This is a genomic window from Dysgonomonas sp. ZJ279 (assembly GCF_011039205.1).
GTDB lineage: Bacteria > Bacteroidota > Bacteroidia > Bacteroidales > Dysgonomonadaceae > Dysgonomonas.
The window spans coordinates 748,194-805,864 of record NZ_JAAKEL010000001.1; the positions used below are offsets into that span (position 1 = coordinate 748,194).

Consider the following 57,671-nt stretch of genomic DNA (forward strand, 5'->3'; position numbering starts at 1 on the left):
ATATGGCCTAGCTATTTTGCAGAAGAACTTCATGTAGGACATGTAACCAATGGTGTACATTTACCTACATGGACTGCTAAAGAAATGAAAGAGTTATACGAGAAGACTTTTGATAAGACTTTCTATGATGATCAATCTAATCATGATATCTGGAAGGAGATATATAAAGTTTCGGACAAAGAAATCTGGAAAGTACGTTCTACCTTGAAACGTCGTTTGATCCAATACGTTCAGGAGCAAATGAAAGAAGGATGGATCAAAAACCAAAAAGCTCCGTCTACTATTTTCTCTATTGTGGATAAAATTAATCCGGATGCGTTATTAGTTGGTTTCGGTCGTCGTTTTGCGACATATAAACGCGCACATTTATTATTTACAGATCTCGATCGTTTGTCGAAATTAGTAAACAATGAAAAACATCCTATCCAATTCTTATTTACAGGAAAAGCCCATCCTGCCGATGGTGCCGGACAAGGATTAATTAAACAAATCATAGAGGTTTCTCGTCGTCCCGAATTTATAGGAAAGATTATTTTCTTGGAAAATTACGATATGCGTTTAGCAAAACGTTTAATTTCAGGAGTAGATATTTGGCTGAATACACCTACTCGTCCGCTTGAAGCTTCGGGTACATCCGGCGAAAAAGCTGAAATGAATGGTGTATTGAACTTCTCTGTTCTTGATGGATGGTGGTATGAGGGTTATCGCGAAGATGGCGGATGGTGTCTGACCGATAAACGTACTTATACTAATCAGGCTTATCAGGATGAGTTGGATGCTTCGACTATATATTCTACATTCGAAAATCAAATATTGCCATTGTATTATGCTCGTAATACTGCGGGTTATTCTCCAGAGTGGATTCAATATATCAAAAATTCGATAGCTCACATTGCTCCTGAATATACAACTAAACGTATGATAGATGATTACATAAAAGGATTCTATCTGCCATTAGCAGAGCGTACTAAATTGGTTACAGCCAACGGGTATGCTAAAGCAAAGGAATTAGCTGCATGGAAAGAGGATACAGCTGCTAAGTGGGGCGATTTTACGGTAGAGTCTATAACTGTATCGGGGAAAGATGCTCCGGGAGTGACTTCGCTTGTAAATCTATCTGAAGGAGACAAAATGACTACCAAAATAGTTATTGACAAAAAAGATATGGTTGGCGATTTAGGTATCGATTGTGTTTTGGTTCAATATGATCCGGAAAAACAAATCGATAAGTTTATCAAGACCGAAGAATTTACACTGGTTAAGAAAGAAGGAAGTAAGCTTCATTTCGAAATTGACATGATAGCTAAAATTCCAGGCACTTGCAAATTTGCTTACCGTGTATTCCCTAAACATCCGGACATGGCTCATCGTCAAGATTTTGCTTATGTACGCTGGATTTAATAGATCGAGTCTTTAATATAAAAGGGGTGAGTTTATTCAAATAAACTCACCCCTTTATTTTTTATCAGATTGTTTTTATCTTGCAGTAGCTATTTGAGCTATTGTATCAGATTCATATATATGATAGCCTATACTATTCTGTTGGGCTATATTAAACATTGCACGAGCAACCCTCTTAGCTTTAATCGCTCTGTATTTTTTTAGTTTGCCAATGAGGACAAGTGAAGCCGCTTTCATGAAGTATTCGCCTAATTTCTCTCCTAATCTGAATTCTTTTCTATTCCCCAATAAGAGAGAGGGACGAAATATAGAAATAGATTGGAAAGCAAGTTTTCTTAATACATCCTCGCATTTACCTTTTGTCCGCAAATAGAAATTCCCTGATTGGGCATTAGCGCCAATAGCAGATATGATAAGATACTGTTTAACCCCCTTGCTTGCTGCAACTTTAGCAAAATTGGAAGGGTAGTGTAAATCTACTTTCTCAAAAACCTCTTGCGAACCGGCTTTTTTTATTGTCGTACCCAAACAGCAAAACATATCATCGCCATCAATCAAATCTTGATATAAATCGATGTTTTCGAAATCGATAGCATATTCTGTCAGTTTTGAGTGAGATAGTCCTGTCTCTTTCCGCACGAAGCTGACTACCTTATCATAAATATTGCTGTTGAGCAGTATTTGTAATAAGTGAGATCCTGTCAAACCTGTACTACCTAATATAATTGCAGTTTTATTCATATCGTTTATCTTTTTGATAAGGTTTTTTACTGTCAGGAGTATCATATCTCTACCTGTGAGAATATACTTTTTATATATTTTAGTGACAGTTCTTCTTAGATATTGCTAATATAATGATTCTTATGTTTAATAAGCTATATCTACAATCTAATTTATTATAAACTAACTATTTAAAATCGTTTTTAACCGGGTTTAAGACGAATGATATCTTTATATAATCCCCTAATAGTAAGAGATATTCTTAGTCTGATAATTCTATATGATACTTATTCCAAGTCTATTACTGTAATGCCCGAGCCTCCAAACTGTACATGTTCATCCTGATAGTTGCGTACGCCATGTACTGTTCTAAGATAATCGCGAATCATTTGGCGTAATGCACCCGTGCCTGTTCCATGGAGAATACGTATGCGGGGCATCCCTACAAGTATAGCATCATCAATAAAATACATGACGGCTTGCAAGGCTTCATCCCCACGCATGCCACGTACATCGATATCTTGTTTGAAATTCAACTTCTTGTCTCGAATATCGTCGCTTACAGCAGCATTAACAAGCGTACTTTTGTTATCTCGTTTTATCTGGTTTTTACTTATATATTCAAGTGTATCGAGTTTTACGGTAGATTTTATCATGCCGAAAGCTACAACAGCGTTTGTTTTCTGTATTTCTAGAACCTGACCGACTGATGTTTGTCCTTTGATGCGGACATTATCACCGATAGATAGTATAGCATCCTTTTTCTCTTTTACAGTAGTATCTTTTTGCTTTTTGTTTTTCTCGCGATCCTTTAGCTTTTGTATCTTCTGAGCAATTTTGTCATCTAAGCGATCATCTTCATTTTCCAGTGAAGATTTGAATTCAGTTAGACTTTGACGCGCTTGCTTAGTCTTTTCTTTATCGGCTTGCGATTCACGTATAGTACGTATCGTATTTTCTATTTTAGCATTGGCATCCGACAGAATGCGTTCAGCTTCAGCCTTCGATTGACGGATTATTTCTTTTCGTTGTTTTTCTACCGACAATAGATCTGTTTCGTAAGTCGAGGTAATTTCTTCCAGACGCTTTTCCTTTTGCCGGATATTTTGCCGTTTAGCTTCCCAATAGCGTTTATCGCGGACAATATCTTGCAGATATTTGTCCATATTGATATAGTCGCTACCCACCAATTGGGAAGCATCAGCGATTACATCTTCGGGTAACCCGATTTTTCTGGCTATTTCGATAGCGAAAGAGCTTCCCGGATTTCCGATAGACAATGTGAATAATGGCTGCATCAAATGGCGATCGTAAAGCATAGCTCCATTTATAACACCTTTATTTTCGTTTGCGAAATGTTTAAGATTCTGATAATGGGTCGTTATAACTCCATACGATTTCTTTTCATTGAACCGCTTTAGTAATGATTCTGCAATTGCACCGCCAATTTGAGGTTCTGTTCCTCCACCAAATTCATCGATTAAAAGAATTGTTTTTTCATTGCAATTCTTTACAAAAAACTTCATGTTGGTAAGATGAGAACTGTATGTACTTAAATCATTCTCTATAGATTGCTCATCACCTATATCGATAAATATTTGTTCGAATATGCCAACGATAGAGTTTTCTGCTACGGGTATCGGAATACCGCATTGTACCATATATTGGAGCAATCCTACTGTTTTTAGGCAGACTGATTTCCCTCCGGCGTTAGGGCCCGATATGATTAATAATCTATTTTCTTCTTCCAACTCTATATCGAGAGGTACTATTTCTTTATTTTGTTTTCGGTGCGAAAGGAATAACAAAGGATGTTTGGCTCTATACCATCTTATCAGTTGATTATCTTCTATAGTTGGCTTAATGGCATCTATATCGATTGCAAAAGTAGCTTTTGATCTGATAAAATCAATCATAGCAAGAAAATCGTACGATTGCATGATTTCGGGTACAAATGGGCGTACGACGTTGGTGAAGGCGGTCAGAATCTTTATGATCTCACGGCGTTCTTCACTTTCGAGTTCGCGTATACGGTTGTTCGACTCCACAACTTCTGCCGGTTCTATAAATACTGTTTTACCCGAAGCAGATTCATCGTGTACAATCCCTTTAATCTTTCGTTTAAATGCAGGGGCGACAGGGATAACCAGACGGCCATCGCGCATGGTAGGGGTAACATCCTTTTCGACTAAGCCTTCTTTCTGTGCCGAACGAAGAATGGCATTCAGGCTCTTTGAAATACCACTTGCTATGTGGGATATTTCACGGCGGATTTTTCCTAATTCGGGAGACGCATTATCTTTAATATGCCCATATTTATCCAGAATGGCATCTATCTGATTGATCAATTGAGGGAAAATCATTACTTCTCCTGCCAATTCTTGTAGGTGCGGATAGGGTGAATCTTCGTCTTCTCCTTTCTTTAAAAAGCTTACAATATCACGAATAGTTTGCAGTGAACGGCGCAAGTCGAATAATGCACTTTCGTCTATCCATGTTCCCTCCACACCAATATTCCTTAATACGGGGCGGACATCAATAAAATAATTTGTCGGAAAATCATCCTCTTCTTGTATGATGCGAACAAATTCTTCGGTTTGGAATAAAGATTCTATAATAGATATATAGTCGGAAGAGAAGTTCATTTCTTGAACTTTTTCTTCTCCTAAAGAGCTAAGACATTTGCCTGTTAATAATTGGCGGATTTTGTCGAAGCCTATTTTTGATTCGAAATTATCGGGATAAATCACCTTTGTATTTATTTTTTTGTTTTGGGATACAAAGATAGTGAATTATGTATCAAAATATTAAAAATATAGATAGGCTAATTTGCGATGAGGGTATATTATATATTGCTAGCCTTATCTCATAGATACATAGAGATTCGCAAGATTGGACAAAAGCCAATACCCAAAAACAAGATAGATTTGCATTCGTATTAACACTATAAATATATTATTATGAATGAAAATGTATGTCAGAGCTGTGGTATACCAATGACCGCTAAAGAACAATTGGGAACAAATGGTGATGGAACTAGCAATGCCGATTATTGTGTTTATTGTTACAAAGATGGTAACTTTACGAGTGAAGAAACAATGGATGAAATGATCGCAGCATCTGCGGAGTATCCCGAGTCGTTACAAGATGAAAAGGGTAATCGTATTACAAAAGAAGAATTTATTACTAATATGAAAGTTTATTATCCGACCCTAAAGCGTTGGAAGTGTAATTAAAGAAAACACGCTTAATGAAAGAGCCAATTTGCCAAAGTTGTGGTATGCCGATGGCTGCCACCGAACATTTTGGAAGCAATAGTAACAATAGTCGAAGCGATGACTATTGTTGCTTTTGTTTCCAGAAAGGACAGTTTACCGATGATAAGAGTTTAGATGAAACTATTGAAGATTCTATAAGCTATTTTGACGATTATCAGAAAATAGATGGGCGTTTTATAACAAAGGACGAGGTTGCATTAAAAGAAAGAATGAAGATCTCGATATTAAAGCGTTGGGCTTCGCACGAGAATACTCATCAGGAATATTATAAATCGGTAAATAGAGTAGTCGACTATATAAATGAGCAGTTGGCTTCATCTATTAATTTATCCGATTTGGCAGGCGTGGCTCACCTCTCAGATTTTCATTTTTATCGGATTTTTAAGGCTATAATGAATGAAAGCCCGGGTGATTATATCCAGCGGTTGAGGTTGGAAAAAACATCATTTATGTTGCAAACCACTAAACAGTCTTTGTCTGAAATTGCAGAACAGACCGGTTATCAGAGTCCTCATGCTCTGTCGAAAGCATTTAAGAAAAGATTTGGAATAAGTCCTTCAGTGTTTCGGAAACGGCCGGCAGAATTATCAGTTGCTATAAGAGAGCCGTTAGAAAACTTGTTGTTGCATCCTGAAATTAGAGAAATTCAATCTCAAGAAGTTGTCTATACACGTATTATAGATCCATTTAATTTTTCAGATGCTTATACTAAGGCATGGGATAAACTTATTAATTATTTAAATATAAGTGGCATACCAAACGAAGATTATCAATATTTATGTTTAAGCCGTGATATTTCTACTATTACCAATCCTAAGCATATTCGTATGTATGCATGTATAAACACAGCGAAAAAAATAAAGACGAGTGGTCATTTCGGTGTGCAAACTATTGAGGGTGGATTATATGCTGTCTTTAAATATAAGGGTGCGTATGACAAACTCGAAATAGTATATTGTAATATTTACAGGTATTGGATTCCTCAAAGTGCTTTTCAGTTAAGAGACAATATGTCTTTTGAAAAATATTTGAACAGCCCTAATCAAGTTGAAAAAGATGATTTATTGACAGAGGTATATATACCAGTAGTTCCTATTTGAATTTCATAGTAGCATATAATAGATAGTAACTGAGACATCGTTACAAAAATTAATGAAAGAAGGATGGCTCATTTTAGAGCTGTCATTCATGTTACACAGCAAAGAGTGTCAGATTTAATGCTAAATGATTGATATATTATGTTTTAAAACATATATGAAATATTTTCCGAGGAGTGAACATGTTTTTGTTTAACAATGTTAAATAGTTAGATCCGTGAGTATTTAACATCTAATTTAAGCTACTATGAAAAATTATCTGATTTGCTCAAAAAAGGGCCGAAAGTTTAAGATCTTTATGAGTCTGATGGTATTCTTTGTGTTAATTGCTATTCCTTGCGAGGCCCAAATGGATGAGCCTTACCTTCATGGCCCTTCTGCATTATCTCATAATGAAATAGGAGTTTTCACTTTTGACCAAGATATAGGGTATACCTCCGTGATTAGATGGGAAGTTACAGATGAAGACTTAGAAATAATAAGTAGAGGTGCAACGCAACTAACAGTTAGAGCAAAATCTCCGTTTTTCCTTAATAAATATACGACTGTTAAAGCTCATTTTCTAAAACAAGAAGGAACTGATAGGGAATATGATTCCAGATCATTTACCCTTACTCTAGTAAGTATGCTACCCCAAATTACCGCCTTTGACGAGTATGACTATCCTTTCTATCCCGGCGAGATACACAGATTATATTTGCCCAAATTGCCGGAAAGAACTACTATAAAATGGATTAATGGCGAAAATATGGAATTAAAGTTTGGGCAAGGTACAACAGAAGCCGGATTCCTTAAATATGGCAACTCTTATGGAGAAGCTAGTGCGATACTTAATTATTACGGACATGAATTTATTATCAAATTTAGTGAGGCAATAGGGAACCGTCCTCCATTTGATATATGTTACAAAAGTATTCCGAAAGACCTTGGGATTACATGTTATCCTAAAATAAAGTCATGTCAATCTTCAGTCGTTCTTGGAGATCGTATTGTTTACTATATAGATGACTTCCCTAGTGATGCTGTCATAATTTGGGAAGAGGTTTTAAATGCCGTAGAGCCCACCTATAATGATGGAGCAGGAGTCGGATTGTATCATCACCAATATGCATCCCATACAGCTATCCGAGAAGGTCGTGCAATGGTCAATGCTTCAGTTTATTATAATAATAAAAATTATTATTTATCAAATACTGAAGTTGTTGTAAATCCACCTAAAAAGAATGCGATTGAAGATGAAATCACGAATTTCAATTCTGACAAACAAATTATAAATTTGAGGGTATATAGTTTACAAGGTAATATTGTCTATACAACAAAGGATACTAGAAATTTTAATATCAACAGCACAAGTCTTCAAAATGGTATTTATATTGTAGAAACAATTGATCAGGATGGTGATTTGTCACGAACTAAGGTAATGAAAAATGAAGACTAACTCTTCATTTGAGATTTAATATCATATACAGAAGCCCTGTATTCTTGCAGGGTTTTTGTTGAATACTCGCTTATTCCACTCTTTTTTTCGCTGACTCAATTAGGCTAGCAATAAATGTTGTTAGCTCAATTCCCATTAAAATAAATGATGGCAGAACAGATATTTCACTTTCAGGTATATCTTTTATCGTCAACTCTTTATAATCATTCTAAATAAACTTCTTTTTATTCTTTATATGTAACAAAAAATACTCATCTTTGCATACCTAATATTAAAAGGAATTTGTAGACATGCTATTGTCCGATTTAAAAACAGGTGAAAAGGGAATTATCGTCAAAGTGAATGGCAGCGGAGCCTTCCGTAAACGTATCCTTGAGATGGGTTTTATTAAGGGTAAAACTATCAAGGTTATATTAAATGCGCCACTTAAAGATCCCATCAAATATAAAATAATGGATTATGAGGTATCACTTCGTAGAAGTGAGGCTCGATTAATCGAAATTGTTTATCCCGATATAAATAAGAAAGAAGAAGTGAAGTCAGTTCATAATTCTTTTAATATCTCTACTTCGGATGAGCAAGAACCTATATCTCCGATCGCAAAAAAAACGACGAATAGTAAAAAAGTGATAACTGTAGCCCTCGTTGGTAATCCCAATGCAGGTAAAACTTCATTGTTTAATATAGCTTCGGGTGCCCACGAACATGTAGGTAACTATGGTGGTGTGACAGTCGATTCGAAAGAAGGTAAGTTTAAACATGGTGGATATACTTTCCGTATAGTCGACCTTCCTGGTACATACTCATTGTCAGCATATACTCCGGAGGAGCTTTATGTGCGTAATCATATTGTAGAAGAAAAACCTGATGTTGTTATAAATATTGTAGCTTCATCTAATCTGGAACGTAATCTCTATTTGACTACAGAGTTGATAGATATGGAAGTGCCTATGGTGATTGCTCTTAATATGTACGACGAGTTGGAGCAGGGTGGTAGCGAATTTAATTATCAGAAGCTGTCTAAAATGATAGGCATCCCGATGATTCCCACTGTTGCTAAAACAGGTGTCGGCATAGGGGAATTGTTCGATGCAGCTATTCGCATCTATGAAGATAAAGAACCTATTGTCCGTCGCGTGCATATATATTATGGTAATACGGTAGAGAATGCTATAAGTAAACTGAATATTCAATTAGAGAAATTAAAAGACATAAAGTTGCTTTTTCCTCGTCGCTATGTTTCAGTTAAATTATTGGAGAAGGACAAGGATGTCGAAAAATATGTAAACTCATTTCAGAATAATAAAGAATTGTTTGCGCTTCGGGATGCTGAAGTGAAAAATATAGAAGATACATTAAAAGAAGATACAGAATCAGTCTTGACCGATGCCCGGTATGGTTTTGTGGCAGGAGGACTGAAAGAAACTTTAAAAGGAAAAACGAACGAATCGGATGCTACAAGTCTTATTGATGCCGTAGTTACTCATAAATACTTAGGCTTCCCGTTATTCTTCTTCTTTATGTGGGTTATGTTCGAATGTACATTCCGTTTGGGTGGCTATCCGATGGAGTGGATCGAAAGCGGTGTCGAGTTATTAGGTAACTTTGTTCGAGGGGTGATGTCTGATGGCATGCTCAAAGATTTGATTGTTGATGGTATAATAGGTGGAGTTGGTGGTGTTATCGTATTTCTTCCTAACATATTAATATTATACGCCTTTATATCCTTTATGGAAGACTCAGGTTATATGGCTCGGGCAGCATTTATTATGGATAAGGTGATGCATAAAATGGGCTTGCATGGCAAATCGTTTATCCCACTTGTTATGGGATTCGGATGTAATGTCCCGGCTATACTGGCTTCGCGTACTATAGAAAGTCGCAATAGCCGTATGATAACAATGCTCATAAATCCGTTTATGTCGTGTAGTGCCCGTTTGCCAGTGTATCTGCTGTTTGTGGGTGTTTTCTTCAAATCATACGCTAGTCTTGTTCTCTTTGGTCTTTATGTGGTGGGTATCTTGCTGGCTGTCATCTCAGCTCGCCTATTTAAGAGATATCTCTTCCCTGAAGAGGATACTCCTTTCGTGATGGAACTTCCGCCTTACAGAATACCTACGGTTCGTTCTGTATCAATACATATGTGGGATAAGTCGAGACAGTATTTAAGAAAGATGGGAGGGGTAATTTTGGTTGCTTCCATTATTATCTGGTTCTTAGGTTATTTTCCTCAGAATGAAGAAAGAGAGACCCAGTTTGATAACCAGATTGCTTTGGTAGAAACTCAATTCAATCAAAATACGATAAGTGAAACAGAGAAAGATGATCAAATAGAGCAAATTGAAGATCTGCGTAATATAGAACATCAGGAGAATTCATATATCGGGCGTATTGGTAAAACGGTAGAACCGGTTATGCGTCCTTTAGGGTTTGATTGGAAGATAAGTGTAAGCTTGCTTTCAGGTATGGCAGCCAAGGAGGTTGTTGTTAGTACTTTAGGTGTTCTCTATACCGGTGATCCAGATAATCAGGAATCATTGAAGGCTCGTATAAGTAATGATGTTCAACCGGATGGAGCATTAACGTTTACCCCTTTAGTTGTTCTGAGTTTATTACTCTTTGTTTTGATATACTTCCCTTGTGTGGCAACGATCGTGGCTATTAAAGAAGAATCCGGGTCGTGGAAATGGGGGGCATTCAGTATTATCTATACAACGGGCTTAGCCTGGATCATATCATTTGCCGTTTTTCAGATTGGTAGTCTCTTCTGACTAATCAACTCATAGTATAATAATTAGGGTGTAGTAAAAAGCTGCACCCTATTTTTTTATAACAAATTTGAACGAAATAAGTGTTAAAAGGTATTTTAACGGTCTCTAACCTTGATGTATTGTTATAATGTAATCCTGTTTTGTGTAGAGTAATGAAGCATTGTGTCATATTTTTTGCCATTTTTGCCTTGCTATTTCTTGTTTGTTGTGTTAAAATAGCCTGTTTGTGTATCAAATTGATAATATTAGCATATTTTAAATTCAGTTTGTTTGTTAGGTGAAAAATGCATAAATTTGTGACTTCTTAAGCAAACTAATGCAAAAAAACTCAATATAATATCAAAGTGTTAGGGAAAGTTGTTTTTAATTTTTAATATAAAGTAGTGTTTGTATGAAAAAAAGAGTGATGTTGATTTTATCCTGCTTATTTTTAAGTATAGGATTTATTGCGGCACAAATAAAGGTCTCTGGGGTCGTTGTTGACCAAATGGGAGAGGCTGTTATTGGTGCATCGGTTGTAGTGAAAAACACAACAGTCGGAACTATTACTGACGTGGATGGTAATTTTACTATCAGCGTGCCAGCTAATAGGAATACCTTAGTCTTCGCTATAATAGGTATGAGGACAAAAGAAGAAGCGGTATCCCCAAACATGAGAGTTGTCATGGAAGAGGATGCAGCTTTATTGGATGAAGTAGTAATTACCGGATATGGTGTTACAAAAAAGAGGGCATTTACAGGTGCTGCATCTTCGCTTGATGCTACTACCATTGCCTCTAGAACTGATGCTAATCCGATAAAAGCATTGGATGGTATAATACCGGGACTTCAGATGAATATTGCATCTGGACAGCCAGGAGCTCCTGCTAATATATACATTCGTGGACGCAATTCGATTAATTCAGGTACTCAGCCATTATATATAATAGATGGTGTGCCTATTAATGCAGATCCAATGGGTATTCGTAAAAGTGAAGGGTCAGAAATAAGCCCTTTATCTACGCTGAATGCTTCGGATATCGAGAATATCACAGTGCTAAAAGATGCGACAGCGACTTCTATATATGGAGCGAGAGCTGCAAATGGTGTAATTGTAATTACAACCAAAAGAGGTTCGGGCGGCCGTACATCAGTAAACTTTACTGCAAAAATGGGATATGAAGCCAGACCTCGTGTACCTAAAAATTATAAAACTGTAAATGCTGCAGAATATACAGAATTGTATGTTGAATCAATGCAAAATGATTATAGAGTAAATGGAGCTGACTCCGGTACTGCTTATTATCTTGGGAATGATTATCCATTGACAGCAGAAGGTATGAGGCAGTTTTTGTATGACGATTCTGAAGCTGTTGCAGGTACAGATACAGATTGGTTTAAAGAAGTAACTAGAACTGGCTTTGTTCAAGAATATGGTCTTGATATACAAGGTGGAGGTGAATCTTCTACTGCTGCAAAATACTTTTTATCATTTAATTATTTATCAAACGAAGCATTTATAAGAGGAAAGGATTTATCTCGTTACTCTCTTCGTCTAAATTTAGATCAAGCACCTTCTAAATTTGTAAGATTTGGTGTTAATACAAATTTATCACTGACCGAAACTAATATGGGTGCTGGAGGAGGATATTTTTCAGATCCAGTTACTTTGGCATACCAATTGTCTCCTCTTTATCCTGTGAAAGATGAAAAGGGAGATTGGTTTTTTAATCAGACGGGTTATAATCCAGTTGCTCAACGTAGCGAACTTGGAGATAAAACTCAAGGAAAACAATATCGAATGTTGATATCTCCTTATGTTCAATTATATCTGCCTAAAGACTTGGTATTTCAATCGAAATTAGGTGTTGACCTCTATTTCTTAGATGAATTTGGATATTGGTCTTTTCTTCAACCACAAGGAGCATCTATAAGAGGTTTAGGTGAAAATGCTAACTCAAGAAATCTTTATATTACTTGGACTAATACATTGAATTACTCTAAAACATTTGGTGAGAAGCATCATCTTAACGTTCTTTTAGGTCAGGAAATTCAAAAGACTAGTATGAAAGAGGCTTATTTGGAGGCTACTAACTATGCAGTTGATTATTTGACCGAAGTTGAACTAGCATCAGTACCAAGCACTGCAAGTACTACACGGAATGATGTGGCATTAGCTTCATTTTTTGCAAATGCAGAATATGACTATATGAGTAAATACTATCTTTCTGGTAGTTTTAGATATGACGGATCTTCTCGTTTCGGTTCGAACCATAGATGGGCTTCATTTTGGTCAGTCGGTGGTAAATATAGACTTACAGAAGAACAGGCAGTGAAGGATGCAACAGAAAGTTGGCTTGATAATGCTACATTGAGAATGAGTTATGGAACAACAGGTAACCAGGAAGTTGGAAGCCAAGACAGTAATGTCGAAGATAATAGCCCTCTTTATGCATCACGTAATTTATATTATTTTGGCCGTAATTATAATGGTCTTCCCGGAAGTGGTCATCTACAGTGGGGAAATCCGGATTTGAAATGGGAGCAAACCAATAAATTCAATGTGGGAGTTGATTTTAGTTTCTTGAAAAGATTCACAGTTGAGGTTGATTACTATAATCATAAAACAACAGATATGGTATTCAATGTGCCTATATCTATGGTCACAGGATTACAATATTATTTGACGAATATCGGAGAATTATCTAATCACGGATTTGAGGTATCATTAAATGCTAATATAATCAGAAGTAAAGATTTGGATTGGAGTGTTCTTTTGACTGCTGCTAAAAATAAAAATGAGGTTAAGAAATTAAGTACAGATGCTCCAATTGAGACTGCTACTACCATCATAAAAGCCGGTAGTCCTCTTAATTCATTCAAAATGAAAGAATGGGCTGGTGTTGATCCAGAAACAGGAAACCCTACTTGGTACTTAAATGCAGAAGGGGATGAGACTACAACCAGTTATGCTAGAGCTGCAAAAAGAGAATTGGGTGATGCTAATCCCACTTTACAAGGAGCTTTTTCTACAACGCTGAGATGGAAAAATTTCGATTTGTTACTTCAACTAAATTATTCTTTAGGAGGAAAAATTTATGGAAACCATTTGCGCTATGACGAACAAGTAGGAAGTAGTGCATGGGATACATTTACCAAATATGTATATGATAACAGATGGCAAAAACCGGGTGATATAACAGACGTACCTAGTATGATGTTTTTAGATGACCGTAACTCGAACGCTGCTTCTTCAAGGTTCTTGATGGATGGAGACTTTTTGAAAATCCGCGCTTTGGCATTCGGATATAATATACCATCTGAAATACTTAAGTCGGCAAAGATTGCTAACGCTAGAGTGTTCGTGAATGCAGACAATATTTATACATTTGCAAAATCTAATTATAGAGGTTTTGACCCTTCTGGTGTTGCTGCAAATGGTATCCAATGGTGGAACTATCCGACTCCAAGAACTGTATTATTTGGGTTGACTTTAGGTTTTTAACTATTTTAAAAGAAATTGATAATGAAAAAAATATCTAAATTTATATTTATAGCTGCATTATCCCTGTCTGTAGTATCTTGTGATTCTTTTTTAGATGTGGATAACTTTCAGGAGATACCGGCAGAAGAGGCTTATGCAACACCTCAGGATGTTACTAATGGTATGGTTGGTGCTTATTGGTCGCTGGGTACATATCGTTTTTATGGAAGATCGGTTGTTGCTGTAGGCGATATGGGAGCTGATATTTCAGTTGCTAACCCGTCTACGTCACATCTTTATACAATCAGTACATATACTTTTACTGAAACTGATACCTATCTTAAGGAAATGTGGTATTATGGTTATAAAGTTGTAGACGGTGCATTTAAAACAATCGAGGGAGGAAAAGCCCTTTTGGAAAAAGGCGCCAGAGAATCAGATCAACCGGCTTTATATAGTGCAATTTCTCAATCTTATTCGTTAAGTGCATTATCTTATTTTACACTTGTAAATTTATATGGACTTCCTTATCAGGCTGGAGGTAATAATACCCAAATAGGGGTTCCGGTATTGAAAAAGGCATTATTGCCTTTTGAAGATATTAAGAGAGCTACAGTAGAAGAGGTGTATATACAAATATTGAATGATATAGCGAATGCAAAAGAATATTTGAATAAGCTTGATGATGGCACGAAGGCAAGTATAAATCAGTTTTTCTTTAATGAAGCTGCTATTTATGCTTTAGAGGCTCGCGTACATCTTTATATGGGGCGATATGCCAAAGCTATTGTAGCAGCACAGAAAGCGATTGACTTAAGGTCATCGGGTGATGTGTCAAATGAATTTTATATAAAAATGTGGTCGTCAGTAGCAATAACAGATGAAGATATTTTTACTATATCTAAAACTGAGGCAGATAACCTTTCTGCTAACTCTTTGAATACATTATATGATACTTATAGGGCTGCAATAAGCTCGACTCTAAAGTCTTACTTTAAGAGTACGGATATACGACTTGGCTTGATTTCGGGAACTCACCCGAAGAAGTTTGACGGTTTGCCATCTTCATCATCGACAAGTAATATTCCGGTTTTCAGAAAATCAGAAATGTATTTGATTATTGCGGAATCACAAGCCCGTTTAGATCAGATAGCTCCTGCAAAAACTGCTTTATTATATACAGCTAAACGTAATACCGCTATTCAGACAGTTGCAGATTTGCCTTCGACGAAGGCGGATTTACTTAAGTTTATTGAGGAGGAAAGAATCCGTGAATTTTTCCAAGAAGGTCACAGATGGTATGAAGCAAGAAGAACTAATAGTAAAATTACTGTAAATGTTGCGGGTGCAGGATTGTTTGATGTAGCTAAATTTGTTTATCCGCTACCTGCAGACGAAATAAATGCGACGGGAGGAGTTTCTGAGCAAAATGATGGATGGATCGATAATCTACCACATTGATGAATGTAACTCCTTAATTATATAAATAAAACGGCAGAATCAAGTGATTCTGCCGTTTTTTGTATCTTTTAAACCAATTTAACCCATTATTCTCTTTATCATACATATCTTTGTTATATAAAATTACAATACAATGCAGGAAATAATTGTTATTATAATAGGAGTCATTGTTGCTCTGTTAGTTATATATAAAGTATATGGATTCTTCTTTTCGAAGAATGAACAAAAGGGTAATTGTGGATGTTCTAATTGTGGATGTAGTACTAATAAAAAAAGTAAAATAGTCTAAATTCATTTGTTCTTTCAAAATATTCTATATACATTTGAATTAAGGAAAAGAAAAAGCTTAAGTCGTATTGATCGATTGGGAAACTCATCAATGAATACAACTACCGAGACAAGCACTTGGTTCTAATGGCGGGCCACACCTTCGGGTTGCTTTGCGCAGTGGATTACAAAGGTATCAAGGCACTCAAATCCTGTTTTTAGGAGTTTCGGCTATATCCATCAATGCGGCTTTTCTATACGGGCAGGTTGTCTGAAAAGACGGCCTGCTTTTGTTTTGCACCTACTTAGTATATAAGACATCAACATACGTTCTGAAGTTCATATTTTTTCACAAAGAATCTGCTCTTAACTGGAAAATACCAAACAGTATAATTCTTATCTTTTTAAATCTTAATTTTATTTTATACTACCTATAGAATATGTATCTTTGTATCAAAAATATTATTATTCTTTGGAACCATGGAAACGTTAGAAAAAATAACTGCAGAAAAGCTTCTTAGTATCAAAGCTGTTAAGCTACAACCGGCTAATCCTTTTACTTGGGCATCAGGCTGGAAGTCACCTATTTATTGCGATAATAGAAAGCTAATTTCTTATCCTAAAGTACGCACATTTCTTAAAATAGAATTGAGCCGTCTTATTATAGAGAATTTTCCTGATGTTGATGCCATTGCAGGAGTTGCTACAGGTGCAATTGCTCCGGGAGCATTGGTTGCCGATGCTTTAGGTTTGCCATTTGTTTATATACGCGCAACACCTAAAGATCATGGTTTGGAGAATCTGATCGAAGGTGATCTGAAGTTAGGCAGTAAAGTAGTAGTTGTAGAAGACTTAGTATCTACGGGAACTAGTAGTTTAAAAGCAGTAGATGTAATTCGTAAAGATGGTTCAGAAGTAATAGGTATGGTTGCTAACTTCACTTATGGTTTTCCTATTGCAACCGAGAGGTTCGAACAAGCCAAAGTAAAATTAATCACACTAACCGATTATGATGCAATTCTCGATGAAGCATTGCGCATCGATTATATAGCTGAATCTGATTTAGAAACATTGCAAGAATGGCGAAAAGCGCCAGCTGATTGGAAATAAAATTTATTGATGGCAGAATTTACAAGTGAGATAAAAACCATTCCGCATTCAGATGTGGATGTTTACACAGTGCTTTCAGATTTAAATAATCTGGAGCTTGCAAAAGATAGAATGCCTCAAGATAAAATTAAAGAGTTTACATTCGATAAAGATTCATGTACGGTATCTGTAGATCCGGTAGGGAAAGTTAGATTTGTTGTTGTCAGCAGAGAACCTAATTCAACTATTAAGTTCGAAGCAGAACAAGTCCCTTTTGGTGTGAATATGTGGATCCAATTAAAGGCTTCGTCTGAGAATGAAACAAAGTTGAAGCTGACAATTAAAGCAGAGCTTAGCCCGTTTTTGAAGCCGATGGTTTCAAAACCATTACAACAAGGATTGGATAAAGTTGCTGATTTATTGGCAACGCTGCCATATGATACTATTTTAAATCAAGGAACAATCGAATAAATGAAACTTTGGGAGAAAAGCGTACAAGTCAACAAAGATGTTGAAACTTACACAGTAGGACGTGATCGAGAAATGGATATCTATCTGGCACCGTACGATGTTCTAGGATCTATGGCTCATATTACGATGCTAGAATCGATAGGTCTACTTACAAAAGAAGAACTCTCGGTTTTGTTGAAAGGATTAAAAGATATCTATCAAATTGCTGTCGATGGCAAATTTAGTATAGAAGAAGGTATTGAAGATGTACACTCTCAGGTAGAATTGATGCTCACCCGTAAATTGGGTGATATAGGAAAAAAAATTCACAGCGGACGTTCCCGTAACGATCAGGTTCTAGTCGATCTGAAGCTTTTCACACGCGATCAGATACATTTGCTAGTTAATTCCGTATCTAGCTTGGTTGATGTACTTTTACACCAAAGTCAGAAATATAAAGATGTTTTGATGCCGGGTTACACTCATTTGCAGATAGCTATGCCTTCTTCATTTGGTTTGTGGTTTGGTGCGTATGCCGAAAGTCTGGTCGATGATTTGCAACTGTTGCAAGCTGCATACAAAATATGTAATCGAAATCCATTAGGATCAGCGGCCGGTTATGGCTCATCTTTTCCTCTCAATCGTCAGATGACGACTGATTTGCTTGGTTTCGATTCTATGAATTATAATGTTGTGTACGCTCAAATGGGACGAGGCAAAATGGAACGTATAGTTTCTTTTGCTATTGCGAGCATTGCTGCTACACTATCCAAATTGGCATTCGATGCATGTATGTTTAATAGTCAGAATTTCAGTTTTATCAAATTGCCTGACGAATATACTACAGGGTCGAGTATCATGCCTCATAAAAAGAACCCCGATGTATTTGAATTGACAAGGGCTAAATGTAATAAAATACAAGGGTTACCAAATCAAATTACACTGATTACAAATAATCTTCCTTCCGGATATTTTCGCGATTTGCAGATAATCAAAGAGTTGTTCATTCCATCATTTGAGGAAATGAATGATTGTTTGCAAATGGTAACGCGTATGATGAGCGAAGTGAAGATAAATGAAAATATACTTGATGATGATAAATACTTATACATTTTCAGTGTAGAAGAAGTAAATCGTCTTGTACTCGAAGGTGTTCCTTTTCGTGATGCTTATAAAAAAGTAGGTTTGGAAATAGAAGAAGGGAACTTTCAACATAATAAAAAAGTACATCATACACACGAAGGTAGTATCGGAAACCTATGCAACGATGAAATCAACTTGATGAAACAACGTGTTATCGATCAATTCGAGTTTGATAAGATTGCTTCAGCGGAAAATCGGCTACTTAACTCTATATAATAATAACGATAATATTCAAATCCTCTTTCCTATGGATACTTCAGAAATCATATTGGCTAGCTTATCCGGAGAGGATAAACCGGGTGTTACGGCGGCTTTAACAGCTGTACTGGCTAAGCATAAAGCAAACATTCTTGATATAGGTCAAGCCAATATACATCATTCTTTGTCGTTAGCAATGATGTTCGAAGCTTCTAATGCCGGTGAGGTCATTAAGGACTTGCTATTCAAGGCTACTGAAATTGGTGTTGTGATCCGTTTCTCACCTATTACAAAAGATGCTTACTGTAGATGGGTTCAATTGCAAGGGGTTAAGAACCGATATATAATAACTCTTCTTGGTCGCTCTCTTTCAGCAGAGCACATATCGGCAGCTGCGCAAGTTGCACAAAAATATAAATTGAATATTGAAAAAATATCCCGACTGACAGGACGTATACCTCTCGAAGAATTGGAACGTTCCAGCAGGTCTTGCATAGAATTATCAATCAGAGGTACATTAATCGATGAAAAGATCGTAAAGGAAGACTTTATGAGCTTGGCAAGTCAGCAAGGAATAGATATCGCTTTTCAAGAAGAATCTATGTATCGCCGTATGCGTCGTCTGATCTGTTTTGATATGGATTCGACCCTGATCCAAACTGAGGTTATCGACGAGCTGGCAGAACGAGCAGGAGTAGGAGATCAGGTGAAAGCTATTACTGAAGCAGCTATGCGTGGAGAAATAGATTTCTCGGAAAGCTTTAAGAAACGTGTGGGCTTATTGAAGGGCTTAGATGAATCGGTGATGAAAGAGATAGCAGAGAATCTTCCTATAACAGAGGGTATGACGCGTTTGATCCGGATACTGAAAAAGAGTGGCTATAAAATTGCAATTCTTTCAGGTGGGTTCACATATTTCGGGAATTATCTGAAGGAGAAATATGGTTTCGACTACGTATATGCTAACGAACTGGATATAGAAAATGGCAAACTTACAGGTAATTATGTCGGGGATATTGTCGATGGAAAAAGAAAAGCCGAATTATTACGTTTATTAGCGCAGGTAGAAAAAGTAGATATACGCCAAACCGTTGCTGTGGGTGATGGAGCTAATGATTTACCTATGCTGGGTATTGCCGGATTGGGCATTGCTTTCCATGCGAAACCAAAAGTGAAAGAGAATGCAAAGCAATCATTGTCTACTGTAGGGCTTGATGGTATTCTTTATTTCCTTGGTTATAGGGATTCTATGCTGGTAGGCGAAGAATAAACTGGAATATATTTTCAATTTGATATAAATAAAAAGTGTAGTGAATTAATTTCACTACACTTTTTTTATTTAAACACCCTTTTAATGATTTCAATAATTTATGTCAATCATTCCAGATATATACGTTATTGGATTAGCAACTGCATCCAGAACCGCAACCGCCACCCTCTGATGAGCCACAGCCACAACCGGCAGCTTCTTCTTCACCGTCGCCACATCCACATCCAGAACCGCATCCACATCCTCCACCTTGAGGTGCAAATAATGCAGCAATTTCTTCAGGAGTAGATTCTCTTACTGAAAGAACATTGCCGGAGAAGTTTAATGTTTCGCCAGCTAACGGGTGATTGAAGTCCATAACAACCACATCTTCTTTAACTTCTACAACTGAACCGTTCAGGCGGTTTCCATTTGTATCCATCATAGGAACTGTATTGCCTTCGAAAATAACTTCTTCGTTCAATACACCATCTACTTCGAAAATATTGCGGGGAAGATCTACAATGTGTTCGTCGTCATATTCACCATATGCTTGTTCAGGAGTAAGCACGAAATTGAAAGAATCACCTTCGGCTAATCCGTCCACGTTTTTCTCGAATGCTTCAAGCATAGATCCTGTACCAAAGATAAATTCTAGTGGTGCTTCAACTGTTGCTCTTTCCATCAATTCACGCTCTTCACCTTCACCTACGTTTAAATCGTAAGATAAAGAGACAAATTTATTTGTAGAAATTTTCATCTTTATTTGTTTTGTTTTTAATGAATTAATTGACCTTATAAAGGTCTTTTTTTATTTTATATCGTAAAGCAATAATCGTGCCTCAAATTTAAAATCCAACTGCCTATTAAACAATTCGGGGTTTAGATTTGTTTCGCTTCAACTGCTTTTTTAAGATTATTCAATGCCTTCTCAATTATAGAGCGTGGTGTTCCTACATTCATTCGCATATATCCTTCTCCACCGGCACCAAACATCATTCCATCGTTTAATGCCAATTTGGCATCATTTACGAATAACGATACAAGATCTGCCTGAGACAGCTTCAATGCCTTACAGTCGAGCCAGATCAAGAACGATGCTTCCGGTTTCATAACCTTTATCTGTGGTATATGCTGTTTCATATATTCATCGACAAAACATATATTTTTCCAGATGTAGTCTTTGGCTTCACTCAACCATTCTTCGCCACGATTGTAAGCTGCTTCAGTTGCCGGATAAACAAATAAATGACCTTCGTTTAGCTCACTGCTTATAAGGTAGGCATGAAATTTATCTCTTAATGCTTTATTTGGGATAATTGAATATGAACTGACGATTCCTGCTATGTTAAACGTTTTACTTGGAGCCATAAATGTAATGCTGTTTTGTGCAGCTTTTTCAGATACGGTGGCAAATGGAATATGCTTATTGTTCTCGTGGGTCAGATCGCAATGTATTTCGTCAGAGATAACAAGTATATTATTGTCGTAACAGATTTCTGCTATATCAGCTAATTCTTGGCGAGTCCATACACGACCACCGGGATTGTGAGGATTGCAAAGAATAAGTAATTTACATTGCAGGTCAATTGCTTTCTGTAATCCTTTCAAGTCCATTTTATATTGTCCTGCTTCCAGAATAAGTTGATTGTCGACAACTGTACGATGATGCATCGTAGGGATGATGCGGAACGGATGATATACCGGCGGTTGAATAATAACCTTCTGATCACGGGCAATAAAGCAATCGATAACAAAAGCAATGCCCTTTACAATTCCGGGGATATAGCTCAACCATTCCTGCTCAATTTTCCAATCGTGATTTCTTTCGACCCAATTGATTATAGCATCATAGTATGATTGCTTAGGATGCGTGTAGCCAAAGATAGCATGTTGAGCTCTCTCAATAATAGCTTCTTGCACAGCAGGGGGAGAAAGGAAATCCATATCGGCAACCCACAATGATATCAGGTCTTCGCGTCCATAGCGTTCTTTTAGTACATCTGTTTTTATAGCACCTGTTCCTCTGCGGTCAATAATCTCATCAAAATTATGTTTTGGCATATCTATTATGTTGAATTTTAAATCTTGACTACAAAGGTATGAAAAATAATATATGGGATTGTTCCCCAACGAAGGTTTAAATATAAAAAAGCCATAGTCTTATTGACTATAGCTTTCTTATACTAAATTATTCTAAGATACTTTTATAAACAAGGGTATTCTATTATTTGTGAGCAAGGTAATCAGATATACCTTCTTGTGTTGCTTTAAGAGCTTTGTCTCCTTTTTTCCAGTTTGCAGGGCAAACTTCACCATGTTCTTCTACAAATTGAAGAGCATCGATTACACGAAGAGCTTCTTCTACACTACGACCTAGAGGCATGTCATTCACTACTTGATGACGAACTATTCCTTCTTTATCGATTAGGAAAAGACCACGATATGCCTGAGGCGCACCTTCGAAGATATCTTCACCTTCGTCATTATAATCGAAACGACCTGCTAATACATCGTAAGCCGAAGAGATCATTAATGTTTGGTCAGCAACAAGAGGGAATTTAACTCCTTTGATACCACCATCGTTTTGTTCAGTTTGGAGCCATTTCCAATGGGCGAATGCCGAGTCTGTAGAAGCGCCTACAACAGCTACTCCACGAGATTCGAATTCTGCTATTTTTTCTTGGAATGCAATAATTTCAGTTGGGCAAACGAATGTAAAATCCGCTGGGTAGAAGAAAAATACTACATATTTCTTTCCTTTGAATTGTTCCAAAGAAAATCCTTCTACTATTTCATTTCCGTTGATTACTGCATTTGTCTTAAATACAGGAGCTTTTTTTCCTACTAATACTGACATAATAAATTGTTGTTTTAGTTATATGTTACTTAAATTTCTACTACAAAGATAAACGCTAGAAATCAAGAAACCTAATAAACCGAATAGATATTTATTATGTTAATATCAATTTTGTTTATGTAATGAATTATTCTTTTTCAAGAAATCCTACACCCACAACTACCGGACGGTGATCAGATGCAATAGGCTCGTCGTAAACGAAACTGAATTTTTGTTTCACTACATTATCGTTAGGTGCGACCATTATATAATCGAGACACTGAACTGGTTTATCAGCAGGGAAAGTGCAGGTTTTGGTATCTCCCAGTATGCTGAAGTCACTTTTTAAAGCACTAATAGTTTCTGATTCTGGCAGAGCATTGAGATCGCCAGCGAAAAATATCGGTTTTCCACTTTCTATTTTAGCCATTTCTTCTTTTATGATTGGAATAGAAGCTAATTGATCTTCGGGAGTAAGAGATAAATGTGTGCAGAATACTACATACTTTTCGAATTCTGCAATTAATAAAACTCGCTCTTCTTCACGTCCCGGAAGTGAAACAGAAGTAAATTCTTGGGGTAAGTCTCCGGATAATAGTCCGATGCCATATTTACCTCCATCAAACTTGATCGCAGGTGCATATACATAGTACATGTCTGTAAGTGCTCCGAGTTCTTCTAATACGAATTTATTATTTCGTCCTGTTACACTGTCTACCTCTTGCAGTACTACTACATTGGGTAATACATGGTTGATTACATCTGCTATGCGGTGCAGATCTGTAGTCTGATCCATACCCAGGCCGTTTCTTATATTGTACGACATAATAGTAGTCGTAATAGCATTCTGACCTTCTTGTGCGTTCAAATAAATTGAAGCTGTAAGGCTAGATATAACAAGTAAACAAAATAATCTCTTCATAATATAATCAATTAAAATAATTTCGATCTATTCTTCTCCTTTCACTATCGGAAGTGTCCAGCGGAATTTAGTGGCTAATATGCGAATAGCAACAATTGATACAGCTGTTACTATTTCACAGATAGCGAGGTCTACATTGAAGAAATGAAGGGCGCTGAATATAACTCCACCTATAATACAAGCCACTGCATAAAGTTCTTGTGTGAAAATAATAGGTATCTCGTTAATCAATATGTCCCGTGTAATACCTCCCACAATTCCTGTAATCACTCCCATAAAAATACATACCCAATATGGATAATCGAGCATCAGAGCCTTTTCGTATCCTACCACTACAAATAAACCTAAACCGATACAGTCGAACCAGAAAATGGCATTATTCATGTGTATAAGATAACGACGAAAACAAAGAACTATTACAAATGCTAGAAGAGTACACCATATGTATATACTCGATTTCATCCAAAAGATGGGCACATCCAAGAGCAAATCACGGAGTGTTCCTCCTCCTACAGCCGTAACAAATCCCACTACTATAGCACCGAACCAATCGAATCGTTTAGCCGAAGCTAGACGGACGCCACTTATGGCAAATGCTATAGTTCCTAAGAACTCAATTATATCAACAAGTTCTATCTGCTGAAAGTTTTCGAAAAGATGCATATTTAGCAAAAAAATATGAGATCGTATAAATTATTTACTCATCATTGGCGATCATGCCACTACCCAGGCATAATTTTGATTCGGCATCATATACTACACCAAACTGTCCGGAAGCAATCCCTTGTATCTTTTCATCGGAATAAATACGATAAATATCTCCTATTTTTTCAATCCTTCCTTTTGTAAATTCGGGTGTATGACGTACTTTAAATGTAATATCGCGAGAGCCTTCGAAATTGCCCCATATATCTTCTGTAATAAATGAAAATCCGGCCAGATTGACAACTTTGCCATACTGCGTTTCGGGATCATAGCCATTAGACACATATATGATATTACGTTTAGTATCTTTCTTTATAACAAACCAAGGTCCGCCACTTAAGCCGAGTCCTTTACGTTGCCCAATGGTGTGAAACCAATATCCGTTGTGCTTTCCTATAACCTCTCCTGTCTCTAAGTCTACTATTTTTCCGGGACGCTCACCTAAATAGCGACGGATAAAATCGTTATAATTAATCTTTCCCAAGAAGCAGATACCTTGACTGTCTTTTCGCTGAGCCGATGGGAGGGATTGCTGTGCGGCTATAGCCCGTACCTCACTCTTCAATAAATTACCTATCGGGAACATCAATTTAGATGCTTGCAGATAATCTATTTGTCCGAGAAAGTAAGTTTGGTCTTTTACATGGTCTTTGGCTGTCGATAGCCATGTTTTTCCATTCAGTTCGGTTGTCGTGGCATAATGACCTGTTGCTATTTTGTCAAATTCGTGTCCCCATTTTTGTTCGAAACAACCGAATTTAATCATTTTGTTACACATCATATCAGGATTTGGGGTCAATCCACGCTTCACAGCATCGATCGTGTAGTTCACTACATTCTCCCAATATTCTTCGTGTAAAGACACAACTTCCATCTTACAACCATATTTTTTTGCTATATAGGTTGTTATTTCTATATCTTCTTCGGCAGGACAATCAATATAACCTTGTTCGTCCTCCATTCCTATTCGTATGTAAAATATCGTGGGATCGTAGCCTTGTTCTTTAAGTTGGTGTACAACTACCGAACTATCTACCCCTCCCGATACTAACGCTGCTATTTTCATTCTTTATTATCCTCTAAAATGCTTATTACCAAATTTCCGTTTTAGCATACGATTTGAAACTGCCCATACCAAAGCTTAGGCCTGCGCGAACAAAAAATTGTTGCTCATTACCTGTTACATTAAAATCGTATCCGGCTTTAACGAAAAAGAATTTATAATCTAAATATATATTGGGTGTAATAACTACACCATCTTTGCCATTTTTGAAATTAAACAAATAGCCTGCATCACAGCCAACCAATATTGTATATGGATTATTATTAAATAACGATTCGCTCAAAAACGAATTTATTTGTATCGGCTTAATATTTAATCCCGCTACAGGAGAGCTACCTCCGGTATAATCTATCCCGCTGGATATAAATGTATTCATGGGATTTTTTTTGTGCCAGGTCGGAAAAGACAAACTGGCTGCAAACTGAAAATCATTTCCTCTGTTTTTTGCGTCGGCATATTGTGCCCCCACTCCAATAAACTGAGCAGAGCAAACTAAAGGTAATAAGATCAGTAGTAGTGCAATTCCTATTTTTTTCATCTGTATATAATTAAGAGAGAGGACAAAAGTACGTATTATTTTTTCTTATATGCTCTATTTGTAGTCACAAACAATTTATTCTAGCGAGCGGCTTCCGTTTCTATATCGGCTTTCGATTTACTTTGGGTGACCATATAGACACCTCCAAAAATTAGGATGCTGGCTATCAATTTCTCAATTGTGAACTTATCCATTCCCATGAATACCGCAACTGCCGAAGCCACTAATGGCTGTACATTATTGTACATCGAAATAGTTGTTGCTCTTATTCGTCGTTGAGCCAGTGGTATCATCATGTATGTAAAAAAGGTGGCTCCAAATAATGTGAATGCAATCAGGATGTATGGAATAACTTCCGATTGATGAAATAGAGGAGCTTCGATTGCATCTTTGTAGCCAAATGGAGCAAGAACAAGAGCCGAAAACAGAAACATCCATTTCATCATCGTTATTGGGGAATATTTGGCAGATAGCGGTCGGGTAATTACCAGATAGAACGCATAGAAAAAAGAAGCGCTTGCAATAGATATATTGCCTAAAGCATCACCTTCTTGTCCTGCTGCTCCATTATGACTGGTGTATACAAGAAATATAGCTCCGATTCCACCAAGTAATACGCCACTGACTTTTTTAGTGGTTATAGGCTCCTTTAACACAACAGCTGCTATTATCATAGCGAATAAAGGTCCGCTGGTTGTGATAATAGATGCGTCTACTGGAGACGTACGCCCCAGCCCATAAGCAAAAAGTCCTTGGTTTATAGCCATTCCGCAAAGACCTCCTAAAAGTAAAATCAACAAATCTTTTTTATCTACCTTTTCTTTAGGCATAAAGAGAGAGGTGATCCAGAAGGCTATCGAACCGAATGACATTCTTAACACTGTAACGGCCATCGGGGAAAGTAGTCCTGTTGAATAAAAGTATTTATTGACAGGTATATTTAAGCCGAATACACACATCACAATAAGCATAATAAGATGCCCTTGTTGTTTAGATGATAATTGCATTGTGTTAAAGATTACTCTTCGCTTTTAGTTGTTATTTTTTCTATTTGCTTATCTTGTACTTTGGAGAGTGTTATTAACATACAAATTGCTCCAATCAGGGCGCATAACATATCGGACTGTGTGTCCCACTCATATCCTTGTGTTCCCAGAAAATCGTCTGCTCCATCGTTAGACAAAACGGCAACCCACCATTCTATCAATTCGTAAAATGCACTTATGCTAAGACAAATACATACTACAAGAAAAGGTAACCACGATTTCTTACGAATAACGTTTAAGCGTATCAATAGTTCACGGGCAATCATAGCCGGAATAAAACCTTGCGCAAAATGACCTACTTTGTCATAGTTATTTCGGCTCGAATCGAACATTTCTTTCAGCCAGTCGAAAGCAGGAACCTTTGCATAAGAATAATGCGCACCTATCAGTAATATGATCATATGCAGAAGAATAAAGGCATAGGTCATATCGGTAAATCTGAATCGCTTAAATGTTGCAATAAGAACAATTAAGCCTGCTACGCACATACCAGCTTCGAGCCACCAAAGAACAGGATCGAAAGATTGGTAACCCGACCAGATAGCAACAACTAGAAATATCAGCAAGAATACTCCGTATTTCTTTTCCATAAATAAAATGTAGTCTTATTGATATGTATTGAATGAAATAACCTCTTCTGACGACTTACGTCGTTTCTCACGTAGGGGTTGTGCTGGGTAACCGATAATAATGTCGAGCACCACCCGTTTATTCTTTGGTATATTTAGTAGCTCTTTTACCTTCGATTCTTTAAACCAGCCCAGAATACAACTACCTAAACCTTCGGATTCTGCTGCGAGGCAGATATGAGCTGTTGCTATACCTATATCAAGAAAAGCGAAGTGCTTATCTTTTACTAGTCCACCGATTCCCGAACTGAAATTTACTTTTTCTTCCACCACAATAATATGCACAGGTGCTTGTTTTGTAAAATGATTCATGCCCAGCAAACGTGCCGAAGTTGCGTCTGCAACTTTATTCGTTAAATCAGGTTCGTCTACTACAATAAAATGCCATGGTTGAGCATTGCATGCAGATGGAGATAAGCGACCGGCTTCGAGAATACGCGCGATGATTTCTCGGTCTACCATTCTTTCCGTATCGAAGGCACGAGTACTTTGGCGTTGCTTTACCAGTTCGTAAAAATCCATATTCTAAGCTGTTATAGTTGTGTAATACGACTGATGTATTTACCTATAATATCAAATTCGATATTTACGAGTGTACCTTCTTTTATTTGGTGGAAGTTGGTATGTTCGTATGTATAAGGAATTATAGCTACTTCGAAAGTGTCGTTCGTCGGATTGCATACAGTCAAGCTAACGCCATTCACTGTAACCGAACCTTTATCAACAGTCAGATAACCTTTCTTAGCCATTTCACGATCGAATTCATATTGAAATACAAAAGACCAGCTACCATCAGTTTCTTCTACTTTGAGGCATTTAGCTGTCTGATCGACATGTCCTTGAACGATGTGTCCGTCGAGACGACCATTCATAAGCATGCTGCGTTCAAGATTAACCTTGTCGCCAACTTTTAGGATGCCAAGATTAGAACGATCCAGTGTCTCTTTTATAGCTGTTACAGTATATGTATCATCATCCAGACTAACAACTGTCAGACAAACACCATTATGAGCTACGCTTTGGTCGATTTTCAATTCGTTTACAAACGAACATTTCATTGTCAGATGTAAATTTTCTGCTTCTTTACGCAATGAAACTACTGTTGCCGCATCTTCTATAATACCTGAAAACATGTCTTTATATTTTTTAGTTTATAAAATTATTTAGAGTACAAAGGTACTGATTTATTTATAGAATAAGGAGATTTTGAGAATTCAGAATCTCCTTATCTTATTCTTAATTTACTATGCAGTATATTTATTCTGCAAACGTCAATCCTTTAATTTTATTCCATCCGCCTCTTGTGAAATCGGGGATTTCTACCGGAGATGAATTATTATCGAGAGATATCTCTGTTAACGGAATCAGGCAGCACCACTCCGCCAAATCATATACATCCATATCTAGAGGCAGACCTTTCTGAAGGCAATAGATCATTCTATAGTCCATCACAAAATCCATTCCACCATGTCCGCCTACTTGTTTTGCTTTTTCTTCTATTTCTCTAACAATAGGATGTTTATATTTTTCCATCAAAGCTACTCTTACTTCGTCGGGAACGAAACTATGAGCATTCAGGTTTTCGTGATTTGGAGTAACATCTGTACCTATTTCTTTAGAATCTAGGGCGAAACCTTGCACCGGATATTTATTTGCAAATCCTTTAGTTCCCGATATTTGATACATTCGGTTGTAGGGGCGAGGCGATGTTACATCGTGTTGTATTTGAATAGTTTTACCGTTCTCGGTGCGTATCATAGTCATCGTATGATCGCCATTGCGGAAGTTTTTCACATCTTTTCCTGTTTTTTCTTTTATGTAAGTGGGATTTCCTACGGCTTTTGTATCCATAGACACCAAATAGTTCAACTTGTCGCCGCGATGAATATTCATTGCCTGACAAACAGGGCCTAAACCATGAGTAGGATATACATCGCCACGATGGTTTTGATTATAATCCATACGCCAGTTGTCCCAATACTCACTCCAGAACGGTTGTAATCCGTGAATGTAGGCACCCTCACCATGCAATATTTCACCGAAGAGCCCCTGTTGAGCCATGTTTAATGTGGTAAGTTCGAAGAAATCGTAAACACAATTCTCCAGCTGCATACAATGTTTACGAGTTTTTTCGGAGGTATCTATCAAATCCCAGATTTCCTGCATTGTCATTGCAGCAGGTACTTCGATGGCAACATGCTTACCATCTTTCATCGCTTGTATGCCTATCTTAGCATGGTTTTTCCAATCTGTAGCTATATATATCAAGTCGACATCGGGCAAAGCTGTTACCTGGCGCCAGATAGTCGTATCACCGTAGAATTCTTTTGCTTTAGGTAGCCCTCGTTTTTCAAGCATTTCATTGACTGATTTCGTATTCTTTTCCAAGACATCACATAATGCCACAATCTCTACTCCGGGTATATGAGACATTCTATTTACAGCTCCCGGACCACGCATACCCAAACCAATAAAGGCAACACGAACAGTAGGGATGGGGTCGGTTTTAAGTTGTAATACGTCTTTTTGTCCGGCAGGGCGATTGGGCACAGGGGTGCGTATTATTTGTGCTGAGACAAACGATGGAATGAGTAAGATCAATACTAAAAAGAAGGTAAAAAAATAATACTTTTTCATGCTAATACTATTGTAAGATTTAAGTTGAACTGTAAATTTAATATTTTTAATTTAATGTTTAAGGTTAGAGGCTGCTTAAAGTTGTTATAAATTCGATCAGTGCGGCTTCATTTGTTGCTTGTTGATTTGCTTGTGATGCCGAAGAATGAAAGTAAGGGTTGCTATAATATTTGTTCCTGTCATCCCGAACTGAAAGGAGGATCTGGCTCTCTTCGTAATAGGCTGCACTAGAGATCCCTCACTTCGTTTCGGAATGGCAAGTTAGATTAAAGAATTTAATTAGTGGTTTTTTTCTTATATTTAGGGTTGGAAATCTTTTATTACTATTTGAAGTATAAAATAGAGCCTTAAATCATATTCCTAACTTATAGATACAAATCTAATTATCAAAAATATATACATGGAAACACTTTTGAAAATAGGAGAACAATTTGCATTCGATGGTATTGTCGAAGAAATAAAGCCGCTGGGCGAAGGATTAATCAATGAAACATTCTTTGTAACTACAAAAGGGGAGGCTCCTAATTATATACTGCAACAGAAGAACAAGAATATATTTACGGATATACCTGCCATGATGGAGAATATCTATAAAGTAACAACCCATCTGAAGGAGAAAATAGCAGAACAGGGCGGAGATGTTTTGCGTGAAGCGCTGACTGTAACTCCTACTAAAGATGGTAAGCTTTATTATAAAGACGAGAATGGCGAGTACTGGGCTGCTTGCTTGTTTATTGAAGATACAGTTACTTATCATGTGGCCGATTCTCCCGAATTAGCAGAGCAAGGGGGGAAAGGAATAGGTAAGTTTCAGGCAATGCTTGCTGATATGAAAGAGCCATTGGCAGATATACTACCCGGCTTTCATAATATGCGTTACCGTTTCAACCAATGGGACGAGGTGCTGAAGAGGGATGCTGTAAATAGAAAATCGCAGGTAGAAAAGGAAATCGCTTGGATAGAAAGCCGTCGTGAGGAGATGCTCAATTTCTGGGCAAAGGCAGAATCGGGCGAAATACCGACACGTATTACTCATAATGATACCAAAATAAGTAATATTCTATTTGATAAGCAGGGTAATGTTTTATGTATAATCGATTTAGATACAGTGTTGAGTAGTATTTGTCTTAATGACTATGGTGATGCTATAAGATCGTATACGAATGCCGGAATGGAAGATGATGAGAATTTAGATAATGTTTATCTCAAAATGGATATCTTCGAAGGATATACCAAAGGCTATCTGTCAGAAGCTATTAAGTTCTTAACACCTGCTGAAATTGATAACATGGCTTTTTCTGCAAAATATATTACTTTCGAACAGATGCTAAGATTCTTAATGGATTACATTGATGGAGATAATTATTATAAAGTTAAAAATGAGACTCATAATTTAGTGCGAACACGTGCCCAGTATAAATTATTATTATCGATAGAGGAAAACTATAGTGCGATGTGCGATACAATACAGAAACTTATCAGTCAGATGAAATAGTGATTGTTGAGAGGCTTAGTATTTTACTCACCGTTATATCATAAAAAATTTTTATCTTTGTGGCTGAAAATTTCAACCGCAATTAGTAAAAATGAAATATTTATATATCCTGTGTTTATTCTTCGTGGCTTCTGTGCTTTCGCTTGGTGCCCAAGGATATGATAAAAGTTGCTATTATGGCATAACGTTCGTAGTTAGTGAAAACCCCAGCTGGGGCTACGGGGAGTTGGTTATTACCGGAGTAGAGCCTAATTCGCCAGCCGAAAAATCGGGAATAAAGGTAGACGACATCATAATGGAAATAAATGGTAAGGCTACTTATCTGAGAGATAACCAAACTATTGCTAATTGGTTGTTTAATGTATATGATCCTGTTGTAACCTTTACAATAAGGAACCTCAATACTTATTTCAAAGAATATACACTAAATCGTAGATGTATCGCTCTGAATAGTGTGAATGAGAAAGAATTGTCTGATATTTTTTCTTTTTACAGCCTCGAAAATACGAATCAGCGTGCTTTTACTTTACCATTACGTGTAGAGCCTAATGCCGAAGTGGATTATGCAGATTACCACACATACGATTTTCAGCGTGATGACAATCCGACTGCAGTAGACTTGCAAATAACAGCTTTGCTCGAAAAAACATTGCAAGCTAGAGGTTTGGTGCGAGATACTCAAGACCCTGAAATAATAATTCAGGCATATTATAATTACGACTCTAATCCTCAATATACAGGTTTGGAGAATAATCCTAGTATTACATCTAAAGTTTGGCGCTTCGATTCTGACAAGAAAGAAATGGTACAGCTACCTATCTTAGATCCGAACGAATATAATATTCAGGCAAAAGGACAATATCTGGCTGAATTCGGATTCAGTTTTTATGATCGGAAATACATTGATGAGACACGCTTGACTCAAATATGGGATTGCAGCATTAAAGACTATTTGTCAACTAAATATTCATTCGAAGAATATCTTAAACTTCACATTCCTCTTATGTTTATGGAATATCCATACGTAACAGCTAAGACAGAAGTGAAATATGTAGTCGATTTCAATGGATATAACTATACAGGAATGTACTTTAATGCGGATGATCTGACTACGGTATCCGATGTAGACGAAGGTTCACCTGCTTTTGCAGCGGGTATACGTGCCGGCTATGTAATAAAAAAGATAAACAATAAAAAGTTTCAGCATACTAAAGAAAAATTGTCGGAAGGTTATAAACGCTTTATAGATGTAACAACAATATATAGAGATCAAACGACCCGATTTACTAATGCAGACGGATATGCAGATTGTATGTTCTGGAATCCGGCTTTTTATGGCGATATTGCGAAAGAATTCAATAAGTCGTCTAATCTGACGAATTTCTCATACTTATACGATTTCGAGAAATACGTAAATCCTAATCCGTCGGATAGGATAACAATCGAAGCATGGGATGGTATGCAAACGCGTATATTTCAGGTAACTCCTACAATACGCAGGTCGGTTGTTGTAAAATCTTTGTGATATAATAATAAATAAAACAAATAGAAAGGGAGACGAATCCCTCTTTTAAAATTAGACATGATAACAGTTTCAAATTTAGGTATTCAATTTGGCAAACGAGTATTATTTCAAGATGTGAATCTGAAATTTACAAGCGGTAATTGCTACGGTATAATAGGTGCAAATGGTGCAGGAAAATCTACTTTTCTTAAAATATTAAGTGGAGAGAAAGACGCTACTCATGGTTCTTTCGCTCTAGGATCGGGTGAGCGCCTGTCGGTACTATCGCAAGATCACTTTGCTTTCGATAAATATACTGTGATGAACACAGTATTGCAGGGGCACACTATCCTTTGGGATATAATGAATGAAAAAGATGCATTATATGCTAAAGAAGATTTTACGGATGCAGATGGTATCAGAGCATCAGAACTAGAAGAAAGGTTTGCAGAACTCGAAGGGTGGAATGCCGAGAGCGATGCGGCGATGCTTCTTAGTGGGTTAGGCATAAGCGAAGATCTCCATTATCAGACAATGGGTGATTTGAGTGGTAAACAGAAAGTGCGTATACTCCTTGCTCGTGCATTGTTTGGAAACCCTGACAATCTATTGCTGGATGAGCCTACCAATGATTTGGATATTGAAACAGTGATGTGGCTGGAGAATTATTTAGCTAACTTTGAAAATACAGTACTTGTTGTATCGCATGACCGTCACTTTTTAGATTCGGTTTGTACTCACACAGTAGATATTGATTTCAGTAAGGTGAATATGTTTGCCGGAAACTATAGTTTCTGGTACGAATCCAGTCAATTGGCATTGCGTCAACAACAGAACCAAAATAAAAAGGCTGAAGAGAAAAAGAAGGAGCTGGAAGAATTTATCCGTCGATTTAGTGCCAATGTAGCTAAATCGAAACAAACTACCAGCCGTAAGAAAATGATCGAGAAGCTTAATATCGAAGAAATTAAGCCTTCTTCGCGCAGGTATCCGGGAATTATATTCTCTCCTGAACGTGAGCCGGGAAATAAAATATTAGAAGTAAACGGGTTGAGTAAATCGATAGAAGGAAAAGTTCTGTTCGATAATATCAGTTTCAATGTAGAGAAGGACGATAAGATTATATTCTTATCGAAAGATCCTCGTGCTATGACTGCATTCTTTGAGATAGTCAATGAAGCAGCGCATGCCGACAAGGGAACATTTGCATGGGGACAAACAATCACATCTGCTTATCTTCCGCTAGATAACAGCGACTTTTTCAAAGACGATCTTAATCTGATAGACTGGTTATCCCAATTTTCTGACGACACTAGCGAAATCTATATCAAAGGCTTCTTGGGACGTATGTTATTCTCTGGCGAAGAGGTATTGAAAAATACAAAGGTGCTGTCAGGGGGAGAGAAAATGCGTTGTATGATTGCCCGTATGATGTTGAAAACAGCAAACTGCCTAGTGTTGGATTCACCAACCAACCATTTGGATTTGGAGTCTATACAGGCATTTAACAATACACTTATTCAGTTTAAAGGCAATGTGTTAATGTCGTCGCATGACCATGAGTTTATACAAACGGTATGTAATAGAGTAATTGAATTAACACCTAAAGGTGCAATCGATAAGATTATTGATTATGACGATTATATAACTTCAGATGAAATAAAAACTTTGCGAGAAAAAATGTATAGCTAATTATTTAAGATAAGGGTCTGCTTCAAGCAAATAATTATAAATTAAGCCCAAGATAAAAAATGGAATCATTAGATTCCATTTTTTTTGTAAAACAAAGTTTGGAAGGCAATGTGTTTATAGATACGTGTTTAATGTCCATACGTTAGATAGTCTAAAAGAATAGGTTAAATATGTTATATTTTTAACACAATAAATTCTATTGTTAATAAAATATCTACATATATTTGCGCGTTGAATGTGTAAAAAATACACCGGATTTAAAGCTTTTATAATAAAACTAACAATATCGAGGGGAAGCCACTATGGAGCGTTCTGAGCATTTTAGCTTCTAACGGTTGTGCAAATTCCTTAACTTTTTTGTCTTCACTTTTCATTTCTTGCTTGTGAAAGCCGGATTTGGTTATATGTACAGCCATTTAGAGGCTTCTCCGAGATATTGATTTTACAAACTACAAGTAAGACATAGCTTTCATCGGAAAGCATCGTTTTTTAATTTAAAAAGACAGAGACTCATAAAAGGTCTGGGATATTAATTCCAGACCTTTCTTTTTTTGAGTGTATAGCTAATCTCAAAAGGCTAGTTTCCATCTTTTAGATTCAAGTATATGAAATCAACTATTTTCAGTATATTTGCAGCTGATAATTTAAAAAATAACATAAACAAAATGGGATTATTTGACTCAAGCAACCCTTCTTTCGGTAAGGATACTTACGATAAAGTGGGTAAGGCAGTAGACTCTGCAAATGTAATGACTGTCAATGGAGCAGTTGGTAAAACAGGATTATTACTGGCATTAGTGGTAGCGGGTGCCGCTATAACATGGAATATGTTTACAAGTCTGGCCTATCAGGGATTAGTTATGCCTTTGTTCTGGTTGGGTCTTATCGGTGGATTAATTGTGTCGCTTATCATTATATTTAAGAAAGAAATGGCACCTTATCTGTCTCCTGTATACGCCATACTCGAAGGTTTGGCTTTGGGAGGTATATCTGTTATTGCTAATGCATATTATCCGGGGATTGTTTTCCAGGCACTTAGCTTAACATTTGTAGTTGCTACTGTAATGCTTATCCTGTATAGATTCAGAGTGATCCGTGCAACGCAGAAGTTCAAAAGTGTAATATTTATAGCGACAGCTTCTATTGCTGTTTTTTACTTAATTAGCTTTGTTCTTTCCTTCTTTGGCATTTCATCACCGGCCTACGCTGCAACGCCGCTAGGTATTGGTATCAGTGTATTCGTAGTTATCATTGCTGCGTTAAATCTGATTATTGATTTTGATTTCATCGAAAAAGGAGCAGAAGCACAAGCACCTAGATATATGGAATGGTATGGCGCATTCGGTTTGATGATTACATTAGTTTGGTTATACATTGAGATACTAAGACTATTGATTAAAATAGCTGGTCGTAGCCGCTAGGATACAGTCACTTATAATGAATTATAAAAACTCTCTATTCGTAAATATGAGAGTTTTTTAGATATTTATGCAGGTATTCACATAACAGAAAGATCAAAATGCGACACTTAAGAATATTATATATACTATTGTTTTTAGTCTCTCCGCTTTCTGCGCAAAATATTAATTTCAGTTCTTCCTTAATGGAATCTAATGATTCTGATATTAAGGCTATTATGATTCTATGGGAAGACTATATTGAGGCCTGTAGTTTGGATATAGATTCTTTACAGACCGAATGTTGGAGCGAATCTGAAGCAGATTCGAGCATAAAAACAGATATTATAAAATACTCCTTTGGAGCAGATGATCCACTATATTGTTATGGGGACATATTTACTTACGGAATACAAAAAGTTGATACTAGCCATTATCAGATATATTCCGCTCAATATTATAAGGATGATTTTGAGGAATCAACTGTTTTTGCCACATATAAAATTTGTGCTAAAGAAGTCTCTCCCGGCACATTTAAGCTCTTTAATTATTTTGATGTCAATCGCGATAAATTGAAAGTCTATGATACAGGCTCAATTACTTACTATTATCCTGACTCATATCATTTCGATAAAGAGAAAGCATCGAAAAGCGAGCACTTTGTAGATCATATTTTCAAAGAATATAAGCTCGATAAGAGCAATATTATTTATATTCTAGGAAATACTCTTACGGAATGTAATTCAATCATCGGGTTCGATTATACAATTGCGAATGCTCCGACTAAATTCGCAGCTTATTCTATTTATCCGAATATTCTGCTGGCAACTCAGATAGATCATTCTCATGAGCTTATACATGGCGTTTTCAGACCAAACTTTCCTACAGCCTCCTTCTTGTTCCAAGAGGGTATAGCAACATATTATGGTGGTAGTGCAAATCTTCCCTATCAAGCACACTTAAACATTGTAAAAGACTATATTGAGAACCATCCCGATATGAATTTGTCAGACTTCGAATCTTATAATACTCTTATCGACGAACAGACAAATCCATTTTATATTGTAGGTGCTTTAATTATAGATTCTGCTATAAAAACAGGAGGGGAAGAAAAGGTTTCAAGATTACTTGAACATTATACTGACGATAATTTCGATAGAGCTTTTAATGACGAATTTGGTTTGCAAAAAGAAGATATACATACTTTTATATTGAGTTTGATAAATAATAGTTAATAGTTAAATATGAAGTCATTTCGACTTTTTAATTTAACGGTAAAGAAAAAGGAACTTCATATATGCACGAGTGGTCGGAAGAAATTCTGACCACTCGTAGGCTTTTGCCCTCTGCTGATTTGTTATTCTGTTATCGCCATCAAAACCAAGACAGGTTTATTAAGCTATCTATACTATTTTATTAAGGTTCAAGATTTAAAATGCCTAAGCTGGTAGCCAAACTACTGAAAGTAGAAACTTTACATTTCAAAACCACATACATTGCGCCGACTCCACCAGATACAACAGTCACTCCATTGTATGGGCTTATGCTAACCACCTTACGCGAAAAATCCATTCTTATCGTCACATCATCCGAATCATTAAAACGGGTGTAAGGATAATCGAGTCTTGTGTAAGAAAACGTTCCAATACAAGCTCTGGTTGACGGCAAAGCTGTCCAATAGGGTGATCCTTTTAAGGCTGGTTGATATCCCCCAACAGTAAACTCGGTACGCTCAGGACCGCTGTATTGTCTCATGCTTCCAATAAAGAAATAGACAGGAATAGAACTTGCAGCTTGCTCAATCGCATCGACGCCTTGTGATTGACCTTCGGAAACCAACGCATCGCTTGCTAAAACTGGACTAGACGGAATTAAAAATAACACAACTAGAATTAGTGAAAAAGAATAGAATAATTTTTTCATGCTTTAGATTTTTAAATTAAACATCAAACAAATACAATAATAGTAAAAATTGACACAATAAACCTTTAAACTAATCTTGTATTTTTATTTAATTTGATATTTTTTGAGTAAAATAACGATGAAAGTAATCACTATCTTAATAATAAGACAACTCTTTACACTGTGTTTTGTGCATAAGGAGTGTTATTTTCTGTCGATTTACAATTGCAAAATTCGCGCTTTCTTACCCTATTTCACATAAGACTAAAAAGTCAGTACAACTTTTATAAAATAAGGCCGATTCGAGAACGAATCGGCCTTATTTATCTTAGAAATATTTGTTATTAGCAAAGACTGAATGGCTTTGTATATTTGCTTGCGTTATTCAGTTTTTCTATTGATGCATTGTCTAGTTTTAAATCTACGGCTTTCAATATATCCAACTGAGATGCCTTCGACACGCTGGCAATAGGAGCCGTGATAGACGGACGTGCTATAAGCCATGCTAATGCTACTTGTGCAGGTGTGGCATTAGTTTCTTTAGCTACTTGCAACAGCGATTCTATAATCATCTTGCCTCTATCGTTCATGAAAAGATTCACAGCACTCGAACGTTGTCCTTCGGCCTGTTTACCAAAATCGTATTTTCCTGTCAGGAAGCCGCTGGCTAAAGAGTAATAGCTTACAACTCCAAGATTATATTTTTCTGCTATCGGTTCGTATTCGAGTTCATAACGGCTGCGGTTATATAGATTGTATTCAGGTTGTAAACAAACATATTCAGCATAACCATTTTTTGCACTTTTATCAAGTGATTCGATAATACGTTCTTTACTTACATTCGAAGCACCGATATAGCGTACCTTACCTTCTTTTACCAATTGGGTAAATGCTTCTAAAGTTTCTTCTACGGGAGTTGATAAATCATCGAAATGATTGAAATACAAATCTATATGATCAGTTTGCAAACGGCGAAGCGATTCTTCGGCCTGCTTGATAATATAGTCTTTTTTCAAGCCTTTATTGTCGGGTGAAACTTCTGCACCCACTTTTGTTGCCAATACAATCTTGTTTCTGTTCCCACTTTGTTTAAGCCATTTGCCAATGATTGTTTCAGACTCGCCACCTTTATTGCCCGGGGCCCAAGCTGAATAAACATTAGCTGTATCTATGAAATTAAGACCGGCTTCAAGGTAAGCATCCAATATTTCGAATGATGCTTTTTCATCAGCTGTCCAACCAAACACATTACCTCCTAATACAAAGGGAGAGACTTCTAAATCCGATTTGCCTATTTTTCTTTTTGTTGCCATAATTATAATTGCTTTGAGGTCACAGACCTTACTGTTTTTTAGTAGGTGTATATAAAGAGACTGCACATCCAAATACAATACTTTGATGTGCATATATAGTTAAAAACAATCAGAAATGGAAATAGTTTGAGACGTTTTTCTTATTTAAGAAAAGACTTTTCTACAACCACAAAATCATAACCGTCTTTTGTGAACCGTTCATCGGTTTCTTCAAAACCGAACCTTTTATAGAAGTCTACTGCATTGGCTCTTGAGTTACACCACAGGCGATCCAGCTTAACATCCTTTGCATAATCGATAAGCCATTTCATAAGAGCAGAGGCGTAGCCTTTATTTTGCATATCATTACGAGTGGCTAATTTTCGAAACTGCACATCACGACCATTCATGAAAATAGACATCACAGATACAAGTTCGTTTGCAACGAAAACCCCTATGTGAAGACCTTTGTCATCATCGGCCAGTTTCACGAAGTCAATATCCTTGTCAGGATACATTACTTGCTGGCGCAGTTGTAATACATTGTTATATGGAGCTTCTGTTATTGTCATATTTATTAGAATTTATAGGTTAGCATAAAACGACCTTCGTATGTCTGAGAAAATACATTCTCAAAATATTTATAGTCGGTATCGCGCGTATAATTGTATAAGATTCCTGTCATATAAATTTTTTTGTATACATGCAGATCTGCTCTGAGGCTGACAACATGTAAAGTAGCCTGCGACCTGTCTCCCTGATAATCGAATTTATGAGGATCTATATTGTCCCAATCTATATTTTCGGGATACCCTTTCCATGTAAACATGCGATAAGCATCGTAAGTTGTCGATAGGCTAAATTTATCTTTGTAAGCAAAATTTGCTCCCATTTTCCAACCAAAACCACTTGCCAGATTGTAGTTGCGCATGTCTACCTTATAGTGGTCGCTAAGTACGGCTCCAAGAATGATAGCGTTGAAGTGCGCATGTGCGTCGAATTTATAGTTTCCAAATCGTTTGCTCTGATAGATTAAGCCTGCACCGAAAGAAGCAGGTGTACCTAACTTGTAAGGGATTTTGCCTGAAACATCCGATATCGTATCCGAATCATAATAATCGAAATGTTGATAAGCACCGATACTTAGGAAATCTTTTTCGGTATCTATCAGGTCGAGTACATGAAGTCTGCCGATAATATTTAATTGACTGAGGAGAGGTTGCGAACTATGCATGTTTAGATTCGCTTTGAATGAAAAGTAGTCGTATGGTTTTTGATTTTCTGTTTCAAATCTGTCACCATATTCTATATTGATATCTGTTGCCATACCGACTCCTTTGTCGAATATTTCATCTCTTAACTCCAATACACGTACCCCTGCCGATATTTCTACGCTTACATCGGGAACTCCAAACTGTTTTCCTGATGTGCTTCTCTTACGCCATGCATCACCATTCAGTATACGTGTTAGTCCTCGTGTAGGAGCTATAACAAAGCCTGCTGCTTCTCGTCCGAAACGTTCAGTACCTGTCAGTCGGTCGTCGAGCACTAAGTCGGATGTTCGGTATAATGTTTCTCCCAGAGCTAATCCGCCAATAGGGGTTGCTATAATGTCGTTGAGCGATGGATACTCATTTTCCAGAAAGAGTTCCCACATAGCGCTACCACCGAGTGCAAATGCACCCGATTCCCAGAAATTATATCCTCTGGAACGTGCCGAATTATAATATAAACTACCGTGATAGGGGTGTAGAAACATATTTGTTCCCATCTGATCGTTATCCCAAACGAATCCGTGTTTTAGATTGTCTTTTATAGTTTGACTGCTTATATAAGCGAATTCGGCTTTTTGGATATATCTGTCGAATGCCCATATACCCATATTGAGTGTAAATATTTGCCCTGCAGCTGCCCATCCTTTCTTTTTTGAATAGAATGCTATGTCTAATGAATCGGCAGGTTTGGGGTCTCTAACCGAATTTCGTATAGCGAATTGTGCATAAGCAGAGTTTGTACAGAAAAGAATCGCAAGCGATAAGAAAATCTTTTTCTTCATTAAGAGAAATTTACGTATGAGTCTTGTTTGAGCGAGCAAAGATAATATATTTCAGATTTAAACATATAAGATACTAATTTCTTTGATGAAAATATAGACATATTGGATGATGTGTCGAATGTATGTTTTGGGGTAATCACGTAGTGACTCTCAATTTTATCTATAATAGGTATGAGAATTAAATTCGATATTAATAAGAAGGGCTGTATATAAATACTGAATTCATCTTGACTTTTTGTTTTTCGTATTATTTTGTCATCCTGAGGAACGAAGGATCTCGGTTGAGAGATCCTTTCTATCGTTCAGCATGACAGAGAGTGTAAAAGACAAATAAAAAGACAACCTTTTGAAAGCTAGAAACTACTTCACTGCATTTACTCTTTGGTTAAACGAAAAAGTTACATTAGAAAGCAATGGAAAAAGTGTTACTTTTGTTACCTTTTTCAGATAAGTCGATTGATCGACAATTTATTCTCTATTTTTGCAGCCATTATACTATAAACTATGATTCATTATTTCAATCCGGGACACGAAACGGCAGTTTTAAATAGTTCGCCATATTATACTCATCCTGCTAATATCGCAATTTTGCAACGGGAATTGGGGGTTCTTCCGGCTTGGTATGCTACACCGGGCGATGTGGTGCTGGTTGAAGACGAATTGAATGAGGAGTTTGTTTCTTATCTATCCGAAAATCTTGGTTTTAAGATAGAAGCTATTACCCGTGACCGCTTGAAAAAATATAAGATGCAGGATATTCTTCTATGGGGTATTTCTCCTCAGTCCATCAATGTCTTTGAAGAAATTAATAAGGAATATCATCAGGAGTTGAAACTTCCTGTTTGGAAAGAATCATACGCCTATCTCAATAGTCGGCAGGCGGCACGAGACTGTTTGGAAGAGCTGCTTAGACAATTACCTCAAATATCATCATCTATCATTCCTCATTTTTATACCAATCTCGAAGATATTGAGCAAGTGGTAGAAGCTTCACCTTTTCAGCTATTGGCAAAAGCTCCGTTCTCTTCATCGGGTAGGGGACTACTTCGACTGCCTATCGGTGGTCTGACTCGTACTGAAAGGCAAATATTGCACGGCATTCTTAAAAAGCAAGGTACGCTATCAATTGAGCGATTATTAGATAAAGAGGTCGATTTTGCCATGGAATTTATGTCTGATGGGAAGGGTAAAGTGGAATTTGCAGGATATTCTTTGTTTGCTACTAACGTAAAAGGTGCTTATTTGGGTAATTATATCGATTCACAAGAAAATATCGAGAAGCAGTTAGCCGATAAGATATCGTTGGCTTTGTTGGATGATGTAAAATCGGAGTTGATAAGTATTCTGTCAGAGAAATATGCTTACGAATATAAAGGGTGTATAGGTGTAGATATGCTTATCTATACAGATGAGAATAGCTATGCGTTGCAGCCTTGCCTCGAAATAAATATGCGCTACAATATGGGCTTTATGGTTATTCAGTTAATCGAAAAATATATTTCGTTGGGGAGGAAAGGCTTCTTTCACATCGATTTTAGTTCAAAGGATGGCGAGATATACGAAAAACATACACAAATGCAATTCGATCACCCTACACGATTTAAGGATAAAAAGTTATTATCCGGCTACCTGCCACTCTGCCCAGTTAATGAGGATAGTCACTATTGGGCTTACGTCTTGCTTGAGTAATCACATGCTTCTCCTTCTGAACTCGGCGCAAATAATAGCTGTTGCAATTGCTACATTAAGCGATTCGGATGTTGCCTGACCAACAGGGTAATTGGGGATATATAATTTCTTATTAATCAGTTTTTCTATTTCGGGGCGAATGCCGTTACCTTCATTTCCCATCACAATAATACCATTCGGAGTAATATCCTGGTCATACATGTTTTCGCCATCTAGTAGAGTGCCATAGATCGGCAGATGTTCATTCTCTTGCAGAAAAGCGGCTAAGTCTACATAATTAATAGTTACTCTGGCTAAAGCCCCCATCGTAGCTTGCACGGTTTTAGGGTTATATATGTCAGCGGTATCTATCGAACAAAAAATATGCTTGATACCATACCAATCGGCAAGACGGATAATTGTACCTAGATTACCGGGATCTTGTATGCCGTCGAGGGCAAGATATAGTTCACTGTCTGGTTTTATATCATTGTCTGATTGTGGTTGATAGAAAACAGCTAATACCTGTTGCGGAGTTTTGAGGAAACTGGCTTGTGATAGTTCACTATCACTGGCTTCAACTATTTCTTCAATATTTCTTATGTCAATCTCCTGTAAGAAGTCTTTAGTAGCTACAAGTAGCTGACATTTCATGCAGGTGAGTAATTCACCAACCATCTTATTACCTTCGGCAACAAAAGTTCCATATTCGGATCTGTATTTTTTCTCTTTCAGAGAGCGGATATATTTTAGCTTGTTCTTGCTCAGGCTCATTCTCAGCTCTTATTTGTAGATAACTTCTAAACGGTTGTTTTCGGGATCAATAGTCTCAAATTCGTAATAGCCATCGCCGCTTGTTCGTGGGCCTCGTAATATCTGGTAACCGGCTTCTGCCAATTGTTTGGCTTTAGCATCTACTTCGTCTTTCGAATCTACCGAAAAGGCTAAGTGTATCAGTCCTTTATATTGAAGGTTTATAATGTCATTCTTGTTGTCCGGTATGTCTGATCTATGCATTATCTCCAATCTGGCACCCGATTCGAAGGATAAAAAATAACTACTGAAATGAGTTGTTTCATTGACATATATACTGTTAGGTGCAGCATCGAAAAATTGTACGTAATACTCTTTCAATTTTTCCAAATTATTAGTCCAAATGGCAGCATGATCTAGTTTCATAGTGAAATATCTGTTTTAATTTCTTTTTTACAACAAATCTACGAAAAGAAACAATTAAAATGATAAATTTGTCGTTCATTTCAGAAATCTGTTTGTACTAGTTGATAGTAATGAGGGTTAAGGTAATCATTTTTTCAGTTATAATCATTCTTTCATGTTTGTTATTCCAAGCATGTAAGTCCACTAAGTTTGTGCCCGACGGGAAATACTTACTGGCTAGTGCTGAGGTGAAAAGTGATACAAAATCCATTTCTGCATGGGAGCTTAATACTTATATAAAACAAAAACCCAATTTTAAAACATTTGAAGTATTCAAGCTGCCTTTATCTATATATAATCTTTCGGGGCACGATTCTACAAAGTGGGTTAATAAAAAATTGCGCCATGCAGGCGAACCTCCCGTAATTTATGATAGTACCCAAGTCGACCATACTGTTGTCGATCTTAAGCGTATTATGACTAATAGAGGATATTTGAATGCAGAGGTGTCGCCTATTATAACCCTTAGGGGTAAGCGTGCGCGAATCATATACGATATAAAAGCAGGCAAGCCATATAAGATAGATGATTATATTATTGATGTAAAGGAAACTACGATTAACAAGGAGTTATTGCCAACTTTCCCTTCAAAAAGTTTTAAAAGAAATGAGTTTGGGTCTGATACTGTGGTTTTCAGCCTCGATAGTATTCTGTATCGTAACTCGCTGGTTCATAGAAACTCAAGATTCGATTTGGATATGCTGGATCAGGAGCGTGATCGGATAACATCTCTATTTAGACGTAACGGTTATTATGCGTTCAACAAAGAATACATAGGTTTTGTAGCAGATACAACTTTGGGCAACAATAAAGTAGAATTAGAATTAAGCATATATCCATTTACCCAACGTGCGCAGAATGGTCAGACGACAGAAACCCCCCATCGTCAGTATGAGGTTACAGGAGTTGACTTGTATGTTGATTTTAATCCGATAGAAATAGGTGATATAAGTAGCTATGAGCCAACAAGTATTTACGAGAAGGATGGTTATCGTATTCTTTATGGAGAAAGAGGTGAGTATATCAAACCTTATGTAATACTCAATAATTGTTTTATTCGTCCGGGAGAATTGTATAACGAAAATATGACTGCCCTGACCTACAGTGCTTTATCGCAGTTACGTATATTGAAGAATGTAAATATAAGTTATGCTGAGTATTGGGAAAATGATTCTACCAAGTTGCGCTGTATAATTACTTGTATTCCGGATAAGAAACAGGGGATATCTACTGAATTGGAAGGTACTAACTCTAAAGGTTCCTTTGGTGTAGGCGCCGGGATAGGATATTTACATCGTAATATATTCAGGGGATCAGAGCAGTTTAATGTTCGTTTGCGTGGATCTTATGAAGCTATTACCCCTAATTTCTCAAGTTTCAAGGATAATTATTTCGAAATAGGTGGGGAGACTTCTCTAACGTTTCCTCGTTTTATGTTTCCCTTGTTGGATCGGGATTTCAGACAACGCATACATGCTACAACACAACTCACAGGTAATTATACTTACCAAAGAAGACCTGGATTTTTCAGTAGAACAGTGTTGTCTTCAGGAGTTAAATACACATGGCAGGATAGGCGACGTTCTTCTATCCGGCATATTATTGACCTCATAGATGTAAGCTATATACGTGTACCCGAAAGTAAATTAGACACTACCTTTAGAAATAATTTGTCGGAAGCAGCATTCCGGTACAGTTTTACAAATCAATTTATAATGAGTGCCGGTTATACATTCTCTAAAACGAATGCCAACAATACTAATAAACTAATGCCGTCTGTTTATTCTCTTCGGGCTTCCATAGAGTCGGCTGGTAATGTCCTAGCATTGGCCGCAATAATAGCCGATACAAAAAAAGAATCAGGCTCGCGTCAAATATTTGGTACTAACTTTGCTCAATATCTTAAAGGAACATTCGACTATAGCAAAACTTATACTCTTGATGAGAAAAATTCAATAGCATGGCACGTAGGTGGTGGATTAGCATATCCTTACGGAAATTTCAGCCAAATCCCTATCGAAAAGCGATTCTTCTCGGGTGGAGCAAATAATGTGAGAGGATGGGCTGTGCGAGAACTTGGCCCGGGATCTTTTTATGCTAAGGACGAAAAGAAAGATAATTTCTATTATCACTCAGGAGAAATGCGTATGGATGCGAATATCGAATACCGGAGCAAGTTATTTTGGATTCTGGAGTTGGGAGCTTTTATCGATGCCGGAAATATATGGACTGTAAAGGGATATGAAGGTCAGGAACAGGGACAGTTTCAAATTAACACTTTCTATAAAGAAATAGCTGCGGCTTGGGGACTGGGGATTCGTCTCAATTTTGATTTTGTACTGATTCGCCTTGATGCTGGCTGGAAAGCTTACGATCCGTCTGATAATCCAAATACGAGAAGATGGCCTATATCGGAACCTTATAAATTCAAGAAGAATGTGGCTTGGCACATTGCTGTCGGTTATCCATTCTGATATATAATGAACTAAGAATTGGTTTTAATAAATTGGTACTCACAATCTTTTTACAGATTTTAGTTGAGTATATATACTTCAAACTACTATAGAAACATGGCATATATCCGTGATATTCTCAACTACTACATGTGATTCACTCCTACGAAGAAATTGAAATATAATAAAAAAGGTTGCCATGAAAAATGGCAACCTTTTTTATTATATTATGCAATACTTATTCTCTTATCTTTTACGAATAACTTCTCCTTTGATAGTCAATACGTAAACTTCGTCAGGAACGTTCGAAAATATCGTTACTTTCTTATCAAAAACGCCGGGACGTCCTGTAGTAGAGAATGTAACTTTTATTTTACCTTCTTTACCCGGTAAAATAGGCTCCTTAGTATAATCAGGTGTTGTACATCCGCAAGTTGTTTGCACTCGTTGAATCACAAGAGGGGCATCACCGTTATTTTTAAATACAAATTCGCAACTTACAGTTCCTACACTTTCTTCGACCTTGCCGAAATCATGCACCTCGTTTGTAAATGTAGCTTTAGGAGCTTTCTTTCCATTTTGTGCAGCAATAAAGCCAGTAGAAAGAATTAAAGCCAATAAAATAAAACTAATTTTTTTCATATATCTAAATTTCGAATGTGTTACTCAATTAATTAATGTATATCCCTTATTTGTGAATAAATTAACACACAAATGTACTAATAAATATGAAACTCGTTAAGGAATTTACAAAATTTGACATTATAGGTATGATTTATATATTCTGATTGTTTTTTAAAATGATCAAGTATATATCCACATCAAGACTGGTTTCTTGGTCTCTTTAAGTAGTGCATCCATTTTTCGCATAACCTCATCCGATATAACAGGACATCCTTGGCTATACCCTAATGGTAAATGTGATGGATAAATTTCTTCATTAGGTACCCTGTCAAAAGAATGAAGTACAACTATTCGTTGAAAGGCATTATCGTTTGTCTTATCAAGTCCGTGCATCTTGTAATGCACGTTGATCCCCCATTGGCTATAAGCACGAGCACCTAATTTGTAGCGACCTAACGACGAACAATAACTGCCTTCAGTGTTACTGAAAACAGGCTTTGATTGAGTGCTTTTTTTGCCATAACCGTGACAGCACAAACTACTGTACTTAATGGTATCATTCTTATAGTCCCACACAAAGAAGCGGTTTTTACCCGAATGAATACTGAAATCGATTAAAACACAGTAGTCTGTGCTAAATCCCTTTTCTTTGCTAAAAGCCTTTGCTGAATCTGCCTTTATCTTTAATCTGTCAAAAGCCACTTTTCGCTCTTTTTCCATTTCTTCTTTTTTTGCATCCTCTGATGAAAATACAGATTTTACATCCGAATTACATCGAACAAATGATAAGCACGTAATAGTTAGTAGTGTAAGTAGTGTTAGTTTTCTCATTATTTATCTTTTACAATTATTTTATTCCCTGCTGTATGCGAAGTAAACTCGGGAGCATAAAGGCATTGAATCGTAGTGATTCCATTTGTATATTCGCCCGTTCTATTCACATATACAGGATATTCAAGTACATAAGTTCCTTTAGGTAGATTGTCGAAATAGAAGATTGTCGATGCATCTTTCGTTGTCTGGTAATATAGTAAACTATTTTGCCATCTTGTGCCCGATAGTGCTTGCAATGGTTCGAAACAGGATGCGCGCATATCTTTCAATTGTACAAACTCCATATCATTATTAGCTCTAACAGTCAGACGAATTATTACTTTGTCACCAACATTCAATGGATTGCCATCGGTTATTTGTTGCAACGATTTTCCGGTAGTGCTTACTACTTCTTTAAATAACTGTTTCTCAATATTCAGATCTCCCCCTTGCGATGTAATTTTATTCATATCTTCGAAATATTGCCAGTATAGAGCTCCATACGATGGATGGCTATTTTCGTTTATTACTTCTACTTTGCTCAAGTCACTTGTTATTTCGGATTTATTCCATGTCGTTTTTATATAACCTGTACCTAATTCTTTATTATCAACATCAATTTTAGTTCCACCTACAGTGATGCTGATAGGCGTTTCTTCTGCTGTAAACCAATTGCTTCCTGTGCTTAAGAGTGCATTGATGGCGTCGATAGTGGCATGAGTCGATTCCCATTCCTGAGTTTGCTTTTGCTTAATCAGCCATTTTTTCATCAGATCCATATCTTTATCACTCGCTCCGTTTTCTTTCAGTGCATTCATAAGAAATGTATGTGTGCTGACAGCAGACATCGACAAAAATACTTGATTCCTGTTGTTTGGCCAGTACATACCTAATTTACTATCGATTTTTGAATATTCTTTAATCGATTTCGCAATTTTTGTTGCTAAATCTTTATCTCCATTTTGTTTGAGTAGTACAGCTAATATCGACGATTCATATAGGTCCAGGTTTGTCCAGTTCTTACTGGCAATAGATGTATAAAATCTTTCAGCATCACGGGCATCTTTGTCGATAGGAATATCGCGGTAATATGAGCGTACAAATAAGTATTCGAGCTGGCTGGTCGATATTTTTGTTATTTTCTCCCAATCTTTATTATTTGTTTTCAAATTTTTGAAATCGTTGCTTATTTGAGTGTCCAGATACTTAAGGGCGCTCATCTGCATTTCTTTTATTTGTGATGGATATTCTACCTGGCCTACTAACTGCAATTGAGAATAACCATATAAAATATATTGTGTAACACTTCTGCTGGTTCCCATACCTTTATACCAACTCCAGCCACCTTCGCTGGTTTGCAGTTCAACTAATTTATTGGTTGAACTGTTTGTTAACTGTTCTGTATTATTCCAGTCGAATAATAGCGATAAGCGTTGCATTTGTTCTGTTTCGTTTTTAGCATCCATCACCCATGGCGTTTCTTCTAACAGAACGTTTTTGAGTTCTTCATTCTTCAGTAATTTCGAAACAAGGGTTTCTGTACTCTCATTTTGCATTTTCCAGGCTTCTATAATAGCCGGAACCTTAGGGTATTGTCTGGCAATAGACGCTCCTAACGAGTTTGAATAGTAACTGGCAAACCAGCTTACCGCGTTCTCAGTCGATGGATTGGTCATAGTCGGCAATGATTGTATGGCATACCATGCAGGATTACTGGCATACTCCAATGTCAACCTGTAGTTACTTAACGATTCAGATTTATTATCCCTCAATTTATCGAAAACAAAGGTGTTAACACCTTTTTCTGTTACATCGAAAGGCATACTCTCGGTAACTAGCATACTGTTTGGTAATACAACTAATGCGTGTTGTTCTCCATCACTGAATGTTTTACTTTGTGCCACAATGCGGCAACCGATGAATTCAAGATTAGTCGGTACATCGAATGTCCAGCTAGCTGAGGTCGATGCATCCTTTTCGATGGAAAATGCTTGGTTCTGATTCGCAATCTTCAGATAAATGACCTTATCTGTAATTGGGTTGAAAAACTCAATACCTACCTTTCCTTTAATTCCTGTTTCTGACAAATTAGATATTTTAGTGGATATAGTAGTCTTATCTCCCTGGCGTATAAAGCGTGGCATATTAGGTGTTATCATTAGCTTCTTCTGTGTCACTACGGTTTTTTCTACATCTCCGGATCTGCCGCCCTTGTCATGAGCAAGAATTCTGAATCGCCATGAAGTATTACTATCAGGGACGGTGAATGAAATAAGAGTTTCACCTTTTTTATTAGTTAGTAGTTGGGGGTAGAAAAAAGCTGTTTCGTTAAAATTTTTTCTGATCTGAGGTGTTTCGCTTGGCATCTTTTCAGGCATTAAGGCGTCTTGAACCTCTCCGCCGACAGCTTTACTGCGATACATGGTACTTTCGACTGCTACTTTATGACTCTTCAACTTTGCTATATCAACACTATGTTTATCATCGCTCAGTGGTATAAACCAATTTAGCTTATCAAATGTATTACCGGATATCAGATTATATACCCAATCTATTTGGGGCTGATTATAACCACGTAATCTTATTTTTGTTGGGCTAAAACGCCATGAATTAGTGTCAAGAATATTGAAATTAATCGGATATATAACCTCTTTCTGGATTGACGGACGGTTTAGATACCAGACATTCGGCTGAGTAATTTTATCGAGCGAAATATCATACATCGAAGCCAATAGTTCTGCTATTGCGGGTTCAGAATTACTATTTGCGACACTAATAGTCCATGTTTCTTTGCTGCCCGGAAGAAGTTTATCTCTGAATACATCTAGCTTTATTGTGAGATTATTATCTATCTTCTCCTCTTTCTTGGAAAGTAATATGTCGTTATTCTCGAACTTACCATCTTTTATTGAAGTAAATGACATATAAACATTATCGCCGTATTCATCTTTATACGGAACCTCGAAAGATTGATTAGTATCACTAAGATTAATGAACCTACGCTCGAATAATTTCGAGTTGTTATATAATTGATAAAGTATATATACATCGTTGCCGCTAGCTCCGAAAATAACTTCGGCAGGAGTATCTTTGTCGAAAATAATGTTTTTTTCAACAACCCATGCATTTGTTTTTATGGGAGGTTTCTTGTCTTCGTATGAGTAAAGTACAAAATCGGCTTTTTCATTAACCTCTTTACCTTTATTATCGATAGCCTTAACTTGCAGTTGATATTTACCTGAAGCAAGTTCTTTTAGTCTCGTTTTAAAATCTTCTTGTGTACCTGTTTCAAAAGAGCCATCTAATACCGTCTTTTCTACTGAACCATTATCATTTACGGTATAAAGAGTGTAAGTGCCCTTTGTTTGTATCTCTTCACCCTCCAGATTTAGGGTGTTAATAGTTATTTTGGTACTGTCAGATTTCTCTATCTGGGTAGGGATATCTATTTTGATGGCCATCGATACATCGCCTACGGTGACAGAGTATGTGCTGGATTGAGTTTCGCCATTGATATCTGTTACAGATGCTGTAATGTCGAAAATGTAAATATTGTTTCGTAAAATGCCATTGTTAGAATCAGCGGCTTTTGGAACGAAAGATATATCGAAAGACCCATCCTCGTTAGTTATTACTTTACCATCCCCGAAATGGCTGCCTGCACTCATTCTGGGACGAAACCAGAAATTAGATTCCCGCCTCTTAATGGTGTATTCCACATCGGTATCTTGTAGGCTTATTCCTGAAAAGGTTTTGGCATAGCCTTTCAATTTTATTTCCTCACCGAATGAATAGGTATCTTTCACCTTATCGAATGTAATATCGAAAGTGGGGCGTTTATATTCTTCTACGTTGAAATAAGATTGGGCTTCTCCATCCACTTCAATATAATATATACCAAGTAGTCCTGACGGAGGAAGGATAAACTCTCCCGATATAGAACCGAATTCATTGCTAATAAGATCTTTTTCGGTTACTATATCTCCATTTGTATTGTAAAGTTTCACCGCAGAGCGATTTCGTTCGATCGGTTTACCATTACGATTAAGTGTTATCGCTTTAAAATAAACGGTTTGCCCCGGTCTATATATACTTCTGTCTGTAAATATACTGATTGTAGAATTTGGAGTCGAGTTACTTTGTCTATAACTATATGCACCTCGGGATAGGTTGGCTTTTTGCAAACATGTATCAGAATCAAGCTTTACTTTATACTCTCCAACATTCCAACTATAATTATTATTTTTCCTTTCTAATGTGTCTTTGAAAACTGCGAGGCCAAGATCGTTTGTTTCAATCTGTGTGTTTACTTTCTTCCATTTGTCATTTGTATCCCTGTATTCCTGATAGACAATTACAGAAGCTCCCGAAACCGGTTTTCCGGTAATACGGTCGAGAACATATATTTCGTATTCATTTTCAGCACTGTTTCTATTATAAGTTGTGAGACTTGATACAATAAATGATATGCGACTACCGTGGGTTAATGATGTACTTGCTTCTTCATCCTCATCGTCAGATTCATTCGAGATATATACGAGTTCATAAGAGCCGGGTTGTAATTCTCCTATGTTTAGTTTTACAGTGTCTACTATATATGTTTTTTCAGAAATAAGTTCGGGTGAATACTGGTTTACCTTATAATATTGATTCTTTTCTATTTTGTAAAGATTGAAAGTGACATTCCTCTTTAAGGCTTGTATATTTTTGTGATAAATATTTATACTAATTGGCGTATTGGGGTAAGCCGGATTGTTTTCATTACTGATGCTAATACTTGGCTCTTCCAATGTAAGAAGTCTGCTCTTGAGTATATTTATTTTGCTGTAGTTTGGATATTGATTTATTCCTTTAGTGCACCAATAATACACTTTTTCGTTACGTTCATTCGAATCGGAAGTAGTGTTTAAAATCTCACCAATAATTGCATCTATAACTTCGACTGATGTTTCATTGTTGTCATATCTTTTTTGCAGGTCTATATATGCTTCAAGTTCTTTCCCGCTAGTTGAATAATTTCGCGCAATATTTCCGATAAACTGTATCTTCCCTAACTCTGTGATTATTATAGTCGAAGTCATATTTCTATTAAGCAGGTCTTTCAAATACTGCTGATAGTATGTGAAAGGTAAGCTCATCTCATGTTCACTATCTTTTATCTCTAGATTTATGTACTGATCTGCAGGGAGAGCTAGCTGATCGAGTGTAAGTCCTGTTGCAGTAGTGAGATCTTTTGTTTGGCTACGCATATTTGCCACTGTTTCGGACAATTGGATAGCACGAAGCATCAAAAAGTCGTATAGGGTAGGGTAGTATTGAGGCGAGTCCTCCCCGGGTATTATCAAAATATTAAACTCACTGGTTTTGTGCGCTTTTAATGTTTCTTTATCTTGTATTGACAGATTTAGATTCTCTCTGATTTTGTCAATAAATATATTAGTGCTCCATTCTTGTATGTCAGTAGGTATGAGATCTTCTAATTGTGTACGCTCATCTATGCGCCACCTGTTACTTGAGTAATATTCGTGATATAGCGTTCCAAGCATAGAATGTAAAAGAGCTTTCTCTTGAATATTATTTGTTTGTGAGATTAGATTCTCCAGGTCATAAATCAGATTGCTTTTGTCATCAGTATTAATAGCCTTTTCAAATCTGTCTTTATAAATAAGGCTTTTCACAACCTGCTGGTTGTTTTTATCAGCAATTGCTTTCTTTAAAATCTTATCTACAACACCTAAAGCCGATTGAGGTAGTTTTTCTTTTTCATATTTTTCGACTTGCTTCCACTCGGCGTTATATCTTTTGTTTGAATTTTGAGCTATCATAGTAATACTTAATATTAAAAGTACACCAATAAGTAATTGCTTTTTCATAAAATATTGTATTTTTTATATTGATAGATACCGTTGGTATCCGCATTCCATAAAAGGAAATGTTTAATTTTCTTAAATCAAAGAATGTGTGAATTCCTTATTATTTTGTAATATACATACCCAGCCATACTGCACATACGCCAAGAATACAACTAGACATAGTATAAACAAAAGCAAGAGGCATTTGGTTGAGTTCTATCAGGTCAAAAGTTTCGCGTGCAAAGGTTGAGAATGTCGTAAATCCACCGCAAAAACCTATTATCAGTAAGAAACGAAGGTTGTTGCCGGAGGGGATGAGATTGACAAGCAGACCTATGCCAAGACATCCGAGTATATTGATTATAAATGTAGCCAACGGAAAAGTTAAGCTACAATATCTAGTTGTAACCTCCGATGTCAGAAAGCGCATAATACTCCCTACAGCACCGCCTGCTCCAACAAGTAGGATTTGTTTGATCATGCCCCAAATATACTGATATCTGCTGATATTTATATTATTGACAGGCAATATTCTAAACAGAAAAAAGTTATATTTGTGCATCCATTAAATAAGAAAAGAGACTCTATCTTGAAAAGATACATTTATTATATATCGGGAATCGTATTGCTAACTATCTTAGTAATGTCATGTAAGCAGCTCAAAATGAGTGATGCAGACGAGAAGTTTGCTCAAGGTGAATATTTTACTGCTGCTGAAATGTATCGTAAGATTTATAGGCAGACACCAGCCAAGAAGCGTGAATTGCGCGGAGAGGTTGCTTTTAAAATGGCAGAATGTTATCGCCTTTATAATAATCCTTTACGGGCTAACCCGGCTTATGCCAATGCTGTACGTTATAGACATGTAGATAGTACGCTTTCGCTGCAATATGGTCGCTCACTTCAAAAAGTGGGTAGTTATTTGCAATCGGGCAAGCAATACGAAGAATTTTTAAAGCTTTTTCCGGATAATCAATTCGGACAAAATGGGTTGGAGGGAACTAAAATAGCCCCTAATTGGAAAGCTAATCCGACATATTATGTCGTGAAAAACGAAGAGATATTGAACTCCCGAAAGGGGGAGTTTGCTCCGATGTTACTTCCTCCCGATTATGATCAGGTTTTTTTTGCCTCTAACCGTGAAGGGACAACAGGCGATACAATCAGTGGTATAACAGGGGCGAAGCTAAACGATATCTTCATGGCCCGTAAAGACGAAAGTGGTAAGTGGATGAAGCCCGAACATGTAGATTCTCCTATCAATACAGCAGGTGACGAGGGTGGGGTATCTTTCCTACCATCGGGGACAGTCATGTATTATACCAGTTGCCCACCCGATTCGACAGGAGCTGCTGTTGTTTCTATATATGCCACTTATCGCTCAGGAGGAGCATGGGGAGTCGGTACAAAAATCGAAATTAACCGAAGAGATACAACAAGCGTTTACGCTCATCCTGCCATATCGCCGTCCGGTGACTTTCTCTACTTTGTGTCTGATATGTCTGGTGGATACGGAGGAAAAGATATATGGAGAGCCCGAATGGTTGGTGATTTAGTAGAATACATAGAAAATCTCGGTGCTGATATTAATACGGCAGGCGATGAGATGTTTCCATATATGCGAAACGACTCTACACTTTATTTTTCATCCGACGGACATGTTGGCATGGGAGGGCTAGATATTTATAAGGCTGTATATAATGGGAAAATAAAGCAGTGGTCTATCGAAAATATGAAGTTTCCCATAAACTCGCAAGCGGACGATTTTGGAATTACCTTCGAGGGAGATGTCGAAAGTGGTTTCTTTAGTTCTAACAGAGGAGATGCCAAAGGCTTCGATCACTTATATTCATTCATATATCCGATAGTAACTACTATTGCAGAGGGGTATATTGTAGATACAGATGATGAATTTATATCTAATGCTACCATTCGTGTGGTGGGGCGTGATGGTACAAATAAGCGATTTCAGGGAAAAACCAATGGAACATATAAACTTGATGTGAATCGTGGTGTCGATTATGTTTTTCTGGGAAGTGGCGAGGGCTATCTGAATACCAGACAATCACTCAGAACATTGGATATGGAGAAAGATACCACTTATCTCGTTGATTTTGTATTGACACCCATCAATAAACCTGTAGTACTAGAAAATATATTTTATGACTTCGACAAGGCGACCTTACGTCCCGAGTCGAAAGAAGAATTAGACGGCTTGATTGAATTACTTAATCTCAATCCTCATGTTACTATTGAGCTATCGGCTCATACCGACCGAAAAGGGAGTGATGAGTATAATAACCGCTTATCGCAGCGACGCGCCGAATCGGTAGTGAATTACCTTATAAATGCGGGAATAGCAAAAGATCGTTTGACTGCCGTTGGTAAAGGAAAGAGAGAACCTAAGATTGTAACAAAGAATGTTATTAAAAAATATGATTTCTTAAATGAGGGTGAAGTCCTGAACGAAGAATTTGTATTGCAGTTAACACCTGAGCAGCAGGAGATGGCAGATCAGATAAATCGCCGTACTGAATTTAAGGTATTGAGTGTAACTTATAATTTGGAATAAAATGAAGCGATATATATCTATTATACTATTTCTCATAAGTTCTGTTGCTATAATGCAAGCGCAGGAGCTTAATGCAAAACTGACTTTAAATTCACAAAAAGTACAGTCGCCGAACAGGGAGTTAATCACCTCGCTCGAGAATGCTGTTAATCAGCTATTGAACGAACAAAAATGGACAGATGCCACATTCTCAAGAACCGAGCGGATAGATGCCATTGTTGGTATTACTGTTAATGAAATGCCTACTGAAAATAGTTTTATAGCCGACATACAGATTACTACTCGTCGTCCGGTTTATAATTCTACTTATGTGACTCCTATTCTAAATTATAGGGATACTCAGTTTGAATTTAGCTACTTGATGGGACAATCGGTCGACTTTAATAATTATAATGTAACGAGTAATCTGGTTGCAACCATTGCTTTCTATTCGTATATCATTATTGGGTTGGATTTCGATTCATTTTCTCTGAATGGGGGACGACCTTATTTCGATAAAGCTTTGGATATAGCAAATAAAGCTCAAACGCTTAACACTAAAGGCTGGGAGCCCTTTTCGGGTAAAGGTAATCGGTATGATCTGGCGGTGGCACTTACGGACGAAAGTTCGAAGTCATTTCATACAATGTGGTATAATTATCATCGCCTTGGTTTGGATGAAATGTCGACCAATCCGGCACGTGCAAGAATACGTGTAATTGAATCTATAGCTGATCTGCAAAAGGTATA

The 57,671-nt window shown here is 36.9% G+C and carries 44 protein-coding genes (2 of these 44 cut by a window edge); 20 read left to right on the forward strand and 24 right to left on the reverse strand.

Annotation, left to right across the window (positions count from 1 at the left end):
• A protein-coding gene (glgP, locus tag G7Y57_RS03380) for an alpha-glucan family phosphorylase (protein WP_165020757.1) crosses the window boundary here: on the forward strand, positions 1-1,401 show its 3' portion. It extends 1,179 nt beyond the left edge of the window; the window shows 1,401 of its 2,580 coding nt (coding positions 1,180-2,580); the start codon falls outside the window, past its left edge; it ends in the stop codon at positions 1,399-1,401.
• A gap of 75 nt (positions 1,402-1,476) precedes the next feature.
• Here glgP and G7Y57_RS03385 read toward each other — a convergent pair whose 3' ends face one another.
• Both G7Y57_RS03385 and G7Y57_RS03390 read right to left on the reverse strand, forming a co-directional pair.
• A complete protein-coding gene (locus tag G7Y57_RS03385) occupies positions 1,477-2,142 on the reverse strand; it encodes an oxidoreductase (RefSeq protein ID WP_165020758.1) in 666 nt (221 codons plus the stop codon).
• 266 nt (positions 2,143-2,408) lie between these two features.
• On the reverse strand, positions 2,409-4,871 hold the full coding sequence (locus G7Y57_RS03390) for an endonuclease MutS2 (RefSeq protein ID WP_165020759.1): 2,463 nt from the start codon (positions 4,869-4,871) through the stop codon (positions 2,409-2,411).
• A 210-nt stretch (positions 4,872-5,081) separates the two neighbouring features.
• On the opposite strand from G7Y57_RS03390, the gene G7Y57_RS03395 reads away from it, so the two are divergent.
• The 10 genes from G7Y57_RS03395 to serB all read left to right on the forward strand — a co-directional run bounded on the left by G7Y57_RS03395 (position 5,082) and on the right by serB (position 20,046).
• Positions 5,082-5,357, forward strand: coding sequence for a zinc ribbon domain-containing protein (locus G7Y57_RS03395; RefSeq protein WP_165020760.1), 276 nt, complete (start codon positions 5,082-5,084; stop codon positions 5,355-5,357).
• Between the two features lie 14 nt (positions 5,358-5,371).
• Positions 5,372-6,499, forward strand: a complete 1,128-nt coding sequence (locus G7Y57_RS03400; protein ID WP_165020761.1) for a GyrI-like domain-containing protein — start codon at positions 5,372-5,374, stop codon at positions 6,497-6,499.
• 295 nt (positions 6,500-6,794) lie between these two features.
• The gene (locus G7Y57_RS03405; RefSeq protein ID WP_165020762.1) at positions 6,795-7,934 is read left to right on the forward strand and encodes a T9SS type A sorting domain-containing protein; all 1,140 of its coding nucleotides are present in this window, start codon (positions 6,795-6,797) and stop codon (positions 7,932-7,934) included.
• Positions 7,935-8,224: 290 nt separating this feature from the next.
• Entirely contained in the window at positions 8,225-10,705 is a 2,481-nt protein-coding gene (gene feoB, locus G7Y57_RS03410; protein WP_165020763.1) for a ferrous iron transport protein B, read from the forward strand.
• A gap of 391 nt (positions 10,706-11,096) precedes the next feature.
• A complete protein-coding gene (locus G7Y57_RS03415; RefSeq protein WP_165020764.1) occupies positions 11,097-14,189 on the forward strand; it encodes a SusC/RagA family TonB-linked outer membrane protein in 3,093 nt (1,030 codons plus the stop codon).
• A gap of 21 nt (positions 14,190-14,210) precedes the next feature.
• Positions 14,211-15,629, forward strand: coding sequence for a RagB/SusD family nutrient uptake outer membrane protein (locus tag G7Y57_RS03420; protein ID WP_165020765.1), 1,419 nt, complete (start codon positions 14,211-14,213; stop codon positions 15,627-15,629).
• A 747-nt stretch (positions 15,630-16,376) separates the two neighbouring features.
• Entirely contained in the window at positions 16,377-17,006 is a 630-nt protein-coding gene (gene pyrE, locus G7Y57_RS03425) for an orotate phosphoribosyltransferase (RefSeq protein WP_165020766.1), read from the forward strand.
• Between the two features lie 9 nt (positions 17,007-17,015).
• Entirely contained in the window at positions 17,016-17,456 is a 441-nt protein-coding gene (locus G7Y57_RS03430; protein WP_165020767.1) for an SRPBCC family protein, read from the forward strand.
• The gene (gene argH / locus G7Y57_RS03435) at positions 17,457-18,794 is read left to right on the forward strand and encodes an argininosuccinate lyase (RefSeq protein WP_165020768.1); all 1,338 of its coding nucleotides are present in this window, start codon (positions 17,457-17,459) and stop codon (positions 18,792-18,794) included.
• 31 nt (positions 18,795-18,825) lie between these two features.
• The gene (gene serB, locus G7Y57_RS03440; protein WP_165020769.1) at positions 18,826-20,046 is read left to right on the forward strand and encodes a phosphoserine phosphatase SerB; all 1,221 of its coding nucleotides are present in this window, start codon (positions 18,826-18,828) and stop codon (positions 20,044-20,046) included.
• Positions 20,047-20,179: 133 nt separating this feature from the next.
• Here serB and G7Y57_RS03445 read toward each other — a convergent pair whose 3' ends face one another.
• The 12 genes from G7Y57_RS03445 to G7Y57_RS03500 form a co-directional block, all read right to left on the reverse strand.
• Positions 20,180-20,785 (reverse strand): peptidylprolyl isomerase, encoded by a 606-nt coding sequence (locus G7Y57_RS03445; RefSeq protein WP_165020770.1) that lies wholly within the window; start codon positions 20,783-20,785, stop codon positions 20,180-20,182.
• 122 nt (positions 20,786-20,907) lie between these two features.
• Positions 20,908-22,089 (reverse strand): MalY/PatB family protein, encoded by a 1,182-nt coding sequence (locus tag G7Y57_RS03450; protein WP_165020771.1) that lies wholly within the window; start codon positions 22,087-22,089, stop codon positions 20,908-20,910.
• A 163-nt stretch (positions 22,090-22,252) separates the two neighbouring features.
• Positions 22,253-22,885, reverse strand: coding sequence for a peroxiredoxin (locus tag G7Y57_RS03455; protein ID WP_165020772.1), 633 nt, complete (start codon positions 22,883-22,885; stop codon positions 22,253-22,255).
• Positions 22,886-23,012: 127 nt separating this feature from the next.
• Positions 23,013-23,786: an endonuclease/exonuclease/phosphatase family protein gene (locus G7Y57_RS03460; protein ID WP_165020773.1), complete on the reverse strand. Its 774-nt coding sequence runs from the start codon at positions 23,784-23,786 to the stop codon at positions 23,013-23,015.
• A 27-nt stretch (positions 23,787-23,813) separates the two neighbouring features.
• The gene (locus G7Y57_RS03465; protein ID WP_165020774.1) at positions 23,814-24,449 is read right to left on the reverse strand and encodes a trimeric intracellular cation channel family protein; all 636 of its coding nucleotides are present in this window, start codon (positions 24,447-24,449) and stop codon (positions 23,814-23,816) included.
• Between the two features lie 34 nt (positions 24,450-24,483).
• Positions 24,484-25,557, reverse strand: a complete 1,074-nt coding sequence (gene mnmA / locus G7Y57_RS03470) for a tRNA 2-thiouridine(34) synthase MnmA (protein WP_165020775.1) — start codon at positions 25,555-25,557, stop codon at positions 24,484-24,486.
• Between the two features lie 25 nt (positions 25,558-25,582).
• On the reverse strand, positions 25,583-26,092 hold the full coding sequence (locus G7Y57_RS03475) for a hypothetical protein (protein ID WP_165020776.1): 510 nt from the start codon (positions 26,090-26,092) through the stop codon (positions 25,583-25,585).
• A gap of 80 nt (positions 26,093-26,172) precedes the next feature.
• Positions 26,173-27,099, reverse strand: coding sequence for a DMT family transporter (locus G7Y57_RS03480; protein ID WP_165020777.1), 927 nt, complete (start codon positions 27,097-27,099; stop codon positions 26,173-26,175).
• Between the two features lie 11 nt (positions 27,100-27,110).
• Entirely contained in the window at positions 27,111-27,728 is a 618-nt protein-coding gene (locus G7Y57_RS03485; protein WP_165020778.1) for a DUF2238 domain-containing protein, read from the reverse strand.
• 15 nt (positions 27,729-27,743) lie between these two features.
• Positions 27,744-28,289, reverse strand: a complete 546-nt coding sequence (locus G7Y57_RS03490; RefSeq protein WP_165020779.1) for a nitroreductase family protein — start codon at positions 28,287-28,289, stop codon at positions 27,744-27,746.
• An 11-nt stretch (positions 28,290-28,300) separates the two neighbouring features.
• Positions 28,301-28,900, reverse strand: coding sequence for a riboflavin synthase (locus G7Y57_RS03495; RefSeq protein WP_165020780.1), 600 nt, complete (start codon positions 28,898-28,900; stop codon positions 28,301-28,303).
• Between the two features lie 124 nt (positions 28,901-29,024).
• The gene (locus G7Y57_RS03500) at positions 29,025-30,404 is read right to left on the reverse strand and encodes a Gfo/Idh/MocA family protein (protein WP_165020781.1); all 1,380 of its coding nucleotides are present in this window, start codon (positions 30,402-30,404) and stop codon (positions 29,025-29,027) included.
• Positions 30,405-30,804: 400 nt separating this feature from the next.
• Between G7Y57_RS03500 and G7Y57_RS03505 the strand changes: the two genes are divergently transcribed.
• The 5 genes from G7Y57_RS03505 (at position 30,805) to G7Y57_RS03525 (ending at position 37,727) form a co-directional block, all read left to right on the forward strand.
• Positions 30,805-31,899 (forward strand): phosphotransferase enzyme family protein, encoded by a 1,095-nt coding sequence (locus G7Y57_RS03505; RefSeq protein WP_165020782.1) that lies wholly within the window; start codon positions 30,805-30,807, stop codon positions 31,897-31,899.
• Between the two features lie 91 nt (positions 31,900-31,990).
• Positions 31,991-33,424: a PDZ domain-containing protein gene (locus G7Y57_RS03510; RefSeq protein WP_165020783.1), complete on the forward strand. Its 1,434-nt coding sequence runs from the start codon at positions 31,991-31,993 to the stop codon at positions 33,422-33,424.
• A gap of 57 nt (positions 33,425-33,481) precedes the next feature.
• Positions 33,482-35,095 carry an ABC-F family ATP-binding cassette domain-containing protein gene (locus G7Y57_RS03515; protein ID WP_165020784.1) on the forward strand — a complete coding sequence of 538 codons (1,614 nt, stop codon included), beginning with the start codon at positions 33,482-33,484 and terminating at the stop codon, positions 35,093-35,095.
• Positions 35,096-35,700: 605 nt separating this feature from the next.
• Positions 35,701-36,516 carry a Bax inhibitor-1/YccA family protein gene (locus G7Y57_RS03520; protein ID WP_221412102.1) on the forward strand — a complete coding sequence of 272 codons (816 nt, stop codon included), beginning with the start codon at positions 35,701-35,703 and terminating at the stop codon, positions 36,514-36,516.
• A 182-nt stretch (positions 36,517-36,698) separates the two neighbouring features.
• Positions 36,699-37,727: a hypothetical protein gene (locus G7Y57_RS03525; protein ID WP_165020785.1), complete on the forward strand. Its 1,029-nt coding sequence runs from the start codon at positions 36,699-36,701 to the stop codon at positions 37,725-37,727.
• Positions 37,728-37,908: 181 nt separating this feature from the next.
• Here G7Y57_RS03525 and G7Y57_RS03530 read toward each other — a convergent pair whose 3' ends face one another.
• From G7Y57_RS03530 to G7Y57_RS03545, 4 genes are all read right to left on the reverse strand, one after another.
• Positions 37,909-38,331 carry a hypothetical protein gene (locus tag G7Y57_RS03530; protein WP_165020786.1) on the reverse strand — a complete coding sequence of 141 codons (423 nt, stop codon included), beginning with the start codon at positions 38,329-38,331 and terminating at the stop codon, positions 37,909-37,911.
• A gap of 407 nt (positions 38,332-38,738) precedes the next feature.
• On the reverse strand, positions 38,739-39,707 hold the full coding sequence (locus G7Y57_RS03535) for an aldo/keto reductase (protein WP_165020787.1): 969 nt from the start codon (positions 39,705-39,707) through the stop codon (positions 38,739-38,741).
• A 140-nt stretch (positions 39,708-39,847) separates the two neighbouring features.
• The gene (locus tag G7Y57_RS03540; protein ID WP_165020788.1) at positions 39,848-40,258 is read right to left on the reverse strand and encodes a GNAT family N-acetyltransferase; all 411 of its coding nucleotides are present in this window, start codon (positions 40,256-40,258) and stop codon (positions 39,848-39,850) included.
• A gap of 5 nt (positions 40,259-40,263) precedes the next feature.
• Positions 40,264-41,742: a DUF3943 domain-containing protein gene (locus G7Y57_RS03545; RefSeq protein WP_165020789.1), complete on the reverse strand. Its 1,479-nt coding sequence runs from the start codon at positions 41,740-41,742 to the stop codon at positions 40,264-40,266.
• A 504-nt stretch (positions 41,743-42,246) separates the two neighbouring features.
• Here G7Y57_RS03545 and G7Y57_RS03550 point away from each other — a divergent pair.
• Positions 42,247-43,431, forward strand: a complete 1,185-nt coding sequence (locus G7Y57_RS03550) for a hypothetical protein (RefSeq protein ID WP_165020790.1) — start codon at positions 42,247-42,249, stop codon at positions 43,429-43,431.
• On the opposite strand, the gene G7Y57_RS03555 is transcribed toward G7Y57_RS03550, so the two are convergent.
• Complete coding sequence (locus G7Y57_RS03555; protein WP_165020791.1) at positions 43,432-44,184, reverse strand: RNA methyltransferase; 753 nt, start codon at positions 44,182-44,184, stop codon at positions 43,432-43,434.
• 9 nt (positions 44,185-44,193) lie between these two features.
• Positions 44,194-44,589 (reverse strand): VOC family protein, encoded by a 396-nt coding sequence (locus tag G7Y57_RS03560; RefSeq protein ID WP_165020792.1) that lies wholly within the window; start codon positions 44,587-44,589, stop codon positions 44,194-44,196.
• A gap of 191 nt (positions 44,590-44,780) precedes the next feature.
• On the opposite strand from G7Y57_RS03560, the gene G7Y57_RS03565 reads away from it, so the two are divergent.
• Positions 44,781-47,102, forward strand: a complete 2,322-nt coding sequence (locus G7Y57_RS03565; protein WP_255491318.1) for a BamA/TamA family outer membrane protein — start codon at positions 44,781-44,783, stop codon at positions 47,100-47,102.
• Positions 47,103-47,327: 225 nt separating this feature from the next.
• Here the strand turns inward: G7Y57_RS03565 and G7Y57_RS03570 are convergent, their stop codons facing one another.
• The 4 genes from G7Y57_RS03570 to crcB form a co-directional block, all read right to left on the reverse strand.
• On the reverse strand, positions 47,328-47,723 hold the full coding sequence (locus G7Y57_RS03570) for a DUF1573 domain-containing protein (protein ID WP_165020794.1): 396 nt from the start codon (positions 47,721-47,723) through the stop codon (positions 47,328-47,330).
• A 162-nt stretch (positions 47,724-47,885) separates the two neighbouring features.
• Positions 47,886-48,425 carry a murein L,D-transpeptidase catalytic domain-containing protein gene (locus G7Y57_RS03575; protein ID WP_185153915.1) on the reverse strand — a complete coding sequence of 180 codons (540 nt, stop codon included), beginning with the start codon at positions 48,423-48,425 and terminating at the stop codon, positions 47,886-47,888.
• Between the two features lie 110 nt (positions 48,426-48,535).
• Positions 48,536-54,391, reverse strand: a complete 5,856-nt coding sequence (locus tag G7Y57_RS03580) for an alpha-2-macroglobulin family protein (RefSeq protein ID WP_255491319.1) — start codon at positions 54,389-54,391, stop codon at positions 48,536-48,538.
• 100 nt (positions 54,392-54,491) lie between these two features.
• Entirely contained in the window at positions 54,492-54,851 is a 360-nt protein-coding gene (crcB, locus tag G7Y57_RS03585) for a fluoride efflux transporter CrcB (RefSeq protein ID WP_165020796.1), read from the reverse strand.
• Between the two features lie 108 nt (positions 54,852-54,959).
• On the opposite strand from crcB, the gene G7Y57_RS03590 reads away from it, so the two are divergent.
• On the forward strand, positions 54,960-56,942 hold the full coding sequence (locus G7Y57_RS03590; protein ID WP_165020797.1) for an OmpA family protein: 1,983 nt from the start codon (positions 54,960-54,962) through the stop codon (positions 56,940-56,942).
• A 1-nt stretch (position 56,943) separates the two neighbouring features.
• Positions 56,944-57,671, forward strand: the 5' portion of a protein-coding gene (locus G7Y57_RS03595; protein WP_165020798.1) for a DUF4835 family protein. 166 nt of this gene lie beyond the right edge of the window; the window shows 728 of its 894 coding nt (coding positions 1-728); the start codon lies at positions 56,944-56,946; the stop codon falls past the right edge of the window.

What these genes read in the sequence shown, in the direction of transcription:
- crcB (WP_165020796.1), bottom strand. Translation starts at nt 54,851, where the DNA reads ATGATCAAACAAATCCTACTTGTTGGAGCAGGCGGTGCTGTAGGGAGT.
- G7Y57_RS03405 (WP_165020762.1), top strand. Translation starts at nt 6,795, where the DNA reads ATGAGTCTGATGGTATTCTTTGTGTTAATTGCTATTCCTTGCGAGGCC.
- G7Y57_RS03515 (WP_165020784.1), top strand. Translation starts at nt 33,482, where the DNA reads ATGATAACAGTTTCAAATTTAGGTATTCAATTTGGCAAACGAGTATTA.
- G7Y57_RS03495 (WP_165020780.1), bottom strand. Translation starts at nt 28,900, where the DNA reads ATGTTTTCAGGTATTATAGAAGATGCGGCAACAGTAGTTTCATTGCGT.
- G7Y57_RS03555 (WP_165020791.1), bottom strand. Translation starts at nt 44,184, where the DNA reads ATGAGCCTGAGCAAGAACAAGCTAAAATATATCCGCTCTCTGAAAGAG.
- G7Y57_RS03430 (WP_165020767.1), top strand. Translation starts at nt 17,016, where the DNA reads ATGGCAGAATTTACAAGTGAGATAAAAACCATTCCGCATTCAGATGTG.
- G7Y57_RS03450 (WP_165020771.1), bottom strand. Translation starts at nt 22,089, where the DNA reads ATGCCAAAACATAATTTTGATGAGATTATTGACCGCAGAGGAACAGGT.
- G7Y57_RS03545 (WP_165020789.1), bottom strand. Translation starts at nt 41,742, where the DNA reads ATGAAGAAAAAGATTTTCTTATCGCTTGCGATTCTTTTCTGTACAAAC.
- G7Y57_RS03550 (WP_165020790.1), top strand. Translation starts at nt 42,247, where the DNA reads ATGATTCATTATTTCAATCCGGGACACGAAACGGCAGTTTTAAATAGT.
- G7Y57_RS03445 (WP_165020770.1), bottom strand. Translation starts at nt 20,785, where the DNA reads ATGAAAATTTCTACAAATAAATTTGTCTCTTTATCTTACGATTTAAAC.
- feoB (WP_165020763.1), top strand. Translation starts at nt 8,225, where the DNA reads ATGCTATTGTCCGATTTAAAAACAGGTGAAAAGGGAATTATCGTCAAA.
- G7Y57_RS03455 (WP_165020772.1), bottom strand. Translation starts at nt 22,885, where the DNA reads ATGTCAGTATTAGTAGGAAAAAAAGCTCCTGTATTTAAGACAAATGCA.
- G7Y57_RS03510 (WP_165020783.1), top strand. Translation starts at nt 31,991, where the DNA reads ATGAAATATTTATATATCCTGTGTTTATTCTTCGTGGCTTCTGTGCTT.
- G7Y57_RS03385 (WP_165020758.1), bottom strand. Translation starts at nt 2,142, where the DNA reads ATGAATAAAACTGCAATTATATTAGGTAGTACAGGTTTGACAGGATCT.
- G7Y57_RS03570 (WP_165020794.1), bottom strand. Translation starts at nt 47,723, where the DNA reads ATGAAAAAAATTAGTTTTATTTTATTGGCTTTAATTCTTTCTACTGGC.
- G7Y57_RS03535 (WP_165020787.1), bottom strand. Translation starts at nt 39,707, where the DNA reads ATGGCAACAAAAAGAAAAATAGGCAAATCGGATTTAGAAGTCTCTCCC.
- G7Y57_RS03560 (WP_165020792.1), bottom strand. Translation starts at nt 44,589, where the DNA reads ATGAAACTAGATCATGCTGCCATTTGGACTAATAATTTGGAAAAATTG.
- G7Y57_RS03520 (WP_221412102.1), top strand. Translation starts at nt 35,701, where the DNA reads ATGAAATCAACTATTTTCAGTATATTTGCAGCTGATAATTTAAAAAAT.
- G7Y57_RS03500 (WP_165020781.1), bottom strand. Translation starts at nt 30,404, where the DNA reads ATGAAAAAGTATTATTTTTTTACCTTCTTTTTAGTATTGATCTTACTC.
- G7Y57_RS03400 (WP_165020761.1), top strand. Translation starts at nt 5,372, where the DNA reads ATGAAAGAGCCAATTTGCCAAAGTTGTGGTATGCCGATGGCTGCCACC.
- G7Y57_RS03395 (WP_165020760.1), top strand. Translation starts at nt 5,082, where the DNA reads ATGAATGAAAATGTATGTCAGAGCTGTGGTATACCAATGACCGCTAAA.
- G7Y57_RS03490 (WP_165020779.1), bottom strand. Translation starts at nt 28,289, where the DNA reads ATGGATTTTTACGAACTGGTAAAGCAACGCCAAAGTACTCGTGCCTTC.
- G7Y57_RS03415 (WP_165020764.1), top strand. Translation starts at nt 11,097, where the DNA reads ATGAAAAAAAGAGTGATGTTGATTTTATCCTGCTTATTTTTAAGTATA.
- G7Y57_RS03575 (WP_185153915.1), bottom strand. Translation starts at nt 48,425, where the DNA reads ATGGAAAAAGAGCGAAAAGTGGCTTTTGACAGATTAAAGATAAAGGCA.
- serB (WP_165020769.1), top strand. Translation starts at nt 18,826, where the DNA reads ATGGATACTTCAGAAATCATATTGGCTAGCTTATCCGGAGAGGATAAA.
- G7Y57_RS03540 (WP_165020788.1), bottom strand. Translation starts at nt 40,258, where the DNA reads ATGACAATAACAGAAGCTCCATATAACAATGTATTACAACTGCGCCAG.
- G7Y57_RS03480 (WP_165020777.1), bottom strand. Translation starts at nt 27,099, where the DNA reads ATGCAATTATCATCTAAACAACAAGGGCATCTTATTATGCTTATTGTG.
- argH (WP_165020768.1), top strand. Translation starts at nt 17,457, where the DNA reads ATGAAACTTTGGGAGAAAAGCGTACAAGTCAACAAAGATGTTGAAACT.
- G7Y57_RS03505 (WP_165020782.1), top strand. Translation starts at nt 30,805, where the DNA reads ATGGAAACACTTTTGAAAATAGGAGAACAATTTGCATTCGATGGTATT.
- mnmA (WP_165020775.1), bottom strand. Translation starts at nt 25,557, where the DNA reads ATGAAAATAGCAGCGTTAGTATCGGGAGGGGTAGATAGTTCGGTAGTT.
- G7Y57_RS03420 (WP_165020765.1), top strand. Translation starts at nt 14,211, where the DNA reads ATGAAAAAAATATCTAAATTTATATTTATAGCTGCATTATCCCTGTCT.
- G7Y57_RS03465 (WP_165020774.1), bottom strand. Translation starts at nt 24,449, where the DNA reads ATGCATCTTTTCGAAAACTTTCAGCAGATAGAACTTGTTGATATAATT.
- G7Y57_RS03485 (WP_165020778.1), bottom strand. Translation starts at nt 27,728, where the DNA reads ATGGAAAAGAAATACGGAGTATTCTTGCTGATATTTCTAGTTGTTGCT.
- pyrE (WP_165020766.1), top strand. Translation starts at nt 16,377, where the DNA reads ATGGAAACGTTAGAAAAAATAACTGCAGAAAAGCTTCTTAGTATCAAA.
- G7Y57_RS03475 (WP_165020776.1), bottom strand. Translation starts at nt 26,092, where the DNA reads ATGAAAAAAATAGGAATTGCACTACTACTGATCTTATTACCTTTAGTT.
- G7Y57_RS03580 (WP_255491319.1), bottom strand. Translation starts at nt 54,391, where the DNA reads ATGAAAAAGCAATTACTTATTGGTGTACTTTTAATATTAAGTATTACT.
- G7Y57_RS03460 (WP_165020773.1), bottom strand. Translation starts at nt 23,786, where the DNA reads ATGAAGAGATTATTTTGTTTACTTGTTATATCTAGCCTTACAGCTTCA.
- G7Y57_RS03525 (WP_165020785.1), top strand. Translation starts at nt 36,699, where the DNA reads ATGGAATCTAATGATTCTGATATTAAGGCTATTATGATTCTATGGGAA.